This is a genomic window from Paraburkholderia sp. SUR17 (assembly GCF_029536165.1).
Taxonomy (GTDB): Bacteria; Pseudomonadota; Gammaproteobacteria; order Burkholderiales; family Burkholderiaceae; genus Paraburkholderia; species Paraburkholderia kururiensis.
This window is the reverse complement of record NZ_CP120509.1, coordinates 1839570-1896786: the sequence shown is the minus strand read 5'-3', so window position 1 is coordinate 1896786 and position 57217 is coordinate 1839570. Positions and strand designations below refer to the sequence as shown.

General features: G+C 64.4%; 51 protein-coding genes and 1 pseudogene (2 of these 52 only partly in view). 27 read left to right on the top strand and 25 right to left on the bottom strand.

Features of this window, described 5'->3' with window-relative positions; genetic code table 11:
- Together P2869_RS25805 and P2869_RS25800 are read right to left on the bottom strand one after the other, a co-directional pair.
- Positions 1 to 1743, bottom strand: the 5' portion of a protein-coding gene (locus P2869_RS25805; RefSeq protein ID WP_277598360.1) for a phospholipase C, phosphocholine-specific. Its footprint begins 441 nt before the window's first position; only the first 1743 of its 2184 coding nucleotides appear in the window; it begins with the start codon at positions 1741 to 1743; the stop codon falls past the left edge of the window.
- Between the two features lie 74 nt (positions 1744 to 1817).
- Positions 1818 to 2225, bottom strand: a complete 408-nt coding sequence (locus tag P2869_RS25800; RefSeq protein WP_277598359.1) for a hypothetical protein — start codon at positions 2223 to 2225, stop codon at positions 1818 to 1820.
- A 1040-nt stretch (positions 2226 to 3265) separates the two neighbouring features.
- Between P2869_RS25800 and P2869_RS25795 the strand changes: the two are divergent.
- The 8 genes and pseudogenes from P2869_RS25795 to P2869_RS25760 form a co-directional block, all read left to right on the top strand.
- A pseudogene (locus P2869_RS25795) lies at positions 3266 to 3745 on the top strand (transposase); the annotation flags it as partial.
- Positions 3746 to 4038: 293 nt separating this feature from the next.
- On the top strand, positions 4039 to 4746 hold the full coding sequence (locus P2869_RS25790; RefSeq protein ID WP_277598358.1) for a succinate dehydrogenase/fumarate reductase iron-sulfur subunit: 708 nt from the start codon (positions 4039 to 4041) through the stop codon (positions 4744 to 4746).
- Between the two features lie 28 nt (positions 4747 to 4774).
- Positions 4775 to 5128 (top strand): cupin domain-containing protein, encoded by a 354-nt coding sequence (locus P2869_RS25785; protein ID WP_017775501.1) that lies wholly within the window; start codon positions 4775 to 4777, stop codon positions 5126 to 5128.
- Positions 5129 to 5177: 49 nt separating this feature from the next.
- Positions 5178 to 5381: a hypothetical protein gene (locus P2869_RS25780; RefSeq protein WP_017775502.1), complete on the top strand. Its 204-nt coding sequence runs from the start codon at positions 5178 to 5180 to the stop codon at positions 5379 to 5381.
- Between the two features lie 101 nt (positions 5382 to 5482).
- Complete coding sequence (locus P2869_RS25775) at positions 5483 to 5848, top strand: carboxymuconolactone decarboxylase family protein (RefSeq protein ID WP_051062038.1); 366 nt, start codon at positions 5483 to 5485, stop codon at positions 5846 to 5848.
- Positions 5832 to 6416: a hemerythrin domain-containing protein gene (locus tag P2869_RS25770; protein ID WP_017775504.1), complete on the top strand. Its 585-nt coding sequence runs from the start codon at positions 5832 to 5834 to the stop codon at positions 6414 to 6416. Before P2869_RS25775 ends, P2869_RS25770 begins: the two co-directional genes overlap by 17 nt.
- A 290-nt stretch (positions 6417 to 6706) precedes the next feature.
- Positions 6707 to 8443 (top strand): LuxR family transcriptional regulator, encoded by a 1737-nt coding sequence (locus P2869_RS25765; RefSeq protein WP_277598357.1) that lies wholly within the window; start codon positions 6707 to 6709, stop codon positions 8441 to 8443.
- 50 nt (positions 8444 to 8493) lie between these two features.
- Positions 8494 to 9522, top strand: a complete 1029-nt coding sequence (locus P2869_RS25760; RefSeq protein WP_277598356.1) for a hypothetical protein — start codon at positions 8494 to 8496, stop codon at positions 9520 to 9522.
- A 31-nt stretch (positions 9523 to 9553) separates the two neighbouring features.
- Here P2869_RS25760 and P2869_RS25755 read toward each other — a convergent pair whose 3' ends face one another.
- On the bottom strand, positions 9554 to 10168 hold the full coding sequence (locus P2869_RS25755; protein WP_277598355.1) for a helix-turn-helix domain-containing protein: 615 nt from the start codon (positions 10166 to 10168) through the stop codon (positions 9554 to 9556).
- A gap of 302 nt (positions 10169 to 10470) precedes the next feature.
- Here P2869_RS25755 and P2869_RS25750 point away from each other — a divergent pair, with 302 nt between their 5' ends.
- The 4 genes from P2869_RS25750 to P2869_RS25735 all read left to right on the top strand — a co-directional run bounded on the left by P2869_RS25750 (position 10471) and on the right by P2869_RS25735 (position 16107).
- A complete protein-coding gene (locus P2869_RS25750; protein WP_277598354.1) occupies positions 10471 to 11733 on the top strand; it encodes an ABC transporter substrate-binding protein in 1263 nt (420 codons plus the stop codon).
- A gap of 76 nt (positions 11734 to 11809) precedes the next feature.
- On the top strand, positions 11810 to 13435 hold the full coding sequence (locus tag P2869_RS25745) for a histidine kinase (RefSeq protein ID WP_277598353.1): 1626 nt from the start codon (positions 11810 to 11812) through the stop codon (positions 13433 to 13435).
- A gap of 1 nt (position 13436) precedes the next feature.
- Positions 13437 to 14078: a response regulator transcription factor gene (locus P2869_RS25740; protein WP_017775510.1), complete on the top strand. Its 642-nt coding sequence runs from the start codon at positions 13437 to 13439 to the stop codon at positions 14076 to 14078.
- 154 nt (positions 14079 to 14232) lie between these two features.
- Positions 14233 to 16107: a thiamine pyrophosphate-dependent enzyme gene (locus tag P2869_RS25735; protein WP_277598352.1), complete on the top strand. Its 1875-nt coding sequence runs from the start codon at positions 14233 to 14235 to the stop codon at positions 16105 to 16107.
- 121 nt (positions 16108 to 16228) lie between these two features.
- Here the strand turns inward: P2869_RS25735 and P2869_RS25730 are convergent, their stop codons facing one another.
- The 12 genes from P2869_RS25730 to P2869_RS25675 form a co-directional block, all read right to left on the bottom strand.
- Entirely contained in the window at positions 16229 to 17644 is a 1416-nt protein-coding gene (locus tag P2869_RS25730; RefSeq protein WP_277598351.1) for an efflux transporter outer membrane subunit, read from the bottom strand.
- Positions 17641 to 18747 (bottom strand): HlyD family secretion protein, encoded by a 1107-nt coding sequence (locus P2869_RS25725; RefSeq protein ID WP_017775513.1) that lies wholly within the window; start codon positions 18745 to 18747, stop codon positions 17641 to 17643. Before P2869_RS25725 ends, P2869_RS25730 begins: the two co-directional genes overlap by 4 nt.
- Positions 18744 to 20363, bottom strand: a complete 1620-nt coding sequence (locus tag P2869_RS25720; RefSeq protein ID WP_277598350.1) for an MFS transporter — start codon at positions 20361 to 20363, stop codon at positions 18744 to 18746. The genes P2869_RS25725 and P2869_RS25720 overlap by 4 nt, the downstream gene beginning before the upstream one ends.
- Positions 20364 to 20506: 143 nt before the next feature.
- Positions 20507 to 21352, bottom strand: coding sequence for a helix-turn-helix transcriptional regulator (locus P2869_RS25715; RefSeq protein ID WP_277598349.1), 846 nt, complete (start codon positions 21350 to 21352; stop codon positions 20507 to 20509).
- A 38-nt stretch (positions 21353 to 21390) separates the two neighbouring features.
- Entirely contained in the window at positions 21391 to 21948 is a 558-nt protein-coding gene (locus P2869_RS25710; protein WP_277598348.1) for a carboxymuconolactone decarboxylase family protein, read from the bottom strand.
- A gap of 258 nt (positions 21949 to 22206) precedes the next feature.
- Positions 22207 to 23007 carry a CDP-diacylglycerol diphosphatase gene (locus tag P2869_RS25705; protein ID WP_277598347.1) on the bottom strand — a complete coding sequence of 267 codons (801 nt, stop codon included), beginning with the start codon at positions 23005 to 23007 and terminating at the stop codon, positions 22207 to 22209.
- Positions 23004 to 24458 carry an indoleacetamide hydrolase gene (iaaH, locus tag P2869_RS25700; RefSeq protein WP_277598346.1) on the bottom strand — a complete coding sequence of 485 codons (1455 nt, stop codon included), beginning with the start codon at positions 24456 to 24458 and terminating at the stop codon, positions 23004 to 23006. The genes P2869_RS25705 and iaaH overlap by 4 nt, the downstream gene beginning before the upstream one ends.
- 25 nt (positions 24459 to 24483) lie before the next feature.
- Positions 24484 to 25395: a ferritin-like domain-containing protein gene (locus P2869_RS25695; RefSeq protein ID WP_277598345.1), complete on the bottom strand. Its 912-nt coding sequence runs from the start codon at positions 25393 to 25395 to the stop codon at positions 24484 to 24486.
- A gap of 94 nt (positions 25396 to 25489) precedes the next feature.
- Positions 25490 to 25744, bottom strand: coding sequence for a transcriptional regulator (locus P2869_RS25690; protein WP_277598344.1), 255 nt, complete (start codon positions 25742 to 25744; stop codon positions 25490 to 25492).
- A 211-nt stretch (positions 25745 to 25955) separates the two neighbouring features.
- A complete protein-coding gene (locus P2869_RS25685; protein ID WP_277598343.1) occupies positions 25956 to 26615 on the bottom strand; it encodes an NAD(P)H-dependent oxidoreductase in 660 nt (219 codons plus the stop codon).
- A 434-nt stretch (positions 26616 to 27049) separates the two neighbouring features.
- Complete coding sequence (locus tag P2869_RS25680) at positions 27050 to 27403, bottom strand: hypothetical protein (RefSeq protein ID WP_017775522.1); 354 nt, start codon at positions 27401 to 27403, stop codon at positions 27050 to 27052.
- Positions 27404 to 27444: 41 nt separating this feature from the next.
- The gene (locus P2869_RS25675; RefSeq protein ID WP_051062039.1) at positions 27445 to 27696 is read right to left on the bottom strand and encodes a hypothetical protein; all 252 of its coding nucleotides are present in this window, start codon (positions 27694 to 27696) and stop codon (positions 27445 to 27447) included.
- A 269-nt stretch (positions 27697 to 27965) separates the two neighbouring features.
- Here P2869_RS25675 and P2869_RS25670 point away from each other — a divergent pair, with 269 nt between their 5' ends.
- Complete coding sequence (locus P2869_RS25670) at positions 27966 to 28562, top strand: hypothetical protein (RefSeq protein WP_017775524.1); 597 nt, start codon at positions 27966 to 27968, stop codon at positions 28560 to 28562.
- 76 nt (positions 28563 to 28638) lie between these two features.
- Positions 28639 to 29040, top strand: a complete 402-nt coding sequence (locus tag P2869_RS25665) for a hypothetical protein (RefSeq protein ID WP_277598342.1) — start codon at positions 28639 to 28641, stop codon at positions 29038 to 29040.
- Between the two features lie 84 nt (positions 29041 to 29124).
- Here P2869_RS25665 and yjfF read toward each other — a convergent pair whose 3' ends face one another.
- The 4 genes from yjfF to P2869_RS25645 are packed head-to-tail and all read right to left on the bottom strand — an operon-like array spanning position 29125 to position 33776.
- Positions 29125 to 30249: a galactofuranose ABC transporter, permease protein YjfF gene (gene yjfF / locus P2869_RS25660; RefSeq protein ID WP_126877227.1), complete on the bottom strand. Its 1125-nt coding sequence runs from the start codon at positions 30247 to 30249 to the stop codon at positions 29125 to 29127.
- Positions 30246 to 31283, bottom strand: coding sequence for an ABC transporter permease (locus P2869_RS25655; protein ID WP_277598341.1), 1038 nt, complete (start codon positions 31281 to 31283; stop codon positions 30246 to 30248). The genes yjfF and P2869_RS25655 overlap by 4 nt, the downstream gene beginning before the upstream one ends.
- Positions 31280 to 32797, bottom strand: coding sequence for a sugar ABC transporter ATP-binding protein (locus tag P2869_RS25650; protein WP_017775528.1), 1518 nt, complete (start codon positions 32795 to 32797; stop codon positions 31280 to 31282). Before P2869_RS25650 ends, P2869_RS25655 begins: the two co-directional genes overlap by 4 nt.
- 13 nt (positions 32798 to 32810) lie before the next feature.
- On the bottom strand, positions 32811 to 33776 hold the full coding sequence (locus P2869_RS25645; RefSeq protein ID WP_017775529.1) for an ABC transporter substrate-binding protein: 966 nt from the start codon (positions 33774 to 33776) through the stop codon (positions 32811 to 32813).
- Between the two features lie 499 nt (positions 33777 to 34275).
- Here P2869_RS25645 and P2869_RS25640 point away from each other — a divergent pair, with 499 nt between their 5' ends.
- Entirely contained in the window at positions 34276 to 36018 is a 1743-nt protein-coding gene (locus P2869_RS25640) for an IlvD/Edd family dehydratase (protein WP_017775530.1), read from the top strand.
- 8 nt (positions 36019 to 36026) lie between these two features.
- On the opposite strand, the gene P2869_RS25635 is transcribed toward P2869_RS25640, so the two are convergent.
- Positions 36027 to 36746 carry a FadR/GntR family transcriptional regulator gene (locus tag P2869_RS25635; protein WP_017775531.1) on the bottom strand — a complete coding sequence of 240 codons (720 nt, stop codon included), beginning with the start codon at positions 36744 to 36746 and terminating at the stop codon, positions 36027 to 36029.
- A gap of 437 nt (positions 36747 to 37183) precedes the next feature.
- Between P2869_RS25635 and P2869_RS25630 the strand changes: the two genes are divergently transcribed.
- The 4 genes from P2869_RS25630 (at position 37184) to P2869_RS25615 (ending at position 43017) form a co-directional block, all read left to right on the top strand.
- A complete protein-coding gene (locus P2869_RS25630) occupies positions 37184 to 38437 on the top strand; it encodes an aromatic ring-hydroxylating dioxygenase subunit alpha (RefSeq protein WP_277598340.1) in 1254 nt (417 codons plus the stop codon).
- Between the two features lie 12 nt (positions 38438 to 38449).
- Positions 38450 to 39889: a polysaccharide pyruvyl transferase family protein gene (locus tag P2869_RS25625; RefSeq protein ID WP_277598339.1), complete on the top strand. Its 1440-nt coding sequence runs from the start codon at positions 38450 to 38452 to the stop codon at positions 39887 to 39889.
- Between the two features lie 398 nt (positions 39890 to 40287).
- Positions 40288 to 41475, top strand: a complete 1188-nt coding sequence (locus P2869_RS25620; protein ID WP_277598338.1) for a diguanylate cyclase — start codon at positions 40288 to 40290, stop codon at positions 41473 to 41475.
- A 330-nt stretch (positions 41476 to 41805) separates the two neighbouring features.
- Complete coding sequence (locus tag P2869_RS25615; protein WP_277598337.1) at positions 41806 to 43017, top strand: GGDEF domain-containing protein; 1212 nt, start codon at positions 41806 to 41808, stop codon at positions 43015 to 43017.
- Positions 43018 to 43075: 58 nt separating this feature from the next.
- Here the strand turns inward: P2869_RS25615 and P2869_RS25610 are convergent, their stop codons facing one another.
- Both P2869_RS25610 and P2869_RS25605 read right to left on the bottom strand, forming a co-directional pair.
- On the bottom strand, positions 43076 to 44155 hold the full coding sequence (locus tag P2869_RS25610; protein WP_277598336.1) for an aldose epimerase family protein: 1080 nt from the start codon (positions 44153 to 44155) through the stop codon (positions 43076 to 43078).
- Between the two features lie 93 nt (positions 44156 to 44248).
- Positions 44249 to 45457 (bottom strand): DNA-binding transcriptional regulator, encoded by a 1209-nt coding sequence (locus P2869_RS25605; RefSeq protein WP_026121609.1) that lies wholly within the window; start codon positions 45455 to 45457, stop codon positions 44249 to 44251.
- A 368-nt stretch (positions 45458 to 45825) separates the two neighbouring features.
- Here P2869_RS25605 and xylA point away from each other — a divergent pair, with 368 nt between their 5' ends.
- From xylA to P2869_RS25580, 5 genes are all read left to right on the top strand, one after another.
- A complete protein-coding gene (gene xylA, locus P2869_RS25600) occupies positions 45826 to 47148 on the top strand; it encodes a xylose isomerase (protein WP_126877219.1) in 1323 nt (440 codons plus the stop codon).
- A 54-nt stretch (positions 47149 to 47202) separates the two neighbouring features.
- Positions 47203 to 48681, top strand: coding sequence for a xylulokinase (xylB, locus tag P2869_RS25595; RefSeq protein WP_277598335.1), 1479 nt, complete (start codon positions 47203 to 47205; stop codon positions 48679 to 48681).
- 98 nt (positions 48682 to 48779) lie between these two features.
- Positions 48780 to 49817, top strand: a complete 1038-nt coding sequence (gene xylF / locus P2869_RS25590) for a D-xylose ABC transporter substrate-binding protein (protein WP_017775541.1) — start codon at positions 48780 to 48782, stop codon at positions 49815 to 49817.
- A 118-nt stretch (positions 49818 to 49935) separates the two neighbouring features.
- Entirely contained in the window at positions 49936 to 51522 is a 1587-nt protein-coding gene (gene xylG, locus P2869_RS25585) for a D-xylose ABC transporter ATP-binding protein (RefSeq protein WP_017775542.1), read from the top strand.
- A complete protein-coding gene (locus P2869_RS25580; protein WP_017775543.1) occupies positions 51519 to 52700 on the top strand; it encodes a sugar ABC transporter permease in 1182 nt (393 codons plus the stop codon). The genes xylG and P2869_RS25580 overlap by 4 nt, the downstream gene beginning before the upstream one ends.
- Before the next feature lie 117 nt (positions 52701 to 52817).
- On the opposite strand, the gene P2869_RS25575 is transcribed toward P2869_RS25580, so the two are convergent.
- On the bottom strand, positions 52818 to 53477 hold the full coding sequence (locus tag P2869_RS25575; protein ID WP_277598334.1) for a glutathione S-transferase family protein: 660 nt from the start codon (positions 53475 to 53477) through the stop codon (positions 52818 to 52820).
- 223 nt (positions 53478 to 53700) lie between these two features.
- Here P2869_RS25575 and P2869_RS25570 point away from each other — a divergent pair, with 223 nt between their 5' ends.
- Positions 53701 to 54114 (top strand): CBS domain-containing protein, encoded by a 414-nt coding sequence (locus P2869_RS25570; RefSeq protein WP_017775545.1) that lies wholly within the window; start codon positions 53701 to 53703, stop codon positions 54112 to 54114.
- 61 nt (positions 54115 to 54175) lie between these two features.
- Positions 54176 to 54508 (top strand): DUF2322 family protein, encoded by a 333-nt coding sequence (locus P2869_RS25565; protein ID WP_277598333.1) that lies wholly within the window; start codon positions 54176 to 54178, stop codon positions 54506 to 54508.
- Positions 54509 to 54594: 86 nt separating this feature from the next.
- Here the strand turns inward: P2869_RS25565 and P2869_RS25560 are convergent, their stop codons facing one another.
- Entirely contained in the window at positions 54595 to 55599 is a 1005-nt protein-coding gene (locus P2869_RS25560; protein ID WP_277598332.1) for a Tat pathway signal protein, read from the bottom strand.
- Positions 55600 to 55942: 343 nt separating this feature from the next.
- On the opposite strand from P2869_RS25560, the gene P2869_RS25555 reads away from it, so the two are divergent.
- The gene (locus P2869_RS25555; RefSeq protein ID WP_277598331.1) at positions 55943 to 56722 is read left to right on the top strand and encodes a hypothetical protein; all 780 of its coding nucleotides are present in this window, start codon (positions 55943 to 55945) and stop codon (positions 56720 to 56722) included.
- A 55-nt stretch (positions 56723 to 56777) separates the two neighbouring features.
- Here P2869_RS25555 and P2869_RS25550 read toward each other — a convergent pair whose 3' ends face one another.
- On the bottom strand, positions 56778 to 57217 hold the final stretch of the coding sequence (locus P2869_RS25550) for a LysR family transcriptional regulator (RefSeq protein ID WP_277598330.1). The gene runs 487 nt beyond the window's last position; 440 of the gene's 927 nt are visible here — the last part of the coding sequence; the start codon falls outside the window, past its right edge; it ends in the stop codon at positions 56778 to 56780.

The window sequence follows — 57217 nt, the reverse complement described above, 5'->3', positions numbered from 1 at the left end:
GCCGTAGACGAGGAAGTTGTACACGCCTTCCGTGCCGGACAGGTCGAAGGTATCGACCAGCGACTTGCCGGCTTCCACCGTGTAGCGCCACGGGCCGTCGCTGCGGTTGGTCGCGTAGACGTAGAAGCTCGCGCCCGCCTTGCCGGTGTTCGAGAAGCGGATCTGGAATGCGTTGTCCTGGTCGGCTTCGTGGCCGTTCACGTGCAGTTCGTAGGGCAGTGCGCGCGCGGCGCGCACGCCGGGCTCCTGGGTCTGGATCGTCGCGGGGTTCGGCGGCGAGGGCACCACGGCCTTCGGGTTCTGGCAGGACGCGTCCGACATCGCCTGGTAGCTGCTGGTGTCCGGCAGCCTGGGGACGGCCGCGTCCGGTGTGCCGAAGTCGAAGCAGCTCAGCAGGTCGCCCGACACGGCGCGGCGCCACGGGCTGATGTTCGGTTCCATCACGCCGAAACGCTGTTCGATGAAGCGGATTACCGAGGTGTGGTCGAACACCTGCGAGTTGACGTAGCCGCCCTTGGTCCACGGCGAGATCACGATCATCGGCACGCGCGGGCCCATTCCGTAAGGCAGGTTGTCGGCGGTGTAGTTGCCGCCGCGCGCGGGGTTCACGACGTTGTGGATCTCGGCGCTCACGTCCACGGTCGAGAGCCCTTGGGCGCGACTGGTCGGCGGCTGGGGCGGGGCGATGTGGTCGAAGAAGCCGTCGTTCTCGTCGTACATCAGGAAGAAGACGGTTTTGCTCCACACCTCCGGATTGGCCGTCAGCGCGTCGAGAATCTGGGCGATGTAGGTCGCACCGTAGGCCGGCGTGTAGCTCGGGTGCTCCGAGTAGATTGCCGGCGGGCACAGCCACGAGACCTGCGGCAACTGGTTGGCCAGCACGTCGTTCTTCAGGTCGGCCAGCGTGCGCACCGCGTTGCCGCGCGTTTGCAGCGCGGAGCCGGCCGGCGCGTTGATGAAGTTGGCGAAGTTCGGCAATACGTTCGTGCCGTAGTTGCCGTTCACCGGATCGTTGCCGTTGACGCCCTGCTGGTAGATCTGCCACGAGATGCCGGCGGCCTGCAGGCGCTCCGGATAGGTGGTCCACGTCAGCAGATCCCACTTGGGCGGCAGGTCGTTATCGACTGCGTCGTTGTTGTCGAGCAGGGGGCCGCCCTGTTTGCCGGTAGGGTCCACCATGCCGGTCATGAGGTACATGCGGTTCGGATGCGTCGGCCCCGGCATCGAGCAGAAGTAGTTGTCGCAGATCGTGAATGCGTCGGCCAGCGCGTAGTGGAACGGGATGTCCTCGCGCACGTGATAGCCCATCGTCAGGTCGGACTTGTTGGCCGGCCAGGCGTCCATGCGGCCGTTGTTGATCGCGTAATGGGTCGGGTACCAGCTGTGGTCGAGATCGCCCAGGCATTCGCTGATCTTGTTGACGTCATAGCGGAACGGCAGCACCGGCGTCTGCGGATTCTCCCTGGACGGCTGGAACCAGACCGGCTGGCCGCTCGCCAGCGGGATCGGGAAGCGGTCGTTGTAGCCGCGCACGCCGCGCAGATGCCCGAAATAATGGTCGAACGAGCGGTTTTCCTGCATCAGCACCACGATGTGCTGGATGTCGTGGCACGAGCCGGTGCCGGAGGCGGCCGGAATGGCCAGGGCCTTGCGGATTGCGTCCGGGAACATCGTCACGGCGGCGGCTGCGCCGGCCGTCGAGGCGGCGGTTCGCAGGAAACGTCGTCGGTTATACGTAGACATGGTTGAGCCTCTCGTCAGAGATAGGGTGGTGCGTGGGTGGGCGGCTTGCTATGACGACTGCTAAAAACGGCCGGTCAATTGCTTTCATCCGCCGCGGGTTCGGGCGGGTAATGAACGACCGGGGTGGATTGCTCGGCCGCCGCCCACGGTGCACCATCGGGGCTGCGTCCAACCGCTTGCGCCAACGGCGGGGCGGCGCGCGGCGGATCGACGGTTTCGGTCACGCCGGCCGACATCGAGATGGCCGGCGAGGGCGGATCGATCGTGGACGGCACGGGCGTTCCGGGCGCGGGGATCTCTGCCGAGGGAGCGCCGCCGAAGCGGGTGGCGCCTGCTACCTGACGGACCGCGTTGCGGGCTGGTTGCAGCGAGCGCGCCGCGACATCCGGCTGGACCGCGGCCGCCTCGGGCGGCTGGGTTTTGTCGCAAGCGTTCAGCATCAACGCGACTGCTAGCACGCCCAGTATCGTGGATACTTTCATTTTGCCGACCTGTCACGATGCCTGAATTAAAGACGGACATATCTTGAATCACAGTTGGTGTCATATTTGTGAATGAAGCGGTACGCAATTCGCCGAATCAATGCCGTCTTTTATTGTGAATGAAATATTAAGATGAGACGACCGATGAGATTTTTTGAGGATTCCAGCCGAACGGGCGGGGATTGTGGGAGGTTTGGAGTGCGTGAGTTGTGTGTTTTTTATCAGGTCTTAAAATAACGTGGCTAAATTATCTGATGGAATTTCCTGGTGGAAGTGGTACGGCGATTTAGCGATTCAATCGCACGGCAAGGAGAATGAGTGTGATGAGGGAATTCAAGTGGCAGAAGATACTCTGTTAGACCTCCGTCGCCTCCCCACGCATCCGTTCCCTTCCGATCAATCCACTCACCTCCCTCACTGTGACGCCCGGGCGATCCTGTAGTTTCAGAAATACCTCGCGTCCGAAGTGCGGTTTGCAATTGTATTCGTGTGGCCACCCATTCATCGAGAAGATTTGGTATTCGTGGTATTCGGTGAAGTCGCTCCTTACAGAAGTTCACACCAAAGTCTATGATCCACGCTTTGGGGCTCGAAAATTTCACTAGTGCGACAACGACATACCGGGATGTGTCAATTCGCTTGTACTGCATTGCGAACTCGGTGGATGGAATCAATGATGGACCACCAAACTCTAGCGCAAGCTCGTACGAATCGCCGCATTTGAAATCGTTATGGTTTCTATTTTGAATAATCCACGCATTGAGGCTAACCGTCAATTCATTCATGTCAAGATAGCGATCAAGAGGGAAGCCTGATTTGCATCTCAGGGATGCTCGTGAACTTTCGCGTAGTCCTCCTCGTATGCGACAGGGTCTGCAAACACCTCATCCCGCTGTGCAATCAAGAAGCTCGCTTGATTTTGTAGCGATGGCTTTCCGTAATCGACGCCATCGCGAAGCGCAAAGGCCTCCATGAGCTGGCCGACTTCATAACCCCGACGCCGTTTATCTAGGACCGGTGGTACGGCGAAAAGCCCGAAATCAGGTGCAAAGGCGGACGGGCGGTTCGACCGGGCCGACTTCATCTACATTGCACGCGATGACGAATACCTGCGTCCAGCGGGTCAACGGGCTATATACCGATACACCTCCTTCGAAAGCGCTAACCTGCTGGAGCAGAGAACATACTGGAGTAGCGCTTGCCCGAAGTGCCCGATGAAAAGCCAGTGCACGCCTGCTGATTACCGTCGTATCCGCCGATGGAAACATGAAGCGGTGCTTGAGGCGATGCAGTCCAGGCTGGATCGTCAGCTAGACGCCATGACGATACGACGCCGGACAGTTGAGCATGTGTTCGGCACACTCAAGCACTGGATGGGTTCGACGCACTTCCAGACGCGCGGACTTAACCATGTCGCCGCCGAAATGAGCTTGCATGTGCTGGCCTACAACCTCAAACGCGTGATCAGGATTCTCGGGTTCGCAAAGACGATGCGTGCAATGAAGCTGGCCGGCGCGTGAACTCGCGTGCCGACGCTGTCGCCAATAAAACACGATCACGTCATCCGCCTGCGGCTGGTCTAACGCAACTGCGTTCCCCCGGGCGTCACCGGTCGGCCGTTCCGCATGTTTTTACACGCCCTCGGCCGTCAACGGGCCGAAGCCCGTTCGCCAAATATATCACGCTGTGATATATTTGGAGGTAGTCGATCTACCTCGGTGCGCTCACGTCGTTGGTTTCGAAACGAAAGCGCAACGTGATAGGCGCCTCGCGAACTGCTTTCTGGTCCACCTGCCTTGTATGGAGGGATGTCGTGAGCAAGACGAGAACGTTCGATATCTATCGCTACAACCCGGATCAGGACGCCGCTCCTCGTATGCAGCGTATTGAGATCGAGATGGTGCCGGACGACCGGATGCTGCTCGATGTCCTGGTCCGGCTCAAGTCGCTCGACGAGACGCTCAGCTTCCGCCGCTCGTGCCGTGAAGGCGTGTGCGGCTCGGATGCGATGAACATCAACGGCAAGAACGGTCTGGCCTGCACGACAAATCTCAACGATCTTCCCCACCACACGGTCCTGCGCCCGTTGCCTGGGTTCCCCGTCGTGCGCGACCTGATCGTGGACATGACTGCGTTTTTCAAGCAGTACCACTCGATCAGGCCTTACCTGATCAACGACACACCCCCGCCTGAGCGGGAACGACACCAGACGCCCGAGGAGCGTGATCAGCTCGACGGCCTCTACGAGTGCATTCTGTGCGCATGCTGTTCCAGCGCATGTCCTTCCTATTGGTGGAACCCGGACAAATATGTCGGCCCAGCCGGCCTTCTGCAGGCCTATCGCTTTCTGGTGGATTCCCGCGACGAGGGGACGGGCGAGCGACTCGACAATCTGGAAGATCCATATCGCCTCTTCCGGTGCCGGACGATACTGAACTGCACGGACGTCTGCCCTAAAGGTCTCAACCCGGCGAAGGCAATCGGCGAAATCCGCACCATGCTCGCACGACGAGTGATCTGAACCATACCCGGCAGCAGGGGAGAGTGCTATGGCACTGAGACATGCATCGCAAGGTGAACTGATCGATGTCCGTCCGTTGGATAAGGCGCTGTCGAATTCGCCGTCCGTCACGCTCATGCGTTCGGATCACCTCGAAGTGGTCCGCCTGGTCCTTCCTGCCGGCAAACACATTCCCGAACATCGCGCACCTGGCGAGATCATCGTGCAGTGTCTGGAGGGCGCGGTCAGGTTCGGTATGGCGTCGGGGACAAAACTGATGCGCGCGGGCGACATGTTGTTTCTCGCTGGTGATGAACCGCACTGGCTCGAGGCCGAGGAGAGTGCCTCGCTACTCGTGACGCTCTATCTTCCGCCTGGCCACGGGGCGCGCACAGACAAATAATCAACGGCTACGAGCAGCCGGTAACCGCAGGCCTTGAAGGGAGTTCGAAATGAACGAGCACGCGCGTATCGAATTTCTCGTCGCCCGCGACGGATTGCCGGAGGCTGTCCAATGGGTGCGCCGCACGATGTCGATCTACCGCCGCGCGGTTCTGACGAAGGGGCACTTCGCACATTGCCCACCGTACCGTCAGCAATTCATCGCCGCGTATCTGGATTTCAGGAAATGGTTGCGAACCGCCCCGACCGTGTGAGCGATGGGGCTCCGACTTCGCATTTGTGACGTTGGACACAAACGGACTCGCATCACCGCTCAGCGAGCACCGGTTAGTCCTCCTTTCGCGAGAGGTGAATGATGGACGATTCGATGTATGCCCTGCCGGACGCGGAGGTCGCCGCGCGGCGCAAAGAACTCGCGCCCGCGACGCTGGCCGCTTTCAAGGCATTTAGCGAAGCCGTCTTCGCGGAAGGCGCGTTATCGGCCAAGACGAAGCAGCTCATTTCGGTAGCCGTGGCCCACGTCACGCAATGCCCGTACTGCATACGCGGCCACACCCGGGAAGCCATGAAGGCCGGCGCCACCGAAAGCGAGATCATGGAGGCTATCTGGCTGGCCGCCGAGATGCGTGCCGGCGCCGCCTACGCCCACTCGACAATCGCGCTCAACGTGATGAGGCAGCAGGCAGAGCGGAAGGGAGTTGAAAATGGCGAGCATCGTTGACAGGCTGATCGCGGAACACCGACGGCTCGATCGATTGGTCGATCTTCTCGACAGCAGATCAATTTCCACCGAATCCGCGGCAGAGTCGAACGCCGCCCTCCTGGTGGATGCGCTCTATTATCTGACGCGGTTTCCGGACGTCGACCACCATGCGCTGGAAGACCGCATCATCGAAAGGCTGATCGGGAAGCAAGCGTTGGGCATCGAACTGGGGAGCGAGTTGTCGAACCAGCATGCAACGCTTGCACGACTGGGCCACGAGTTGATTCAGGACCTTGAATCGATGCTTCGTGACGAAAACATGTCGCGCGCGCTGCTGCAGTCCCATGTTCGCCTTTATGCAGAACGCCTTCGGCACAACATGGCGCTCGAGGAATTGACGCTGTTTCCGGTCGCCGTGCGCCATCTCGACGACGCAGACTGGTCGCTCATCGAGCAGACGGTTCCCGGCCAATCCGTGGATCCGCTCTTTCAAGAGCCGGTGCAGGAGCGGTTCGCACAACTCCACCGCATCATCGCCACCGAGGCGGCATGCGGCTGCGAGGGCATCGATCTTTCTCGCGACTGACACACGGCGACTCGCCGACGCAGAAATAAACTGTCATGGATTTCGTAGCGAACTTCGGGATGCGCGGCGGTGGCACATTCCACGCTTCTTCGCAAATTGCACGCGAGCAGTGAACGAGGCCGGATACGCTGATTAGTCCGCTCGCAACGGTTACAGCGGCCACCCTTCCGAACAACGGATCCTTTACCAAACAAAAACGAGGTCATCACGCTTCTTCGTCGGGGCATGGCTAGGCTGTAAAGCCATCAAATCGTCGTAACCCTGCGACGATCCATCGGCCGGAGCGGTGCATGAACGAAGCAAGTGTCGGCTGTACGCAGGCATTAGATACGGATGCATGCCCTGCCCGTGCGGCATGGGTCGGCATGCAAATGGCCTGTGGGCCTGCACTCAGCCGTACCTTTCCATTGGGCGTTGATGGCCATCTGCCGTTTGTACCGCCTGCGCGGAACCAGTCAACGGCAAGTGCAGCGAGGATCCGACTGGAACTGGCCCGTGCGCGGCATATGCTGGTTCGGCTGGATGCCGCGGAAGCCCTCGTAGTTCTGCAGCGTGTTGAACGACAGATTGCGCTGGTACCGGGGCAAGACGTGCTGGCGCTGTTCAGCGAGGTTGCGGCCATGCGCGCCGCGTCACTTGTACTGCAGGACGATGTGACCGCGGCGCTTGCTGCCGCCCTGTCTGCGTTGCGGCTCCACGTTCATTCGCCGGCAGCGCACGTCGCGCGATCCGTGTGTCGATACGTGTACTGGCACCTCGGCGATATGACGCAGCTAGAGGCACCGACATCCGGTGAGACTGGCGAGTACCCCGACCGGTTGCGCGCAGCGACCGCGGTATTCGATTGTTCAGTCGACGCAATGACCGAGCTGCGGCAATTGCATCTGAATTCAGCCCAGGCATTGGCCGAGCATGCCCTCAACATGGCGCAATACATCGGTGACGTATCGCCGTCAATCGATGTGTTGCCGGCGAGCATAATCGGACAGGTGCTCTTTGAGCGGGGGCGCCTGGAGGAAGCCCATGCACTGATCGCGCCTCGCCTGCCTCATCTGCGCCGCGCAGGCATGGTCGAGGGTGTGCTCCGTTGCTACAGCCTCCTCGCGCGCATCGCTGCGGCGCGCGGACAAACAGGCCATGCACTAGCCTTGCTCATTGAAGCCGAGGAACTTGCGATCAAATCCCGCTGGCCGCGCCTGCGCGCCGCTAGCCTTGCACAACAGGTGGCAATCCATCTCGGGATGGGGTCAGCTGCCGAAGCAACGGGTTGCGCGCGACGGCTGGAGGCGCAGATCGCAGCATGTGTGCCGCAGGGTGGTATGCCGAGCTTCGAAATGGCACGTTACCTTGCAATCACTCAGGCGCGTCTGGCGCTTGCGCGGCCGAGTGGCACGTTCGGTGTTCAGCAGCTTCAGAATGTCTACCGCGATTGCGTATCGCGGCACGATTACATCAGTGCGGTCGAGGTCGCGCTTCTACTGGTGGAAATGCAATTGCAGCAGCAGCGGCAAGACGAGGCTTTCGAATTGCTCGCTACGCTCATGCTCTACGCCGTTGCAGCAGGGCTGCTGCAAACGTTCGTGGACTGCGGGGATAGCGTAGGTGAACTGATCGAGAAGCTCGGACGAGGGGAGATGCCGCTGCCGCTAACCGATGCTCACAGCCTGCGTGCCTACGCAAGCCTGATCGATGCGCGACGCAAGCGCGCGAGGCACCTGTCGCAACCGTGCGGAGGCGTAGACGCGAATTCGAACGCTCACCGGGGATTGAGCGCGACTACGGGTCTCAGCAACCGCGAACGTGTGATCGTTGGACTTATGGGGCAAGGGATGACGAATAAACAGATTGCGATCCATTTACGCATCGCGCCTGAAACCGTCAAGTCCCATGCGAAGCATCTATATACGAAGCTCTCAGTGAAAAACCGCGCGGAGGCGGTGACTGTGGCTGCTCGACTCGAGCTGCCACGGTTTTCGGAGAAAGAGGCTGCGGACCGTGTTACCAGAGCGCACGTCGGCAGCCTGTGATGCGCGTGATACGGCCAGACTCGAAATTAAATCATGTAAAGGAAAGAAGTATGGACATCGCAAATTGGCAAGAAACTTATGACGGTGGATCGCCGGAGGCGGAAGAGGCCATATTTCTTCAATTGGCCGGGCAGATGCTCGATATCCAGGAAGCCAACCGGAAAGCATCCGGGCGCGAGCACGCGGACCGTACGCTACACGCCAAGATGATCGCAGGTGTGACGGACGCGGTGTTGACAGTCGACGCGGCGTTGCCCGAGGAATTCCGGGTGGGACACTTCGGTCCGGGTGCAACGTTGCGCGCGGCCGTCCGGTTTTCGAATGCGAGTCCGTTCGCACAACCTGACAACAGTCCGGACATGCGTGGCGCCGCAATTAAAATCTGGCCCGACTCTCGAGCGTCGCAGCCGCAGCAGGGCGAGCCCGAATCGCAACACGTGCACGATCTTCTCATGACAAACTATCCCGTTTCGCACGCGCGAAACGCGAAGCAATTTGTCGACTTCGCCGTGCTTGCCCAGGGGCCGCGCGATACGTTTGCAGAGCGCCTCGTGCGGAGGTTCGGCGAGAGCGAGGCCCGACGCATGCTGGACAATGTGCGACACGGCGCCCGAATTCCTGAAAGTCTCGCCCTGGAGCGCTTCTGGAGTCGGGGAGCAATACTTTGGGGTTCTGTGCCGGTGCGCTTCGAATTGTGTCCAGCACACGGCGCTTCGGCGCTCGCGAAAAAATTCGACGGCGAGAATGCGCTGCGTGATGAACTTGCGCAACGGTTGAGCAAGGGCGATGTGGTATTTCGTCTCGCGCTGCAGCGGTTCGTTGACGAAGTACGTACGCCCATCGAGGATGCCGCCGTACCGTGGCAGGAGGCTGACTCTGCACCGATCGATATCGCCACGTTGACGATATCGCGCCGGTCGCTCGACAGTGAGGAGGGCAGACGTCAGGCACAAGCCGTCGCTGATATGGCCTTCAATCCCTGGAATGCGCCAGCGTCGTTTCGTCCATTGGGCAACCTGAATCGCGTGCGCAGACGGGTATATGGCGAGAGTGCGAGACGATGGCAGGGCCGCTCGTGAGCCGTGTCTGGAGAGACCGGGTGCGAAGGTCTTAATGAAGTACGCTTGCGGGGCGCACGACCCTATCGGCGTCGTCTCGCAGATACGTCACAATCACCGTCAGGCGAGCAGCCTGGAAGTTGTGTGCGCACGGCGGGAGCCCGTCTACCGTCAAAGAGTGGGCCCTATACGTATCCTCCCTCGCCCACGCGTCAGGCTGCTCATCCGGAATCTGTTCCAGCAGCGCGGCGATTTCCCGCAGCGTCAGACGGCCTGGAACATGCGCGCCGGACGTTGACATAACGACGGTGTCGGCCCGTGCCGGCGCGACAAGTCGATCCGGCCCGCTCGATACGATATCGGCAATGAACCGATACCCTCGGCTACGATGCGTCTCGATGAACCTGGGTTGCCTCGCATCGTCTTCCAGAACGGAGCGAATCGACCTGACGTGCGTTTTGATGACTTCTGGCTGCACCCACTGATTGGGCCACAATGCAGTCAACAGGCCTTCGTGAGTCACCAGCCGCCCGGCATTCTGTATCAGGAATTCGAGCATGCCGAAGGCTCGCGGAGCCAATGTCAGTCTGTGCATGGTGCCCGTCGCGGTGGACTTCCAGAGGCATTTGTTGTCGGAGTCCAGCTGGAAAGGAGGAAAAGAGATCATTCGACGCTCCGTGTAAGCTCTTGACTCGGTGATCGACGTGCTTAATGCAAGCTCGCAGGCACCATCCAGGTGCGTTGTGAATTCCCTAATCATGGAAAAAAATATTAGTTTCACTGCTGCGATCTGCCTATCAGCAACCTGCCTGTCAGCCGTGGAAAATTCCCTTAAATATGGGGTAGGGCGATTCCTACCCAGGCAAACGGTCCGCGCCAGTCTCAGTGGTCGGAGCGCCGCCTCGCACAGTGCGACGATGCCCGCGTCGACGTCGAAGCCCCAGATCTCCGAACGGCGTGTGAGATGACATGAAGCGCCTGTGTACTCGACGTGCAGCAGCGGGTGTAGTCGCGGCACTGGTCGTTCTTGGTGTCGCGGTGGGGTATACCGTCTCGCACTACCGGCACAACGAATCGCATCTCGACCTCTTGACGTGGTGGTCGTCGCCCTCCGAGTCGGCCGCGTTGAGCCACGTCGTGGCCGCCTTCAACGCAGCGGGCGGACGACTGACAGTGCAGATTGCACCCGGCGCGCTCGCCGCCGAGCAAACGACCATTCGGTCGATGCGCGACGGCCATTCACCCGATGTTGCGCAATTTAATATCTCCCGGCAATTCGACCAACTCGTCGAAGATGGACAATTGCGACGGCTTGATTCCGTGTCGAGCAGGAACAACTGGGCGAATGTTTTTCCCACCTACGTGCAAAGCATCATCCGGCGCAACGGACACTTCTATGCGGTGCCGCTGGGCATCCACAATTACAGCGCGATTTTTTTCTCGTGGACGGTTTTCAGGAAAAGCGGAGTGGATTCCCCGCCTGGCAATATCGACGAGTTGATCGCGGACTTGCGCAAAGCACGAGACCATGGTTTCGTCCCGGTGGCCGTAGGCCCGCAAGACTGGGAAGTCAAGATAATCTTCGATAGCTTGCTGCTTGGCGTGGCGGGCAAGGCGCGGTTCCTGCGGCTATACCGGGATCATGACGTGGCGCTGGCGGCTTCGCCCGAACTCACTCGCGTCCTGACTTACCTGGGCGAAATCAGAGACCTCGCCGAACCTTCACTGCAAGCGTCCACGTGGAGCGATGCAACGCGACAGGTCATCTCGAATCACGCGGCTGTGCAGTTCATGGGGGACTGGGCTGAAGGCGAGTTCATTGCGAAAGGCCTATCTGCCGGAAAAGACTTTGGATGCCTGCCCGGAATCGGCACCGGGCCGGAGCAGACGGCGATGATCGGCGGCGACGTATGGGTGTTTCCGAAGACGGATGAGCCGGCAAAGATAAAGGCGCAGAACCTGCTGGCCGAGGTAGCGACCGATCCAACGGTGCAGATCGACTTCTCTCGTGAGAAGGGTTCGATTCCCGCACGTCTGGATGTCGATACCGACAGGTTGAACGTTTGTCAGCAGCGCTTCGCGGCGCTGGTGAGGCATGACGATGTCGTGCCGAACGCGGACATGTTTCTGTCGCCGGACGAAAGCCACGCGATACGCGTGGTGCTGATGCGCTTCTGGCGTCATCAACTGGACGTCGCGGGTACACAGAAGGCGTTGCAGAATGTTCTGTGACCTTGCATTTGCAGCGGCACCGGCTCGAAACGCGATATCGCGCATCGCCGGCAGACCCCTTCTTGCGGGCGACTAAATGTCCAAAAACTATCCGCAAGGTTACCTGGTCGTAATTTTCGTCGCGCTTTTTTGTGTTTGCCTGCTCGGTATTGAAGGGTGGCGCAACTGGGCGGTTCGACTTGAAGAGTTGCGCTCGATGCACGACCGCGGAGAGGAACTGGCGAAGCTTGCTGCGCAACACGCTGACGGCGTGTTCCTGCAGGCACAACTCGTTCTTGCGTCGGTGGCCGACGCAGCACGTTATCCGACCAGCGCTGGCGCTCCCGAATTCGAGTCCACCATCTCGGCAATCAAACGGCGTATGCCCGGCATCGATTCTGTCGCGGTGGTCGACACCGATAAAGGTGCTATTACAGTAGATGGCGATTCGATCGCTCTTTATAACAATGTGACGCCACCAAAATCGGCATTGGATCTGTCGGCAGGATCCGAATGTGAAAAGCCGTGCATTCGCCGCCCTATGGTGAGCCCATGGACCGGAAAGCTGGTGATTCCCATGATGCGGCGCATCCCGGCCACGGGCTCGGGTTCGCACAGGGTCGCACTCGTGACCATCGACATCGAGCTATTCAAGACATTTTATCGATCGCTTTCGATTGGTCAGGAAGACAGGATCTTTCTCAACTCCGAAGACGATTACACGTTTCTCTCCAGACCGTCGAATAACGCGTTGAGCGGACGTCCAATCGGTAACCGGCAGGTGTTCGCATCGTATCGATCCGACGGCCCAGTCGGCAGCATTCTTGTCCAATCGACAGCGGACGGTGTGCACCGGCTCTACAGCTACCGCAGGTTGGCCAATTTTCCCGTGTTTGTCATGGTCGGGATATCGAGGGACGATCTGCTGGCGCGATGGTGGCGCGACGTCGCATGGAACCTGGGCGCAACGGCGGCTTTAGTGTTCGCGGTCGCACTGGTCGCCCTTCATTTCGTGCGCCAATCCAGACTGCGTGCGAGTGCGGAGGAGCGCACCGAGGAGGCATTGGCGCTGAGTGGCCGGATCAGCGGCGTGTCGGCTTACCTCGAATCCGCGCGCGAGGAAGAGCGCAAGCGAATCGCGCTCGAAGTTCACGACCAATTGGGTCAATCACTCACGGCGCTCAAGATCGAAGCTTTTCTGCTGAAACGTCCCGGCATTACGCCTGCCGATGCGACGCGAAGCGCGGACGAGATGCTCGACATGATCGACGGGACGATTGCCACTGTGCGAAACGTTTCGAACGCGCTGCGTCCGGTCGCTCTGGACTACGGAATCGTGGCGGCGCTCAAATGGCTGACGACCGATTTTACGACGCGCAACCGCATTGCCTGTGCATTTCAGCATTGCGGTGAAGTACCGTTGCTGGACGAAATGGTGGCCACGGCGATATTCCGGCTGGCACAGGGCGCGCTGACCAATGTCATTCGTCATGCCCATGCACGGTCGGTCAGGGTGTATTGGTCAAACGAGGATGGTACGTTGAGCATGTCGATCATCGACGACGGATGTGGATTCGACGTCGATGCCTCTCTGGAAGCTCAGTCATACGGCTTGCTCAGCATGCGGGAACGCGCGCGCATGTGTGGCGGGAGTCTGTCGATCAAAAGCGCACCCGGTTTTGGCACAACCGTGAGCTTAATTATTCCTTCAGGAGCCTTTTAAAATGGTCAGGCTCATTATCGTTGACGATCATGCGATTGTGCGTCGCGGTCTGCGGCGCATTTGCGAGACGGACCGCGATCTGGTGGTGGCCGCAGAAGCAGGCAGCGGTGCGGAAGCCCTTGCATGGCTGGGCGCCAATCCTGTCGATGTCGTTCTGCTGGACATGACGATGCCAGGTGTCCATGGTGTGGATCTGATCAAGCAGATTGCATCGATCCGGCCGGCGTCACGCATCCTGGTTCTCAGCATGCATGCGGAAGCCGAGTTGGCGACACGGGCGCTGCGCGTCGGCGCTCATGGTTACCTGACAAAAGACGGCGACCCCGACGTCCTGATCACGGCTATCCATAAAGTGGCGTCTGGAGGAAAGTTCGTCGATCCATCGCTGATGGAAGCACTTCTGTTCGCGAAGCTCGATGCAGAGGTGCAGACGATGTCCGCACTCAGCGACCGTGAATTCGAAGTGTTCAGGTTGCTCGCATCGGGGGCTTCCGTCACCGAGATCGCGGAACGCTTTTCGCTCAGCGCGAAAACGATCAGCACGCACAAGACGCGACTCATGCAAAAGCTCGGGCTGCGCAGCAACGCCGACATCGTACGTCTCGCGATTGCCGAGGGCATCGTCAAGAACGACGCGCGATAGACAACGCGCGTTATCGAAGCTTGCAGCCCCCCACACGGGGGATAGTTGGCGCGTGTCTGCTGCCTGATACTGCGGCCGTTGCACACCGTCGCTGGCGACGCATGGCGTAGCTGGCCGAATAACGGTTCGGCGCACTTCGAAAACGCTACATCGAATGAAGGACACGCTCGGTGCGCTGTTGCCTGCGCTGAACGGTAAGACGGATGCGACGCATCTGGGTAGTGCGCTGGAACACCACCGCCATGCGAGCAAGGAACCGAACCTCCGCCTTCTTGATGTTTCACGCGGAGGGAAGCCGACAAACCGGAGGCTGAACATGAGCAAGAAGGTAGCGGATGTCATTGTCGAAGTTCTGGAGTCTGCCGGCGTCGAGCGCTGCTACGGCATCGTTGGCGATACGCTGAACCGGATTGCGGAGTCGATTACCGAGAGCAATATCGAATGGATCACCATGCGCCACGAAGAAGCGGGCGCGTTTGCCGCGTCCGCCGAGGCGCAACTCACGGGCGGGCTGGTCGCGTGTGCGGGGAGTTGCGGTCCCGGTAGTTTGCACTTCATCAACGGCTTGTACGACGGCCATCGCAACCGGGCCCCGGTAATCCTCATCGCCAGTCAACTGATCCGCAAGGACCTTGGCTTCCAGTCGGTTCAGGAGGTCGATTTCAAGAAAGTCTATGGCGAGTGCAGCGTGTATTGCGACATGGTCTATTCGTCCGATCAGGCGCGTCGCAAGACCGTCGCCGCGTGTCAGGCCGCGTTGACCCAACGCGGCGTGGCGGTGCTGATCGTCCCGGCCGACGTCTCGCGCGAAGACGCCGTCGACGAATTGCCATTTAGCGTGCATGTGAGCAAGCCGGTCATCCGACCTAACGACGAAGAGCTCGACCGGATTGCCGCCATCCTCAACACGGGCGGCAACATCACGATCTACGGCGGCTCAGGCTGCATGGGCGCGCACGCGGAAATCATGGCGACGGCATCGCGCCTGAATGCGCCGATTGCCCGCACCTCGCGTGCCAAGGATGCGCTGCAACCCGACAACCCGTACGACATCGGGATGACCGGACTGATCGGCAACGAAGCGGGCTACAAGGCGATCCTGGAATGCGACACCTTGCTGCTGCTCGGTGCCGATTTCGCGTGGAGCCAGTTCTACCCGTCGAATGCCAGGATCGTGCAGATCGATATCGACTCCAGTCACATCGGCCGTCGCCATCCGGTAGAGGTCGGCGTAGTGGGCGACATCAAGGACACGCTGGCGGCATTGCTGCCTCGCCTGGTACAGCACGAGCGCACCGAGTTCCGCGACACATTCGTGATGCGTTACCAGGAAGGCGAGCAGGCCGCCCGCGAACATGCCCGGCCGGGATATCACAGCGGGTTGTCCGGTATTCACGTAACCGAACTGATCGACACGTATGCCGCCGAGGACACGCTCTTCGCCTGCGATGACGGCACGCCCGTCGTGTGGGCCTTGCGCCATATGCGGGCGAACGGCAAGCGCCGCTTCTTTACCAGCCTCTTGCACGGGACCATGGCGAGCGGCATGGCCTCCGCCATCGGGCTGCAAAAGTGCCAACCCGCGCGGCAGGTCGTCGCCCTGTGCGGCGACGGCGGTTTCAGCATGCTGCTCGGCGACCTGTTGACGATCGTTCAGGAGCAGTTGCCGATCAAGGTGGTGGTATTCAACAACGGCAAACTCGGCTTCGTGGAAATCGAGCAGAAGGCCGAAGGCATGCTCAACACCTTCACGCATCTGCAGAATCCGGATTTCGGCAACGTGGCGAAGGCCGTGGGACTGTGGGGCCGGCATGTCGACAAGGCAGAAGACATCGAGGCCGCGGTGGTCGACTGGTTGGCCCAGCCCGGTCCGGCGCTGCTCGACGTCAAGGTCAACGCCATGGAACTGGTGATGCCACCGTTCGTCGCCGTCGAACCTGCGATCGGCATGGCGTTGTATACGGCCAAGGCGGTCCTGCACGGCAAGGGCGGCGAAGTGTGGGAGATGATTACCGAAAACTTCATCTGACGAACGGGCAGTTGGGCACTTATGTTCGGTCCCACGCTGCCGTGCAATCTGGGGTCTGTAAAACAGCGGGGCTTCCTGACATCAGGAAGCCCCGCCGCGTTTCAGTGGGCCCGCTCGTGGGTTATCCGTCTCGCGATCCGTCTCGCGCCTCCCGACGTTGCGTGTCGGGTGCCCAGCCACCGCCCAGCGCCTGTATCAGGCTGACCGCAGCATCGAAACGATCCTGGCGCGACTGCACCAGTGACAGTTGGGCAGCAAGCAGATTGCGCTGCGCGTCCAGCTGGTCCAGGTAAGTGGCATAGCCTTCGCGGTATCGGCTGCTGGCAAGGGAGAAAGCACGTTGCAGGATGTCGCACGTGCGGGATAGCGATTCGTACTGTTCCCGATATTTCGCTGTGGCGGCCAGGTTGTCCTCCACCTCGCGAAACGCCTGCATCACCGTCTTCCGATAGGCGAAGGCGGCTTCGTCGCGACGCGCGGTGGCGACGTCTTCTTGCGATCGCAGCCGGCCCGCGTCGAGGAGCGGCGCGAGAATGCTGCCGCCAATCGACCAGACGCTGACCGGGCTCGCATCGACCAGCGTAGACCCGACAAAGCCGCCCATTGCAGACAACCGGATATCCGGCAGAAAGGCGGCGCGCGCGGCATCGAGTGTGTGGTCAGTGGCGGCGAGGCGCGCTTCGGCCGCTGCGATGTCAGGGCGGCTGCGCAGCACGACCGACGGCAGCGCGACCGGAATCTCCGGCAGCGTGAGTTGCTCGAAGCGGCGCGGACGCGCGATCGCGCCGGGTACACGACCCAGCAATAGGCTCAAGCTGTTTTCCGCGCGCGCCATTCCAAGCTCGAGGCCTGGCACCCGTTGCACGGTGGCTTCCAGCTCCGCTTGCGCGCGAGTCAGGTCGAGTGCCGTTGAATAGCCGGCATCGAAGCGATGCTGCTCGATATGGAGTTCGTCGCGCCGCACCTGAAGGGTCTGCCGCACGATCGCCAGTTGGGCGTCGAGCGAGAGCAACGTAAAGTAGCTGGTCGCGACGGTGGCGGCCACCCCCAGCCGCACGGTCTGGCGTGCGTCCTCGGTGGCGAGGAGCGAGGCGCGCGCGGCCGCGCTGCTGGCCTTGAGTCTGCCGAACAGATCGAGGTCGTAGCTGGCCTGTACCAGCGCTTCGCCGGCGGCCTGTTCCTCGGGCACGCCGAATCCCGGATTGACGTTGCGTTCGCGACCGCCGTCGGCGGCAAGCTGCACGTTCGGCATACGCTGCGCCTGGGCATAGGCAAGCTGGGCTCGCGCCGCCTCGACATTGACCGCGGCCAGAGCAATGTCGTCGTTGTGCGACATCGCTTGCTCGACGAGGGCGTCCAACGTGGCATCGCCGAACGACTTCCACCAGTCGCGCTGCAGTGTGTTCGTGATCGCGTGGGTCGGCGCGCGCCAGGCCTGCGGCGCCTGAACGCCCGATTCGGCCGGCGCCTGCCTGCGCGGACCCGCGCAACCGGCCAGTGCGGCACCGATCAATACGATAAAACGACGACGTATCATGAGCGGCGCTGCGTATCGGTCGAGTTGTCGCGGCGAGCCGCGGCGCGCGTGTCGACGTCCGTGACCACCGACATTCCGGGACGCAGCCGCGCTGCGAGATCCTGGTGCGGATCGACGGTAATGCGAACGCCGATGCGTTGCGGCACCTTGACGAAGTTGCCGGTCGCATTGTCCGGCTTGAGCACGGAAAACTCGTTGGCCGCCGCTGGCGAGATCTGTTCTACATGCCCCTGCAACCGCGCGCCGTCGAGCGCGTCGACCGTAAAGCTCACCGGCTGGCCCACCCTCATGTGCGCGGTTTGCGCCTCCTTGTAGTTGGCGATGATCCAGCGTTCATCCGGCACCACCGCCATGAGTTGCGTGCCGTTCGTCACGTACTGGCCCAGTCGCACAGCGATTTCGCCCAACTGTCCGCTCTCCGGCGCGCGTATCACGGTGTGGCCCAGATCGATCTGGGCGGCATCCAGCTGCGCCCTGGCTTCGGCGATGGCGGCCTGCAGGCTGAGGCGCGCTGTTTCGACCGTCAGGATGGCTTGCCGCGCCTGTTCTCGCGCGGCCTGTGTCTGCCGTAATTGCGCTTCGCCCAGCGCGAGCGCGGCAACGGCCTGGTCGCGCTCGCGCAAAGACACGGAGCCGTCGGCGACCAGTTTCGCGATGCGAGCCATGTCGGCTTTCGCCTTGGCCAACTGGGCCTGGGCGTTGAGTATGCCCGCGTCCTGGCTTTTCAAGGCTGCTTCGCTCGAAGCATGCGCCTGGGCGTTGTTGGCGAGATTGTCTTGCGCTGCCTGCAGCGCGGCCCGGGCTTGTTCGACCCGAGCGCGATAGCTGCTGTCGTCGATGCGAACCAGTACCTCGCCTGCTTGCACGTGCTCGTAGTCATGCACCGTTACCTTCGCGACATACCCGCTCACCTGCGGTGCAATGACCGTGGTGCGCCCGCGCACATAGGCGTCCTCCGTCGTTTCGCTGTGCAGTGAAAACCAGCCCCACGCGCGAGCGATGGCGAGCAGGGCGGTCAGCGCGATGACCGCGACGAATGCCGTTACCCAGAAGCGCCGGCGGGGCGGCGCCCATGTGGCGGACGTCGTGGGCGGAGAAGTCATGGCTGCACCTGTCGGGCGGATGGGCGTAGGTAATTGAAGAGCAGCGAAAGGGCGACTGCGCCCGCCGTGCCGGCAGCAAGCGACGCCAGCAGGCGGAACACGTCGTCGTAGGCGAGTACGGACGACTCGCCGGATATCGACTGTTTCAGCAGGGCGCCGCCTTCGGCAGCGCGCATCGCTGGGTCGCTCACCACGGGAGCCACCGCGGCGGCTCCCGCCGAAAGACGGCTGCTCACGGCCGGCTCGCCGATCGCCAGTTGAGTTGCCAGGTCGTCGCTGTGCACGTGGGCGCGTTCGATCTGGTAGCTGCCCATCATGGCCGAACCGGCAAGCGCGCCGACGTTCTGCGTGATGCTGAAGATGACGACCAGCGTGATGTAGTGGTCGGTACCTTTGCGCAGCATCTGGATGAATCCATACAGCATGGCGGGGCCGATGAAGAGCGTGGTGCCGAAGCCGATCAACGCCTGGCTGAGGTAGAGCTGTTCCGGCCTCGTCAGGTTGTTGGCATGGCTGTCGAGCAACGCACTTGCGGCGATGCAGAGTGCCGCCAGCATGACGTGATAAGGCAGCCGTGCTTCGCTCAAGGTCAGCACGCTCACGGCCATACCGGCCACCATCGCCAGTGCCACCAGGACGAACAGGATGTGCAGCTGGTCGTTGTCGAGGCCGGCGGCTGACAGCAACCCGACCGAACCGAAGGTCTGCTCGGCGAGGGCGAGTCGCATCAGGAGCGCGATGCCGACGAAGCGGGCGATATTGACCGTGGACAGCCACTTCAGTTCGAGCAGGGGCCGCTTACGGTTGGCCTCGATACCGATGCCGATCGCGAGCAGCAGCACGCAGCCGGCCAGCATGCGGCCCAGCCAGGGCGTGTCGTGCCACCAGACAGAGCGTCCGAGGCCCAGCACTTCGCAGCCGAGCACGATGCCGGGCACCAGCAGCGCGATGCTGACGAAGTCGATCGGCTCGAAGGAGCGTGCCCGGTCACTGGGCGGTAAGGGCGCAAGCAGGATCGCGGCCAGTATCGCGAGAGGCACGGCCAGCTCGATGCAATGCATGCCTTGCCAACCGCCCGTGCTCAATAGCTCCACCGGTATCAGGCGCGCCAGCGGCGTGCCGAACTGCGTCAGGCTAATGCCGATGATGAGCGCCAGCGGACGGTGCTTCGCCGACATGATCACCAGGAAGTAGTAGATGGAAAGGCTGGTCAGCGCGCCCGTTTCGAGGCCGTTGGCGATGCGCGCTGCTACCGCCATGGGAAAGCCGGGCAGCAGTAATTGCAGCGCAGCGACGAGCGCGTAGAGGATCAATAACCCCTGTGTGACCAGCGGAATGCCGAATTGCGCGCGCGCCTTGACCAACGTGAGGTTCGCGCTCGCGTTCATTCCGAAATAGAGCGCGGGAAGCCAGCTCGCTTCGGCCGTATACAGGCCGAGGGAGCCCGAGATGGTCCCGAGATTGACGTTGGTGAGTGCGTTGGGAAAGGTCGTCATCAAACCGATGAACGTGCCGATCGCGGCATAGGCCAGCCGGCGCCGCGACGTCATCCGCGGGGTGTACGGAGAACCCGCCGACGTCGGCTTTTCGGAATCGGCGTAAACGTAGGCGCTCATTGCACTCCCTGCACTCCCCGGTTGCTTGAGGTGCAAGGCTACCTTGTGCGCTGGGGTGCGCTGTATCCCCCTGATTGGGGATGGCGCCGGAAATCATGGGGGAGCCACTACCGTTGATGCCGACGGCAATATCAGCCTGCGGTTCAGTGACGTTTGGAATGCACGGCGAGCAACTGCCGGTGGCGTGTTTCGGTTTCGTCATCGGCGGGGAACATGCATTCCAGGCGTAGCTCCTGTGCCGCAACGTTCTGCGGGGCGCCAACGGTGGTGACCATCGAGAAGTATCGAAGCACGACTCCCTCGCTCATGAAGCCAATCGGAATAATGGGCATCGTAGGTGGGGTGTACGGCCCACGATGCGTCTTCCAGTCGCGCGGCACGTCTGGATAGGCAAGCAGTTCGTCGAGCAGACGCCTGGTGCCGGCATCGACCATGTGGCCGACCGATTCCCTATGCACGCGTTGCAGCAAGCTTCGCGAGACGGTCTCCCAATCGGCCACGAATGGACGCATCCCCTGCGGATCGAAGATCAGATGCAGCATGTTGCGCGGGCCTTCGCGTGAGGCCATGTCGATGAAACAGTCGAAGAAGCGCGGCGCCGCGCTGTTGGTCATCAGAACGTTCCAGTGGCGATCCATCACGATCGCGGGAAAGGGCTCATGCTGACGAACGACCCGTTCCAGCGCGCGGATGACGCTATGCATCTCCTGTGCGTCCCATGGCGCCTCTGAATACACGGGCGCATAGCCAGCAGCGAGCAACAGGGCATTGCGCTCGCGCAGCGGCACATCGAGCGTCTGTGCAAGAGTCAGCAGCGTGTCCCGACCCGGCACGCTGCGCCCGCTTTCGATGAAACTGATCTGACGCTGCGAGACGCCTGCCTCGAGCGACAGATCGAGTTGACTCATGCCACGCACGTCGCGCCAATACCGCAGCAGGTCGCCGAGATCACCCGGCAGCGCTTTCGCATCGGGACGGGTGGCGCTCATCAGACTCCTCCCAATTGACATGGATGATCAAGGATGGCTCAGGGTACAGGCGCATGCCAGGCGAACGCCTCGAACTGCGCTTCGAGCGGAGGGTGCGTTACGCTGCTCGTGTAGTTCGTGATTGTCGATGCGGCCACCACCGCAATGACCTCGAGTATCTGCTCGAGGCTGAACCCTGCTTCCAGAAAGTGTCGCTGGTCAGATTCGGCCAGGTGGCCGCGTTTTTCTATCAGCGTGCGCGCGAGGGTCGATAGCGCGGCCAGTCCAGCGTCGGCCGGCAAGGCACCGTGCCGGATCGCATCGATATCGGCGCGGTGTACGTCCTGCTTCAACGCGAGCGCCGTGTGAAACGCGACCGGCCATGCGCTGGCGTTCGCGACGGCATTGGTGAGCAACACTGTCTGAATCTGCGGCTCGGTCAGGCTGCTTGCATGGACGCGCTGGAACAGGCCCATGAAGCCGTTGATCAGCACCGGCGACCCGGCCATCGTGGCCGCGATGTTCGGGATCAGCCCGAACGCCTCCTGCAATTGCTGGAGCACGGGCCTCGATTGTGGGGGAGCGGTTTCGATCGTGTAAGCGGTGTAGCTGGACATGGTATTTCCTCGGCGATGAGCGCTACCGGAATGGAGGCGCGACAGCCGAAGAGTAGAAGCGGTCGTTCATTGCGCCAATTACATCCGATGTAATCAACGCGGCGAAGCATGGCATGCGGCGTATGGAATTGTCGTGCGTTCGTGGCCAGGCTGAACGACGGCTGTCGAAAGCAGAACTGATGTCGAAGCTTGTTGGTCGCCACACGACGCCGCGCGCATTGGCTCGACAGCACATCGGGCAAGAACCATCCGCGAAGTTCACCCCGCCGTCCCCACCCGGCAGGCGTGGTCCAGCAATCCCTCCGCCGTCCCCGTCCCATCGTCGCCATCCAGACTGCTGTTCACCACAATCCATCCATCGCCGGCATCCGCCCCCGCGCCGGTCACGAGAATCGTCTGCGTGTCCATGGCCTGCCCATCCGGCAGGCTGCGCGCCACGATGCGGAAGGGATTGCTCGCGTCTTTCAGGCTCGTCACGCGCATGACGCGGTAGCGGTTGCCGTCCAGCGTCATTTCGCGCCACGTGTTGGGCGAATCGGTTCGATGGGGCGCAAGCGCGCTCGTCACGTCGGGCCGCAGGCAATCGATGTGGATATGCAACTGGTTTTGCGAGCGCCGATGCGCCGAGTTGATCTCGAGCCCGATCTGATCCGCGGCGAGCGTGCGCTTCACGCGCGTTTCGACGTAGTGCCGCGAGGTCCATGCGTCGGCCCAGTACTCGGGCGAGCCGGCGTAGAGAATCTCGGGGCTTTCGATGCCCGCAACGCGATCGGTCGGAATCAGCAGATATTGCGCAGCGCCATTGATGTCCTTGAGCAGCGCGTAATGCGCCTGCAAATCCACCTTCGTGCACGGTCCCGGCGGCCGCGACGCCTGCGCGGCCGGCACGCACTGGCCGCCTACGATCTTCCACAACGCGTTCGAATCGACGGCGGCCAGGTGCGTGCACGCCGTGCTCGCCAGCACGGCAAGGCACGCGGTCAGCGCAGTGAATGCGATGGAAAGGGCGCGCGGCATCTGTGTGCGCGGCACGTATTGGGCGAGGCGCACGCCGCTCATAGCACGGGCGCGGGCAGTGGGCCGAGAATCTCTTCGAACGCCATGCCGATGGCGAGCAGCCGGCGGTCGCTGCCGAGTGGTCCGTCCAGTTCCAGTCCCACCGGCAGTTTCGCGGACGTGAGGCCGGCCGGCAGCGAGAGGCCGGGCACGCCGGCGTTGCTTGCGGGGTCGGTATTGCGCAGATAGGCGTTCATCTCGTTGACGGGCGGGCCGCCGTCGATGGAGACGCTCGACGAGCCGTTCACTTCGTCGAGCGGCACGGCGGCGAGCATCGTGGTGGGAAAGAGCAGGGCATCGAGCCGGTGAGTCGCGAAGGTCTCGGCATAGTGCTGCTGGAGCTTCGGCCGCCACACGGTGATCGCCTCGTGGTACGCGTCGCGCCAGCCGCCGTCGAGTATCGCGTCGTAGGCGCGGCGCACGTCGGGGCTCGCGATACTCGCGGCAAGCGCGGCCACGGTCTTCACCGGCGCGCGGTTCGCGACGAGCCAGTCGTGCACGTCCTCGCCCGCTTCGTGGATCGCGACGGGGCCGCCCGTGCGTTCGTCGAGCATGAGCAGGTCCGCCATGGCCACTTCCACGAACGTCACGCCGGCCGCTTCGAGCTGCTTGAGCGCGTCGCGTGCCGTTGTCTCCAGCGCGCGTTCGAGGCCCTCCCACAGCGGCGCAGGCAGGCCGATTCTGAGCGTCGCGAGCGATACGTCGGGCAGCGTGGCGTCGCCCGTGATGACGCCGTCGAGCAGCGCGATGTCGGCGACGGTGCGCGCCATCGGGCCTACGGTGTCGCGTGTGTGCGAAATGGGCACCACGGCCTGCGGATCGTGATAGCGGCGCGCCGCGCCGCCGTCGCCCACCGAGGGCCTGAAGCCCGCAATGCCGGTCAGCGCGGCCGGAATGCGCGTCGAGCCGCCGGTATCGCTGCCGAGGCCGGCCGGCACGATGCGCGCCGCGATGGCGGCGGCCGTGCCGCCCGACGAGCCGCCGGGGATCAGCCCCGGGTCGTAAGGGTTGCGCACGGGGCCCGCGTGCGTGCTCAGATTGGTGCTCGTAATGCCGAGCGCGAGTTCGTGCATGTTGGCCTTGCCGAGCAGGATGGCGCCTGCTTCGAACAGACGCTTCGCCGACGGCGCGTCGTCAGCGGCCCTGAAGCCGGCGAGCGCAGGCGTGCCGGCCGTCGTGCGGAGCCGCCGCGTATTGATGTTGTCCTTGATGACGACGGGCAAGCCCGCGAGCGGCAGCAAGGCGCGCGCCTCGGGCGTCATGGAGTCGATGCGGCGGGCGTCGGCCAGTGCGCCTTCCACGTCGAGTTCGGTCAGTGCGTTGAGATTCGCGAGCGCCTGCGCTCTGGCGAGCAGTGTCGCGACGTAATCGGTGGCCTTCAGATGGCCTGCCTGGATGGCTTGCACGGCCTGCACCGCGGTCAAGGCGAGTTGTGTGTCGACGCTCCACGTCATGCGCAAGGCTCCTCACCCAGGTTTGTCATCGTTTCAGAAAACGCAGCGCGAAGCGCGCGACGGCGGGCATCACCGAAGGACGCACCAGCCTTGCGTCGTAGCCGCTCATGCGCCGCTCGTTTTCTTCGAGGCACATGTCGAGGAGCGCTTTCGGCGTCAGCGTTGCGTTGAGCGTGCCGCGATTGGCGGCAAGAAAGTTGGAGTCGTGCACGCCGCCGTCTGCGTCGATGCCGCGGGCAATGGCGAGCCGTTCGCGCACGAGCGCAATCCAGATTGCCGCCACGCGCAGCGCGTGCCACGGACGCTGCCACCACGGCAGATTGCGCCGGTACCAGGTCACCCAGTTCACGAAGAAGAGAATGTGGCGTGCTTCTTCCTGGATCACGGGCTCGAAGGTTTCGACGAGCGGCTCGGGAAAGTAACCCGATTCCCGCGCGGCGCGAAAGAGCCCGAAGGCGAAGAAGCTGTCGATGCACTCGCTGTAGCCCGTGAGCATCCAGGCCCATTCGGCGTCGCGCGGCTCGATGTAGTCGGGCTCCGGCGCAAGCGCAATGCCGTAGGCCTGCACGAGCTTCGAGAGCACGCCCTTGTGGCGCGCTTCCTCGGCGGCGTCGAGCGCGAGCGCTTCGGCAAGGAGCGGCTCGCGGATGCTCGCGGCGTAGGTCCTCACGCGCACCGAGGCGCGGCCTTCGGTCTGCACGGCCATGTCCCAGATGGGCAGCGACGTGAGGCGCGCGAGCGCGTCGGGCGCGAGCGGCGGCCAGTCGATGACGGCGGGCTTGTAGGGGTGGTGGGTGTCGAGCAGCATCCGGCAGAACATGCGCCGGTGTTCATCGGAGCCGATGCGCACGGGACCGGGCGTGTCGAACGTCCAGCGGCGGAACGCCGTATCGGCGTCGGCGTGGTCTTCTGCAACATGCGACAGGGTATCGGACATGGAGCGCGAGAGCAGGCGGCGAGGATGCCGCCTATTCTGTCACACCCCTCGCAGCGGCGCCGTGACGGCGGCAATGCGCGGCGCGCTGGGCCGGTTACTGTCCGCGTTTGCGGTTGTCGATCCACAGGCGGCCCCAGCGGGACGCATAGGCGAGGGCATGTTCCTCGTCGAAGAAGTAGTCGAGGGCATCGAACGAACGCGCGTCGCTTTCGTTGGCGGCAGCGGTCTCCGTGGCCACCCGTTCGATGGCGACGCGCTCGATGGTGAGGCCGGCGGCGAAGAGGCCGTTCGGCAGACGCTGGGCGACTGGCGTGACCGCGTAGCCCTTGTATTGGATGGCCCGGTTCATGGTGCTCGCGTGCAGGGTTGCTTCATTGGATGACTGAAGAGCAGCCTACGGCACGCAACGCGGCGGCGGAACCAATCTTTCTTCGCAAGCAAATCGATGGCGGTGTGGAACGCTCATGAGGGACGAGAGAGACGAGGATGAGCGCCTCGCCTGCATGCGCGAGCTTCCATGGCCGAGCGCGAAGGCCCGGCCCGTCGCCCTCGGCACGTCATCAACCGGCAAGGCTCAGCAGCCGCGCACTGCGATGCGCCGCCGATGCGACTGCCTCATCCTCTTCTTCGGCGCGCCCCGCGTTGAACGCGATGGCGAATTGCGCGGCCTGTTTGCCCACCGTCGCCAGTTGATCGACCACCTTCGGGTCCGAACACGTGTGCGGCGTCTCGAAGCGCGTCTCGAGCGTGTTGATGCCGGCGCCGAACGGCGTAGGCCAGCCGCGCAGCGCATGGACGATGGCGCGCAGCGAGGTCAGCACCGAACCGGCGGCCTGCCAGCCATAGGTGGTCACGATGCAGCCGACGGCGCGTCCGTCGAGATAGGGACGCTCGTCGTTGCGCAGTTCTTCGAGCGTATCCAGCGCGTTTTTCACGAGGCCCGAGACGCCGCCGTGATAGCCGGGCGTGGCGATGACGAGCGCGTCGGCGGCGCGTACGGCTTCGATCAGTTCGCGCTGCTCCTGCGTGCGTTCGGGGTTTTCAGGCGCGTAGTGCGGCAACCGATGCAGAAACTCGCCGCCGAAGCGTTGTGTGCGCGCGCCGGCGCTTTCGGCGCCGCGCAACGCAAAGTCGAGCGCGCGCTCCGTGGACGACGCGGCGCGCGTCGTACCGCCAATGCCCACGATGAGCGGCCGGCGGGAAGAATCGAAAAGGGTCAACGCAATGCTCCTTCGTTAGCGGAAGCCGGCGCGCTCGCGGCGCGGGGAACGCGCGACGGCAACGGACCGGACAGGGGAAGCACGAAGCCGAAATCAAGGCAGGCTGTAAGCCTGAACCGCCATCTTAGTGACCGGGGGTAGCCGCGCGAACCGACTTTTCGTGCTAACGATATGAGGCGACGAGGGTATTGCAGCGCGGGGAGAGGAAGATGAGAGATCGCGCGCGAGCGCCGCGATAAGCATATGCGAAAGCATTCGTTGTGGAGGCGGGCGACGACTGGCTACGATGAAGCCGTCTCCTCTTTTGATGACACTCCTTGACATGGGACTGGGCTCCGGCCACCGGAAGGTGCCGGAGTTTTTTTTGTGTGGTCAGCGTGCAGCCGCAGCGCTATGTGGGCGCGGCGCTACGTAGACGCGGCGCCATTGCGTCTTCAAACCTGCATGATGTTTCCGTCCGGGCCGATCTTGCGCGGAATGTCGTGATCGAGATCGAGTGGCCGTTTCGTGCGGCCGGCGCCTGCCCCAGCCCCAGCGCCGGTTCCATTGCCCGCAGCGCTGCCCGAGCCGGCCGCAGCCGGATCTGCGACTTTGCGCGCCGTGGTGTGGTCGCCGTTTTGTGCCCGCTTCTGGCGCGACCCCTTGCGCGCGCCGGCCGCCGGCTTGTGCAGGCGCTGCCGCGCTTCGGGCGGGTTCCACACCTCGACGTAGTGCTCGCCGGCCAGCGCCGGCAAGCTGAAGTCGAACAGCAGGGCGCACAGCACCGCACCCGTCAGAATGAATCGCACGTCGTTTCTCCGTATCGCCGTAGCGCCCGTTGTTTCGCACTTCATGGGCGGCGGCAGTGCGCGCCGGTTCCCACACACGAACCGTCGCAGCCTGGGCAGTAATACCGGTCGCGCACCGCGGCGTCCACCACCCACGACTGCGTAGACGCCGGCGCCCGCGTGCCGACTGTCCGACCGTTCTCCGCCGCGAAAAAAGCCGGCTCGCCAGCCTTGCCGCGATGGATGGCTTCTTCGATCACCGCGTCGCCGAATGCCTGCCGCAACTGCGCGACGAACGCCGCCACCTCCGGCATGGGGTGCGTGATGGGGTGCGTGTGGGCCGCTGTGCCGGGCGGCACGCGCTGCGCTTCGTTACCCGCAGCGTCGCGTGTGCCCTGCGCCGCGTTGCCGTTGCGCATAGCGTGAACCCCTGTTTCCATGGCACCCATGGCACTCCGTTCCGGCAGGAATTTTCTCTGAAAAATACTCGCGCGATGTGAACCGGCGGCGCGCAGCATACTGTACATTTATACAGGATTTCCCATAAACCGCAAGCTGGAAGTTCCAGCAGGTGAGGCCGCCCATGCAGATCACGGTGACGATTCCGCCCGACCGGCTCGACCCGGAAGGCGCGCAGGAACTGGCCCGCATTCTCGGCTGCGACGCTGCCGCGTTGCCCGGCGTGCTGGGCCGGCATGCCGAGGCGGCGCTGAGCGAATACCTTTCCATGTACCGCGGGCAGAAGGTGCTCAAGCGCGGCAGCGACATGCTCGAATACCGGCTGTACCTGCTGATCTCGATTGCGCTTGCGGGCCGCATTCCCGACGAGCAGTTCGTCTCCGCGCTGTTCCAGACCACGTCGGCGGAAAGCCGGCGGCTGATCCGCTCGGTGCTCTCGAAATATCAGTATCAGTTGCAGGAAGGGCTGCGGGCCACCATGGCGGCGTCCATGACGAATCTCGCCTACGACCGCGAGGGCGGCGTCTACACCATGGTGCTCAACAACACGAACATCGTGGACGAGCTGAACAAGCTGCTCGCCGCCGCCGACGGCACGCTCACGCCGGTCACGCGCCGGCGCGGCAGCGTGTCGACCTACGACATCCGGCCGTCGAGCTACGAGCAATTGTGCAAGCTGCTCGGAGTGCCGCCGCAGACCGATCATCTCGGCGATGGATGAAGCCAGCCGGGCAACTGGAACGCTTGAGCGCTGAAACTCCAAAGCACCAACCGCAGCCCAAAGGAGGCCCGCCCGCATGACCGACCTGCTTGCCGCCGCGTCGCTCCTGACCGCGGCCGTCACCGTGCTGTATGGCTTGTGGTATCCCGAGATCGCCCACGCGCTGGAAATGCCCGTGCCGGCGCGCGCCGCCGACGCCGGGCCGCGGCGGCATCAGGTGAGGATGGTGCTGCGCGCCCGCGTCGTGCCGCTCGCGGTGCTCTCGGTGTGCGTGGCGCTGGTGTTTGTGCCGGATGCGCTCGGCATCGTGCGCGAGGCTGTTTCGCTCGTTTCGCACGAGCCGCTGGCTGCGCTGCACTACGATTCGCGCAAGACCGCCGTGTGTCTGATCGTGGTGTTTTCGCTCGGTCTTGCGCTGCACATCGTGTTGCTGGCGTGGCGTACGTGGCGGCTGTTGCTGAGGCTCACGCCGTCGTGAACGGCACGCGGCGTTCAACCCGCCGCGCTCAACTCGCGACGCTTATCGCGTCACCCTTATCGCGTCACCCGTGCCGCGTCGCATTCATCCCGCCAGCTCCCCCGTTCCGCCCTGGGTAGCCAGCGCGCCACCGTCGGGCTCCGTGCGCCGCTTGCGGCCGGCCTTCGCGCCCGCACCGGCGCCTGTGCCGTCGGACTTGCGGCGCGTTGCCTGCCGTTCGATCACGCGTTGCAGCAGGCAGAACGCGCAGAGCAGGGCGCCGATCACGATGCGCGTCCACCACGAGCTGAGCGTGCCGTCGAAGGTGATGAGCGTCTGGATGGTGCCCAAAATGCCCACGCCGAACACCGAGCCGATCACGTAGCCCACGCCGCCCGTCAAGAGCGTGCCGCCGATCACCGTGGCCGCAATCGCATCCAGTTCCATGCCTTGGCCCTGCAAGCCGTAGCCGGAGAGCACGTAGAGCGTGAACACGAGCCCGCCCAGCGCGGAGCAAAAACCGCTGAACGCGTAGACGAGCACCTTCGTGCGCGCCACGGGTAGACCCATCAGCAGCGCTGAGCGCTCGTTGCCGCCCACAGCGTAGACGTTGCGTCCGAAGCGCGTGTAGTGCGCGATATAGATGGCGACGAAGAGCGTGACGATGGCCACCAGCGCGCCCGCGTTCAGCGACCCGCTGCCCGCGCGCACGCTGAAGCCGGCAATCGCGTGAAAGGCGGGGTCGTTGATCGTGATGGACTGCGTCGTGATGAGAAAGCACGTGCCGCGCGCGAGGAACATGCCCGCCAGCGTCACGATGAACGGTTGCAGCTTGAGGAAGTGGATCAGCGCGCCCATCGCGGCGCCGTAGAGCGCGCCGAACGCGAGCACCACCACCACGATGGCCCACACGGGCCAATGCAGCCGCTCGGAGCCCACCGCGCACAGAATCGTGGTGAGGGCGAGCACGGCGCCCACCGAAAGGTCGATGCCGCCCGAGACGATCACGAACGTCATGCCGATCGCGATGATGAGCAAAAACGAGTTGTCCACGAGCAGGCCGAGCAGCACCTGCAGCGAGAAGAAGCCCGTGTACATCACCGAGCCAAAGCCGAACAGCGCGGCGAACAGCATGACGGTGACGGCGATGGGCAGCGTGCGCGGGTCGATCAGCGGACGCAGCCAGCGCTCGCGCAGCGGGCGGCGCGGTCCGGAATTGAGGGCGCTCATTCGGATGCCTCGACGATAGGCCGGGTCCGCGCGGCAGGCAGGACACGTTGGAGATGGCGCGCGAGCAGCGCGCGGATGGTGGCCGACTGGATCACGCTCACCACGAGCACGACGGCAGCCTTCACGACGAGCGTCGCTTCGGGCGGCACGCCGATGGAGTAGGTGGTGTACGTGAGCGTCTGGATGATGAGCGCGCCCAGCACGGTACCCGCCAGGCTGAAGCGCCCGCCTGCGAGCGACGTGCCGCCCAGCGTGACGGCGAGAATCGCGTCGAGTTCGAGCAGCAGACCCGCATTGTTGCCGTCGGCGCTGCGCACGTTGGAACTGGCGAGAATGCCCGCGACCGCGGCAGCCACGCCGCAGAACACATAGACGCCGAACACGATGGACGCCGAACGCAGGCCCGCAAGACGCGTGGCAACCGGATTGATACCGATGGCGCGAATGAAGAGCCCAAGCGCCGTGCGGTTCACGAGCAGCGCCGTCGCGACGATGGCCGCCAGTGCGATCCACACCGAACACGGCACGCTCACGAGGTAGCCGTCGCCAAGCACGAGATAGCCGGGCGCGCCGATCGGAATGATCTGGCCGCCTGTGAGCAATTGCGCGATGCCGCGGCCCGCCACCATCAGGATCAGCGTGGCGATGATGGGCTGCATGCCCACGAACGCGACCAGCAGCCCGTTCCACACGCCGGCCGCGATGCCGGTGCCCAGCGCCGCGGCGAGCGCGAGCCCGACTTGCGATGGGTCGTCCGCGAGCACCGTTGCCGCTGCGGCGCCCGCAATCGCCACCACCGCGCCCACCGAAATGTCGATGCCGCGCGTGGCGATCACGAGCGTCATGCCGAGCGATACGATCACGAGCGGCGCCGCGCGGTTCAGGATGTCGATGGGCGCGCCGAACAGGTGACCGTCCAGCATACGGATGGAAAGAAACGCGCTGTTGTGCGCGAGATCGAGCAGCGTGAGCAGCACGAGCGTGACCACCGGCCACACGAGCGGATGCGCGAGCGCCGTTCTGACGAGTTTCATCGTTCGCCTCCCGCAATGAGCCGGTAGACGTGGTCTTCGGAGGCCGCCTCGGACGTCACTTCGGCGACCTTGCGGCGGTCGCGTAGCACGGCAATGCGGTCGCTCACGCGCACCACCTCGCTCACTTCCGACGAGATGAACAGAATGGCGAGCCCCTTCGCGCAGAACGACAGCACGCGGTCCATGATTTCGAATTTCGCGGCCACGTCGATGCCGCGCGTGGGTTCGTCGAGAATCAGCATTTTCGGTTCGGTGGCGAGCCAGCGCGCGAGCAGCGCCTTTTGCTGATTGCCGCCCGAGAGCAGGCCGATGGGCTGTTCGGCATCGCGCGCCTTGATGCCCAGCAGCTTGATGTAGCTGTCCGCCATCTCGCGCTGCTTCGCGCGGCCAATGGCGCGCCACCAGCCGCGCCGCGCCTGGAGCGCGAGCACGATGTTTTCGCGCAGCGGCAGGTCGGCGATGATGCCTTCCTTCTTGCGGTCTTCCGGGCAATAGCCGATGCCGTGGCGCACCGCGTCGTGCGGCGAGCGCAGCTTCACGCGTCGTCCGCCGATGCTCACTTCGCCGCCGTCGGCCTTTTCCGCGCCGAAGAGGAGCCGCGCCGTTTCGGTGCGGCCCGAACCGAGCAGCCCCGCGAGCCCGACAATCTGGCCTTGCGCGATGTCGAGATCCACGGGGTTCATGAGTCCGCGGCGCGAGACGCCGCGCATTTCCACGAAGGGCCGCGCGTCGCCCGTGGGCGCCGCCTTTCGCTCTGCGACGTCGCGTTCCAGCCGCTCGCTCATGCCTTCATGCCCCACCATCTTCGCGACGAGCTGCGTCATGGGCAGGTCTTTCGCGAGGTATTCGCCTTCGCGTTCGCCGTTGCGCATCACGGTGATGCGGTCCGACACCGCGTAGGTTTGTTCGAGAAAGTGCGTGACGAACAGGATCGCGATGCCCGACTCGCGCAGCTTGCGCAGCACCGCGAAAAGACGCGCCACCTCGCTGTCGTCCAGACTCGAGGTGGGCTCGTCGAGAATCAGCACGCGCGCATCCACGGACACAGCGCGCGCGATGGCCACCATCTGCTGCACGGCGACGGGATACGCGTCCAGCGAACGCGTGACGTCGAGCGTCACGTTGAGCGCCGCCAGTGCGTCGGCGGCACGCGCGTTGATGGTCTTCCAGTCGATCGCGCCGCGCCGTTTCGGCTGGCGGCCGGCAAACACGTTCTCCGCCACAGAAAGGTTGGGGCACAGGTTGATTTCCTGGTAGAGCGTGCGAACGCCGGCCGCTTCCGCTTCGAGCGGCGTCGCGAAACTCACGGGCTTGCCGTCCAGCCGGATCTCGCCGGCGTCGTGTGCATGCACGCCGGTGAGCACGTTGATGAGCGTCGACTTGCCGGCGCCGTTCTGCCCCATCAACGTGTGGATCTCGCCGGGAAAGAGCCGGAAGTCGACCTGGTTGAGCGCCCGCACGCCCGGAAAGGACTTGCTGACGCCCGTCGTCTCGAGTATCGCGTTAGCCGCCATAGGGTGCCGTGGCTTAGTACTTGCGCTGCGGCATGATCTGCGCCGCGACGCTCTGCGGGAACACCGTTTCGTTCGTCACGATGCGCTTGGGCAACTGCTTGCCGGCCACGAGGTCCTTCACCGCGGTCATGAGCTGCGGCCCGAGCAGCGGGCTGCATTCCACGTCCACGTTGATCTTGCCCGCGACCATCGCCTGAAAGCCGCCGTGCGTGGCGTCGAACGAGACGACGCTCACGTCCTTGCCCGGCTTCATGCCCGCTTCTTCCATGGCCTGGATTGCGCCCAGTGCCATGTCGTCGTTATGCGCGTAGACCACGTTCATCTGCTTGCCGTAGGTCTTCACGAACGCTTCCATGACCTGCTTGCCGCCCGCCAGCGTGAAGTCGCCGCTCTGCGACGCGATGATCTTGAACTTCGGATCGTTCTTGATCACTTCCATCAGGCCCGCATGGCGGTCGTTCGCGGGCGCGGAGCCCACCGTGCCCTGCAATTCGACGATGTTGATAGGGCCGGCGTCGTTGCGATAACGGTCTTCCAGCCACTTGCCCGCGCGCCGGCCTTCTTCGAGGAAGTCGGAGCCGATCATCGTGGTGTAGAGCGACTGGTCTTTCACGTCGATGGAACGGTCGGTGAGAATCACCGGAATGCCGGCCGCTTTCGCTTCGGTCAGCACCGGCTCCCAGCCGGATTCGACCACGGGCGAAAACGCGATCACGTCCACCTTTTGCGCGATGTACGAACGAATCGCCTTGATCTGGTTTTCCTGTTTCTGCTGGGCATCCGAGAATTTCAGATTGATGCCCGCTTCCTTCGCGGCGCTCTTGATCGAGACCGTATTGGCGGTGCGCCATGCGCTTTCGGCGCCGACCTGCGCAAAGCCGAGCGTGATCTTTTTCTCGTCCGCATGGCTGCTGACAGCGGTCAGCGCGAATGCGGCGGCAAGCAGCACGCGAAGCGTCATGCGTTTCGTGGGTTCCATGGGGTGTGTCTCCGGTTCGTGTCGTTGGTATCCGGCACCGCCGTTCGCGTCCTGAGTCGGGTCTATGTGCCCGACAGCGGCAAGCACCGGTTCCTGCAGGCCCTGCTGTGACTGCTGTGTTGCCGACTGCTGATTGCTGCCCTGGTGTTGCCTGTTTGTTGCCTGGGTGTCGCCTGGGTGTTGCCTGGGTGTTGCCTGTTAATCCTGTAATGCCGGATGTCTTGTGGCCGCGTTATTGCTGGCTCGATTCCGGCTTTCTTCTGCGCTTTTTTTCTCAGGTTCTGTGAGTCTGCTTCGGTCATTTTTCATCCCGAAATGTGGCATGGTCAGGATGATTAATAGACATACTATATTCACCGAAACAGCCGCATGTGATCCGTGTTTTCCCCACCTAGCGCGAATAAATAGTCATGCTATTTGTTGATAAGGACGGCAATAAATTGCCGTCGTCCCACCATTTGCGCCCCGCGTTGCAGCATCGGAAAAATGGACCCTTCCCATGACAGATAAAACCCGCAAGCTGCGTTCGGCCGAATGGTTCGGCAGCGCCGACAAAAATGGCTTCATGTACCGCAGCTGGATGAAAAACCAGGGCATTCCGGACCACGAATTCGCAGGCAAGCCGATTATCGGCATCTGCAATACGTGGTCGGAACTCACGCCGTGCAACGCGCATTTCCGCAAGCTCGCGGAGCACGTGAAGCGCGGCATCTACGAAGCCGGTGGTTTCCCCGTGGAATTTCCGGTCTTTTCGAACGGCGAATCGAATCTGCGGCCCACGGCGATGTTCACGCGCAACCTTGCGAGCATGGACGTGGAAGAGTCGATTCGCGGCAACCCCATCGACGCGGTCGTGCTGCTCGCCGGCTGCGACAAGACCACGCCCGCGCTGCTGATGGGCGCCGCGAGCTGCGACGTGCCGGCCATTCTCGTCACGGGCGGGCCAATGCTCAACGGCAAGCATGAGGGCCACGACATCGGCTCGGGCACCATCGTCTGGCAGTTGAGCGAGGCCGTGAAAGCGGGGCGCATTTCGCTCGACGAATTCATGTCCGCGGAGGCGGGCATGTCGCGCTCGGCCGGCACCTGCAACACGATGGGCACGGCTTCCACGATGGCCTGCATGGCCGAGGCGCTGGGCGTCACGCTCCCGCACAACGCGGCGATTCCGGCCGTGGACGCGCGCCGCTACGTGATGGCGCATCTCTCCGGCATGCGCATTGTCGACATGGTGTGGGACGACCTGCGAATCTCGAAACTGCTCACGCGCGCAGCCTTCGAAAACGCCATTCGCGTGAACGCGGCGATTGGCGGCTCGACCAACGCGGCCATTCATCTGAAGGCAATTGCCGGCCGCGTGGGCGTGCCGCTCGAACTGGACGACTGGACGCGCATTGGCCGCCACACGCCCACCCTCGTCGACCTGCAACCGTCAGGGCGTTTTCTGATGGAGGAGTTCTATTACGCGGGCGGTCTGCCCGCGGTGCTGCGACGCCTGGGCGAAGCCGGGCTCCTGCCGCATCCCGACGCGCTCACCGCGAACGGCAAGACGCTGTGGGACAACGTGCGCGCGGCGCCGAACTACAACGACGAAGTGATCCGCCCGCTCGACAAGCCGCTCGTGGCGGACGGCGGCCTGTGCGTGCTGCGCGGCAATCTCGCGCCGAACGGCGCGGTGCTGAAGCCGTCCGCAGCGACGCCTGAACTGCTCAAGCATCGCGGCCGCGCGGTGGTGTTCGAAAACCTCGAAGACTACAAGGCGCGCATCGCCGACCCGGCGCTCGACGTGGACGCGAATTCCGTGCTCGTCATGAAGAACTGCGGTCCGAAGGGTTACCCCGGCATGGCCGAGGTCGGCAACATGGGTCTGCCGCCGAAGCTCCTGCGCGAAGGCGTGAAAGACATGGTGCGTATTTCGGATGCGCGCATGAGCGGCACGGCGTATGGCACGGTGGTGCTGCACGTCGCGCCGGAAGCACGCGCGGGCGGCCCGCTTGCCATCGTGCGCGACGGCGACTGGATCGAACTGGACTGCGAGACCGGCCGCCTGCATCTCGACATCACGGACGCCGACATGACCGCGCGCCTCGCGCAATGGAAAGCGGCGCAGCAAACGCTGCTCGCCGACACGAGCGGCTATCGCAAGCTTTACGTCGAACACGTGTTGCAGGCCGACGAAGGCTGCGACTTCGATTTCCTCGTGGGGTGCCGCGGGGCGGAAGTGCCCCGCCATTCGCACTAGATGTGCAATTAGATGTGGACGGGGCCGAGCACGCTGTCGGCATCCGCGCGTGCGTTTTCGAGCTGCACGAGGCTCGCGTGGCGCGCGCCTAGCGGGTCGCGGTTTTGCAGCGCCGTGAGTATCGCCTTGTGACGCGGCAGCGAAAGGGCGTGCGTGTCCGGATGGCGGCTCGTCAGCTTGATGGATTCCGATAACGCGAGCGACAGCATGTTGCCGATGTAGGCCAGCATGTCGTTGTGCGTGGCCGCCATGATGGCGCGGTGAAATTCGAGGTCGGGCGCGAGCAGGTCGCCCACCGTGGGTGCGTGCTCCATGCGTTCGAAGGCGGAGCCGATGCGCTTGAGGTCTTCGTCCGTGGCTGCCGTGGCCGCGAGCGCTGCGGCGGCCGGCTCGATGATGCGGCGCACGGCGAGCAGCGAATGGAAGAACGCGCTTTCCGGCACGCTGTTGATGGTCCAGTAGAGCACGTCCGGGTCCAGCATGTGCCATTCTTCGCGCGGCCGCACCACGCTGCCCACGCGCGGCTTCGACACCACCAGCCCCTTCGCCACCAGCACGCGCGTCGCCTCGCGCAGCACGGGCCGGCTCACGCCATAGGTTTCGCAGAGCATCGGTTCGGCGGGCAGCCGTTCGCCGGGCTTGAGCTTGCCGCTGACGATTTCGATGCCGAGCTCCTGCACGATGCGGGCGTGCATGCTCTTGCGGTTCTGAAGATGCCGGTAGTCCATGGTGTCCAGAGGGGGGGCGTACTGCCGCCGCTTGCCTTCCCATGCAAGCGCCGCGATGGCTGTTTGCTTTGGGTGAATCGTTGCGACGTTCGCCTCGATTGCCGATGTTGCTGTCCGCGCTTCGCCGTCCTGCAACAGCCGGTGACGCCACGGGGTAGCGCTGCAACAGCATAGCACGCAGGTTTTTGCGCGCCGGCGCGCCTTTCGCCGTCTTTCGCCGTGTCTTGCCGTGGCTCGCCGTACGTCGCCGTGTGCTGCCTTGTCCGCAGCCGCGCGAAACGGCGGCATCCGTCGAGGCGTCACGCTCGCTGGAACGCCGATGCGCAGCGGCGGCTCGCAAAACGCAGTGGCCCGCTTGCTGTTGAGCTTTTTTCAGAATGCCTGAGCGGACGCGTTCGTACCATCGGGAGCATCCCGTCTTTTGTCGATAAAAGCCGATGCCTTTCCTTCGCAACGCCTGGTACGTGGCCGCCTTCAGCAGCGAGGTGAAACCCGACGTGCCGCTTGCGCGCACGCTGCTCGACCAGCCCATCGTCTTCTTTCGCGATTCCGCGGGCGCGCCCGTGGCGCTCGACGACCGCTGCCCGCATCGCTTCGCGCCGCTTTCGCGCGGGCGGTGCGTGGACGGCGCGATCGAATGTCCGTATCACGGGCTGCGCTTCGGCGCGGCGGGCGAATGCACGCACAATCCGCACGGCGACGGGCGCGTGCCCGCGGGCGCGAAGGTGCGTGACTACCCGCTGCTCGAGCGCTACGGCGCGGTCTGGATCTGGCCCGGCGACCCGGCGCGCGCCGAGGCGAGCGCGTTGCCCGACTTCGGCTTTCTGGATCCGGCACATCGCTACACGAGCGAAGGCTATCTGCGCACGCAGGCGCACTATCAGCTGAGCGTCGACAACCTGCTCGACCTGAGCCACTTCCAGTTCCTGCACCCCGGCACGCTCGGCAGCGACGCCATGGCGCGCGGCAACGTCCAGTTCGCAAGCGACGACGAGACCGTCTGGGTCAGGCGCGAGGCGCACCGCGAGATCGTGCAGCCGTTCATGGCACGCTCGTTCGGCGTAGCGGAGGGCGCGAGTGTCGACCGCTGGTTCGACGTGCGCTGGAATGCGCCGGGGCTGCTGGCCATCGCCGTGGGCCTCAACGAAACGGGCGCGCCGCCGGAAAACGCGCGGGTCTCGCCGTCGGCCCACTGGCTCACGCCGGAAACGACCACCACCACGCACTACTTTTTCTCGTTCGGGCTGCCGCGCGAGATGGGCGAAGCGGGCCAGGCGATCGTCGATCAAGCGATCGAAGGAATCATGGAGCCCTTCAGGAACGAGGACCTCCCGATGCTCGAAGCGCAGCAGCGTGCGATCGGCGATCGCGACTTCTGGTCGATGCAGCCGGCGATGCTGACCATCGACAAGGGCGCCGTGCGCGCGCGCCGCATCATGGAAGCGAAGCTTGCCCGCGAAGCGGCGGGCGGGGAGGGCGCGGCGGGCGCTACGGATGCCGGCGCGTCGTTGGCCGGTCAACGGCCTGCTGCGCAGGGCGCTCCACAGCAGTCCGCTCCACAGCAACCCGGTCCACAGCCCGCTTCACAGCCGGACTCGCCGGCCAACCACGCCACCTCGCAAGGCCCAAACGATCCGGCCCATTCCGACGACCCAGCCGCGGCGTTCTGGAAGATGCTCAACCTTGCCTAGCCACGAGCCCGCATGACGGCCACGCTCAGTTCGTTTCTCGCCGACGACGCCACGCGGTCCATGGCCGCGCTGCAACGCTATGTCAACGCGCCGGACCCCGACGCGGTATTTCTGGACGACATGCTGGAGCGCATCGAGGCCGCCCGCCGTCAGCCTTATCCCCCGCGTTCCCCGCGGCCTCGCACCGGCCGCGCGCTGCGCGTGCTGCTGTTGAGCTACGCGGGCGCGGGCAACACGGGCGCGGACCTGCGGACCATCCAAACCATCCGCCACCTGCAACGTCTGTTCAGCGAGCGCGACGACCGCGGCGAGGGCTTGAGGATCGAACTCTTTGCACTGGGCGATCTCTTCGATCACCCGGTGCTGGCCGCCACCCCGCGCATGCCCGTGCAGTTGCCCTACGTGCCCGATGCGTTCGCCGCCGCCATACCCGACTACGACCTCGTGCTCAACGTGGAAGGGTCCACCTACACGTCGAAATTCTCGGACTCGCTCTCGGGCATGCTGATCGGCGGCGTCGCGCTGGCGAGCGTGGCCGGGGCGGCGGGAGCGACCGGGGCGCCCGCCGCAGCGAACGGCGATGCGCAGGTCAGAGGCGTCGCATGGGGCATCGACAGCGGCGAGATGACGGACGCCCTGGCCCGCTTCGCGCGGGCGGCGGCAACAACAGGCGCGCACATCTTCTGCCGCAACGACGCGGCGCGCGAGCACCTGGCGTCGCTCGACATCGCCTCGCTGCCGGGCGCGGACTGCGCCTGGAGCTGGACGCCGGTGCGCACCGCGCGCGTGGCGGCGTTGCCGGCGAACTATGTGGCGCTGTGTCCGAACAATCCGTTCTGGTGGCCCGTCACCGCGGACGTGGCGCGGGCGAAGGCGCTCGACGCCCAGCGCGCAAGCTCCCCGCTGCGCTACGGCCCGTTTCATTTCCACACGTGGGACGATGCGCGGGAGGCGGCGTACGAGGCCTATGTCGAACGCTTCGCCGGACTGGCCGAACGCTTTCGCAAGCAAGGCTTTCCGCCCGTGCTGGTGGCCATGGAGCGGCTCGACCGGGCTGCCTGCGAAGCCATCGCGGCGCGTGTGCCCTTCGACGTGCCGATCATGGCGCGGGGCACCGCGACGCTGGACGACGTCGCAGGCACCGTGGCCCATGCCGCGCGTGTGGTGACGACGCGCTACCACGCGGCCGTGGTGGCGATTGCGAGCCGCGTGCCGGTGTTCGGTCTTTCGATGGACGCGCGCATCGACCGGCTGCTGACCGAAGGCGGGTTTCCCGGCTGGTTCGCGCGCTGCACGGACCCGGACGGCGGCGAACGGGCGCTTGCGCGCCTCTGCCAGCCGCAACCCGCCATCGATGCGCTGCGCGACGCCTACGCCTTGCTCGCAAGACGCGAGCAGATGCGGCTCGACCAGATGGGCGAATGGCTCGCGGCGGCCGTGGGCCAGCGGTAGAGCCTCGAACCGGTAATCCCGGCGGGCCCGACGCCGTGTACGAACGCATAATCGTCTGATCAGCCCGACACCGTCTGGTACCGCACCCTGCGCCGCCGAAAGGGCGAAATCGGCCAGAGAACCCCGCTACTTCGAGGCATTGGCCCGGCGCCTGGCGGCGTATCGTGTCATCAACGTTCTTCGGAATGTTTCCTCGGAATACTGACCACCCCGGGTCAGAATTCTTTACGCCGGCACTGCCGGCGTTTTTTTTGCTGACGCGGTCAGGCACCGCCCACGCGGTTCGGTGCCGGCACGTCTGCGCGCGGTCCCGCTTCAAGTTTGCGTGCCGCAGGCCGTAAACTTCAGGGGAATCCTGCACCTGCAGGCTGGCATCCGCCCTTTGTCTGTTTCCCGCTATGGCCGCCGTTTCAGTCGCTCTCGCCTCCACCGCGCTTTTCGGCTTGCTGATGCTCGTGTTGCTCGGCTCGCTGTTGCGCTCCGGCGTGCCGGGCGTGCTCGAATGGTTCGCCGCCAACGCCGTGCTCACGGCCGCGTTGCCGCTGCTGCTCGCGCGCGGCCGCATTTCCGATGTTGTTTCCGTCCTGGTGGCCAACTTCCTCGTGGCGTTGGCGGGGTCGGTGCTGTACGCCGGATTCGCGCGTTTTCTCGGGCGCCCCGTGCGCTGGCCCTGGCTGCTGCTCGTTACCCTTTCAACCGTTCCCGCGCTTGCGTACTGGCGCTACGCCGTGGACAGCATCCCGGCGCGCGTGATGGTCTCCACGTTCTTCACCGCGGCCATCTGCTTTGCGACCGCCGTTCTCGTGGCGCGCAACCGCGAAGCCGATCGGGCGCGCTATCCGTACGTGGTGACGGTGGTGCTGGCAACGATCTTCGGGCTCTGCCAGCTGGCGCGCGGGCTCTACTTCAGCGCGCTGCCGGGCGCGTCGAGCCCGCTCATGTTCACCACCAACATCAACGTCATCCTGCTGTGCGTGGGCGCGGCCATCATGCCGGTGATGTCGATGTGCGCGATGCTGATGGTGCACGACGCACTGCTGGCCGATGCGCGCAAGGCCGTGAATCACGACTTCCTCACGGGCGCGCTGTCGCGCACGGGCTTTCAGGCGATGGCGCGCAAGTGCTTCGCCGAAGCGGACCAGCACGGCGCGCCGCTGTCGCTCCTGATTGTCGATCTGGACCGTTTCAAGACGATCAACGACACCTTCGGCCATGCTGGGGGCGACAGCGTGCTGCGCGAGTTCGCGGCGCTCACGCGCGTCCACCTGCGCCGCGACGATGCGCTGGCGCGGCTGGGCGGCGAAGAGTTCGCGATCCTGCTGCCGCGCACGGCGCTCGCGGACGCCCGGCGCGTGGCCGAGCGCCTGCGCAGCGAAGCGAGCCGGCACGCCGTGAGCACCGACGCCGGCCCATGCCGCTACAGCATCAGCGGCGGCCTCGCGATGCGCGAGCAGGGCGAGACGCTGGATCGCCTGACCACGCGTGCCGACCGCGCGTTGTACGCGGCGAAGCTCGCGGGCCGCGACCGCGTCTGCCTGCACGAAGCGCCGCTCGAGCAGCCGGCGGCCTTCGGATCGCCGACATGACGGACGAGATGAGCGGGATGAGCGGGATGGGCGGTGACATCGGCAGCGGCGGCGGTGCCCCTCCGTGTCCGGCCGCGGGCGGGTTTGCGTCCCACGCCAACTTCGCCTAAAGTTCTGCCGCGTCGTGCCGATATGGAGTTGCGCCACACCCTTATCCGCGGCGCTGGCCGAAGCTCGGCGCCGGGGTGAACCGCAGGTCCTCCAGCGTATTCGGCGGCACGCTGGCCTGTGCTTCTGCGTCGTCAAGTGGACCACCGGCTTTCCCCAACCGTAGCGGGACGACGCCAGGACGTCGCGCCAGCGCATCAGGGTGCATCAGGTGAAGCTCAGGTGAAAAACGCGAACGAAACCTACACGCTGCCGCGTGGCCGTCTGGCGACGTGGCTCACCGAGCCGGGACAGGAGACGCCGCGCGACATCCGCGTCGAACTGGTCGGCACGCTGTTCGGCACGATGCCGATCTTCTTCGGCGGCGTGTTCAATACCATCGCCGTCGCCTGGGTGCTCGCGGCGCGCCATCCCACTGTCCTGTTCCGCCTGTGGCTCGTTGCCGAAATCGTCGTGTGCATGACGCGCTGGGGCGTGCTCGTGATCGCGCGGCAACGCGCGAAGCAAGGCAAACCCACGCCGACCGATCTCTACATCAGCCTTGCGCCGCTCTGGGGCGCCACCGTGGGCTATGGCGCGTTCGTGAGTGCGATCAGCGGCGACTGGGTGGCGGCCACGCTCTCGTTCCTGTCCGCGGCCGCCATGGTGGGCGGCATCTGTTTTCGCAACTTCGCGGCGCCGCGCCTCGTGGCCGTGATGATCTTCCTGTCGCTCGGGCCGTGCTGCATCGGCGCGCTGCTGGCGGGCCAGAAGGTGCTGCTGCTCACGCTCGTGCAGATCCCGTTTTATCTCTTCGCGATGAGTGCGGCGGCGCGGCGCCTCAACGCGATGCTTATCACCACCATGAAGGCCGAGCGCGAAAACGACCGGCGCGCGCGTCACGACGGGCTCACGGGTCTCTTGAACCGCACCGGTCTCTTCCACGCCGCGCGCAACGGCTGGGGGACGGGCGCCCGCATGCAGCCCGGCATGATGCTGCTGTATCTGGACCTCGACGGCTTCAAGCCCGTCAACGACGCCTACGGCCACGAAGCGGGCGACACGCTGCTCGTGCAGGTAGCCGAACGGCTGCGTGCGCTGGCAGGCAAGCACGCGCTCGTGGCGCGCCTTGGCGGTGACGAATTCGTGATTCTCGACGACGGCGCCGCGTTCCCGGGCAAGGACGGCCCACACCAGTTCGCCCACGCCATGGCGCGCGAGATCGCGAAGCCGTTCGAGCTAGCGCCGGGCATCACGGCGCAGGTGGGCGCGAGTATCGGCATGGCGACCGTGCCGGACGACGCCACGAACATCGACGCCGTCCTGCGCCTTGCCGACGCCGCGATGTACGACGCGAAGCGCAAGCGCAAGAAGGACGAGCGGGGCGGGGGGCAGCGGCCGTCGGCTTCCGAAGCCGGCGCCGAATCCATCTCGTCCACGGACGCGGGACGTTGAGACGCGCCATGCCGGGTGGCGTGCGCGGCCGCGGTTCTTGCGCGGCTCAGTCTTCGCGTCAGTCCACCACGCCCACCCGATACCGGGTGGTCTGCCGATACGTCTCGCCGGGCCGCAGCACGACGCGCTCGCGGCTTTCCATGTTGATCTCGTTGGGAAACGCCGCGGCCTCCAGACACAGGCCCGCGTGCCGCCGATACACCGTGCCGTTGCGCCCCGGCTCGCCTTCCAGATAGTTGCCCGTATAGAACTGCAGTCCGCGCTCGTTGGTGGACACGACGAGTTCGCGCCCGCTGCCCGGGTCGTAGGCGCGCGCCACCTCGCGCACCGTGAATGCATTCGCGTCGGCGCCCGCGCCCGCAGGCTCGCGCAGGATGTAGCAATGGTCGAAGCCGCCCGCGCGGGCCAACTGCGCATGCGGCCAGTCGAGCCGCGCACCCAGCGGCGCGCTGTGGCGGAAGTCGAACGCGTTGCCCGCCACGTCGGCGCGCTCGATGGGAATCAGCTCCGCGTTCACTTCGAAGAACGCGTCGGCGTCGATCGTCATCACGTGGCCGCGAATGTCCGTGCCGGGCTGGCCCGTGAGGTTGAAGTAGCCGTGGCTCGTGAGGTTGAGCGGCGTGGGCGCGTCGGTGAGCGCCTCGTAGTCGAGGGTGAGCGTGCCGTCGTCGTCGAACGTGTAGCGCACCTGCACGCTCACGTTGCCCGGAAATCCGGCGTCGCCTTCGGGCGAATCGAGGCGCATGACGAGCGCGTCGCCGTCTTCCGTCACGTCCCACATCGCCCGATGAAAGCCGTGCGAGCCGCCGTGCAGCAGGTTGTTGCCCTCGTTGCGGTCGAGCGCGTATTCGATGCCGTCCAGCGTGAAGCGCGCGTTGGCGATGCGGTTGGCCCAGCGGCCCACGAGCCCGCCCATGTAGGCGCCGCTCGCGAGATATTCGGCGGGCGTGTCGTGGCCGAGCAGGATGTCGCCTAGGCGGCCGGTACGGTCGGGCACGTGCCACGAGACGAGCGTGGCGCCCAGGTCGCTGATGGCCACCTTCATGCCGTGCGCGTTGCGCAGCGTGAAGAGCGTGACCGGCTCGCCGTCGGGCAGCGTGCCCCAGGGTTCGGAAGTCAGTTGCGCGGTTCGGATCATGGAGTCTGCAGATTCGGATAAGACAGGGACGGACGGTTGCAACGACAGGGCGGCCCTGTATGGCCCTTATGGTGGTTATGGCCGTTATGGCGGTTATGGCGCCACCGCGGACCTCGCGCGTTCCTGATACTCGCGCGGCGTGCAGCCCAGTTCGCGGCGGAATACGGCATACATGTACTGCAGCGACGTGAACCCGCAACGCACGGCCACTTCCGCGCTCGATGCATCGCCCTTCACGAGCATCGCCTTGGCCGCGTCGAGCTTGTAGCGCAGTATCTCCTGGTGCACCGTGCACTGCATCTCACGCCGAAAATATTCCTCTAGCGAAGAACGCGACACGCCCACGTGGTCGGCCACCTGTTCGGTGCGAATGCCCTGGCACGCGTACTGCCGGATGAAGTGGCGCGCGCGCTTCACGTACTGGCTCGCGAGCGGCTGGTACTTCGTCGATTCGAGCACGTTGATGCCCACCGGCGGCACGAGCACGCGGTGGCCGGGAAAGCGCGCGCCGTGCAGCATCTTGTGCAGCAGGTGCGCGGCGGTGCGGCCCATCTCTTCGGTACCCTGAATTACTGATGAAAGCTGGATGCGCGTCAGCGTGCGCGTGAGCGGATCGTTGTCGATGCCGATGATCGCCACTTCCTCGGGCACCGGAATGCCCGCGATCAGACACGCCTGGAGCAGGTGCCGCGCGCGGGCGTCCGTGACGGCGAGAATGCCGACCGGCTTCGGCAGGCGTTCGAGCCAGGCCGCGAGTTGCTCGGTGGCGTGGTTCCAGTCCGGCGCGCTGGTGGTCAGGCCGCGATAGATTTCCGCTTCCATGCCTTCGGCCTGCGCGAGCCGCTCGAAGGCGAGTTCGCGCTGCTGCGCCCAGCGGTTGGTGGGCGACTCGGGCAGGCTGTAGCAGGCCATGTGCTGCAACCCCGCGCCCAGCAGGTGGTTGACGGCGAGCGAGATGAGCTTGGCGTTGTCGGTGGCGATGTACGGCAGGTTCGGCGGGTACTGGGCAGCGTCTTCATACGACGAGCCCACCGCGACGAGCGGCAGCGTGCAGTCGGCGAGCACTTCGCATACGGCGGGGTCGTCGAAGTCCGCGATGATGCCGTCGCCGTCGAAGTGCTCGATGCCCGCGAGGCGGCAGCGGAAGTCCTCTTCCAGAAAGAGATCCCACGCCACACGCGTGGAGCGCAGATAGTCGCCAATGCCTGTGATGATCTCGCGGTCGTACACCTTGTTCGCATTGAACAGCAGCGCGATGCGGTGCGTCTTCTGGGGCGTCGGGTGTCGGATCGTGCTCGGCATGATGGTGGATGGGCACGGCGCGAACTGAAGCACAGCGCGCGGCTCACCCTTGTCTCCTGTCTTTGTCCGGTTCCCGGTTTCGCCTTACCTGTTGACCTGCCTGCCCGGCAGGAACAAGCGAAGCGTCCGGCGGTTTTAAGCGTCTCGCTATTTTAGGCGTCTTGCGCATTCGTGCCGAACATGGCGATGACGTTTGGCGGGAAACATCACGGGCGCTGTGAAATTTCGCAATTGTCGGCGGCGGGCCTGCGCTGGCAGCATGGCCGCACCTTATCGAACGGCGCCCACGGCATGTCCACCTCATGCCCAACGCGCGCCGTGCCGCACCTGCTGTAACCGCTGCGGCGCAACATGACAATGGAGACGCCATGTCCTACTTCGAGCACATCCCGCCCGTCCGTTACGAAGGTCCGCAGTCCGAGCATTCGCTCGCCTATCGCCATTACAACCGCGAGAAGCGCGTGCTCGGCAAGACGATGGAAGAGCATCTGCGCATCGCCGTCTGCTACTGGCACACCTTCGTGTGGCCCGGCGTCGACATCTTCGGGCAAGGCACCTTTCACCGCCCGTGGCAGCAACCGGGCGACGCCATGGAGCGCGCGCAGCAAAAGGCCGACCACGCCTTCGAGTTCTTCACGAAGCTCGGCGTGCCGTACTACACGTTCCACGACACCGACGTCGCGCCCGAAGGCGAGAACATTCGCGACTATGTAGAGAACTTCGCGCGCATGACGGACTACCTCGCGCGCAAGCAGCAGGACAGCGGCATGAAGCTGCTGTGGGGCACGGCCAACCTGTTCTCGCATCCGCGCTACGCCGCGGGCGCCGCGACGAACCCGAACCCCGAGATGTTCGCGTATGCCGCGACCCAGGTGAGCCACGCGCTCGACGCCACGCACAAGCTGGGCGGCGACAACTACGTGCTGTGGGGCGGCCGCGAAGGCTACGACACGCTGCTCAACACCGACCTCGTGCGCGAGCGCGAGCAGTTCGCGCGCTTTCTCAACATGGTGGTGGAGCACAAACACCGTATCGGCTTCAAGGGCACGCTCCTCATCGAGCCGAAGCCGCAGGAACCCACCAAGCATCAGTACGACTACGACGTGGCCACGGTACACGGCTTTCTCACCCAGTACGGATTGCAGAACGAAATTCGCGTGAACATCGAGGCGAATCACGCCACGCTCGCGGGTCACTCGTTCCATCACGAGATTGCGATGGCGTTCGCGCTCGGCATTTTCGGCAGCGTGGATGCGAACCGCGGCGACCCGCAGAACGGCTGGGACACGGACCAGTTCCCCAACAGCGTCGAAGAAATGACGCTCGCGTTCTACGAAATCCTGCGGCACGGCGGATTCACCACGGGCGGCATGAACTTCGACTCGAAGGTACGCCGCCAGAGCGTGGACGCCGAAGACCTGTTTTACGGCCACGTGGGCGCCATTGACCTGCTCGCGCTCGCGCTGGAACGCGCGGCGGCGCTCGTGGAGAATGACCGGCTCGAACAGTTCAGGCAGCAACGCTACGCGGGCTGGGACACGGAGTTCGGCCGCAAGATTCTCTCGGGCGGCTACACGCTGCAAAGCCTCGCGGCCGAGGCGCAGCAGCGCGGCATTCACCCCGTGCACGTGAGCGGACGCCAGGAGCAGCTCGAGAACATCGTGAACCAGGCCATCTACGGCGTGCGTTGAGACGCTCCGCGCGCGAATCCGCACGCGGCAAAACAAGACACTGGGCGAGACACCATGTTCATCGGCATCGACCTCGGCACGTCGGGCGTAAAGGCCGTGCTGCTCGACCGCGACGGGCACGTGCGCTGCACGGCGACGCATGCGCTCGCCGTGTCGCGACCGCAGCCGCGCTGGTCCGAGCAGTCGCCGCACGACTGGTGGGCCGCGACTACCGCGGCGATGGAAGACCTGCTCGCGCAGGCGCAGGCAGCCGGCATCGAGCGCGCCGGCATCGAAGCCATCGGGCTTACGGGCCAGATGCACGGCGCCACGCTGCTGGATGCGAACGGCGACGTGCTGCGCCCCGCGATTCTCTGGAACGACGGCCGCTCAGATACCGAATGCGTCGAACTCGAAGCCGCGGTGCCGCAGTTGCATCAGATCGCCGGCAACCTCGCGATGCCCGGTTTCACGGCACCCAAGCTGCTGTGGGTGCGCAAGCACGAGCCCGATTGCTTCGCGCGTATCGCGAAAGTGCTGCTGCCGAAGGACTATCTGCGCTATCGCCTCACGGGCGGCTTCGCGACGGACCCCTCCGATGCAGCGGGCACGCTCTTGCTCGACGTGGCGAAGCGCGATTACGGCGACGTGCTGCTCGCGGCCTGCGGGCTCTCGCGCGAGCAGATGCCGGACGTGTTCGAAGGCAATCGCGTGACGGGCACGCTCACGCCCGAGCTTGCGCGCGCATGGGGGCTGCGCGAAGTGCCGGTGGCGGCGGGCGGCGGCGACAACGCCGCGGGCGCCGTGGGCGTGGGCATCGTGAAGCCGGGGCAGGCGATGCTGTCGCTGGGTACGTCCGGCGTCTATTTCGCGGTGTCGGACGGTTTTCTCGCGAACCCGGCGTCGGCCGTGCATAGCTTCTGTCATGCGCTGCCGCGCACGTGGCATCTCATGTCCGTGATGCTCAATGCGGCGGGCTGTCTCGACTTCTGCGCGCGCCTGACGGGCTACGCCGACGTAGCCGCGCTGCTCGCCGATGCCGAGGCGCATGCGGGCCGTGCGCACCCCTGGTTCCTGCCCTATCTGAGCGGCGAACGCACGCCCTGGAACAACGTGAACGCGCGCGGCGTGTATCACGGCATGACGCCCGACACGAACCGCGTCGACCTCGCCAACGCCACGCTGGAAGGCGTCGGGTTCGCGCTGCTCGACGGCATGGACGCCTTGCATGCGGCCGGCCTCGTGCCCGACGAGATCACGCTGGTGGGCGGCGGTTCGCGCAGCCCGTACTGGACGCAGATGCTCGCCGACATCGCGGGCCGCACGCTCACGCTGCGCGCGGGCGGCGAGGTGGGCCCGGCACTAGGCGCGGCGCGCCTCGCGCATCTCGCCGTGGAGCCGGGTGCGTCGCTCGAAGCGGTGTGTCCCACGCCGCCCGTTACCGCGGTGCGCGAACCCAACGGGAGCCGCCACGCGTGGTACAGCGACACGCGCCGGCCCGTGTTTCGTGCGTTGTATCGCGCGCTGGAGCCGGTGTTCGCCGCGACGGCGTAGCCCGCGCGCAGCAGTGAAGAAGCAGTAACGCGTCGCGCGAAGGGCCGCGCGGCGCCGCAAGACGGCATTACATCAACGACCATAAACAGGAGTGAGACATGAAACCCGTACTGCGTGCTACCCGTCGTTCCGTTCTGGCTTCGCTGCTATGCACCGCCATGGCCGCGAGCCTGTCGCTCGTTGCACCGCTTGCGCATGCGAGCAAAGACCATCCCGAAATCGGCTTCTGCATCGACGATCTGCGCGTGGAGCGCTGGTCGCGCGACCGCGACTACTTCGTGGCCGCCGCGCAGAAGCTGGGCGCCACCGTTTCCGTGCAGTCCGCGGATGCGAGCGAAGAGCGCCAGATCTCGCAGATCGAAAACCTGATTTCGCGCGGCGTCGACGTGATTGTGATCGTGCCGTTCAACTCGAAGACGCTCGGCAACGTGGTGGCCGAAGCGAAGAAGGCCGGCATCAAGGTGGTGTCGTACGACCGCCTGATTCTGGATGCCGACGTGGACGCCTACATCTCGTTCGACAACGAGAAGGTGGGCGAACTGCAGGCGCAGGGCGTCTATAACGCGAAGCCGAAGGGCAACTACTTCCTGCTGGGCGGCGCCCCTACCGACAACAACGCGAAGATGCTGCGCGAAGGGCAGTTGAAGGTGCTCAAGCCCGCTATCGATCGTGGCGACATCAAGGTGGTGGGCCAGCAGTGGGTGCCGGAGTGGAGCGCGTCCACCGCGCTGCGCATCATGGAAGACGCGCTCACCGCGAACAACAACAAGATCGACGCCGTGGTCGCCTCGAACGACGGCACCGCGGGCGGCGCGATCCAGGCGCTGGCCGCGCAACACCTGGCGGGCAAGGTGCCCGTCTCAGGCCAGGACGCGGATCTTGCCGCCGTGAAGCGCGTGATCGCGGGCACGCAGACCATGACGGTCTACAAGCCGCTCAAGCTGATTGCAGGCGAAGCCGCGAAGCTCGCCGTGCAACTCGCGAAGGGCGAAAAGCCGGCGTACAACGCGCAGTACGACAACGGCAAGAAGAAGGTGGATACGGTCCTGCTGCAACCCACGCTGCTCACGAAGAGCAACGTCGATGTGGTGGTGAAGGACGGCTTCTATACGCAGGCACAACTCGCGAGCCAATAACAAGGCGATAAGCAAGGTAGTAAGCGGGCAGGGGGCAGGCACTCGCTGCAGGCGCGCCGTTGTGCGCCTGTAGCGAGCCTGATGCTGCTGTCGTATCCCCTCAGTGAGGCAAAAGCGAATGGAGCAACCACTGCTGACGATGCGCGGCATCGTCAAGGCTTTCTCGGGCGTCAAAGCGCTGTCGGGTATCGATCTCACCGTGCATGCCGGCGAATGCGTCGGCCTGTGCGGCGAGAACGGCGCCGGCAAATCGACGCTCATGAAGGTGCTTTCGGGCGTGTATCCGCACGGCACATGGGAAGGCGAGATCCTTTGGGAAGGCAAGCCGCTCAAAGCCGCGAACGTGCGCGATACGGAGCACGCGGGCATCGTCATCATCCACCAGGAACTCATGCTCGTCCCCGAGCTTTCGGTGGCCGAGAACATCTTCCTCGGCAACGAAATCACCCTGCCGGGCGGCCGCATGAACTATGCGGCCATGTATCAACGTGCCGACGAACTGCTGCGCAGCCTCAACATAGAAGGCATCAACGTGGCGCAGCCCGTCATGAACTACGGCGGCGGCCACCAGCAGCTCATCGAGATCGCGAAGGCGCTCAACAAGCGCGCGAAGCTGCTGATTCTGGACGAGCCGTCGTCGTCGCTCACGGCGTCGGAAACGCGCATCCTGCTCGACATCGTGCGCGACCTGAAGCGGCGCGGCGTGGCATGCGTCTACATCTCGCACAAGCTCGACGAAGTGGAGGCCGTGTGCGACACCATCACGGTGATCCGCGACGGCCGGCACGTGGGCACGGCGCCCATGAGCACGCTCACCACCGAACGCATCATCCAGATGATGGTGGGCCGCGAGATCACGCAGCTCTTTCCGCGTGAAGAACACACCGTGGGCGAGGTCGTGTTCGAGGCGCGCAACGTCACCTGCTTCGACGTCACCAACCCGCGCAGAAAGCGCGTGGACGACGTGTCGTTCGCGGTGCGGCGCGGCGAGATTGTGGGTGTGGCTGGGCTGGTGGGGGCGGGGCGCACGGAGCTCATGCAGGCCGTGTTCGGTGCATATCCGGGCACGAGCAGCGCCACCGTGATACTCGAAGGCAAGCCGCTCAAGGTGCGCTCGCCGCTCGATGCGATTCGCGCCGGCATCGCGATGGTGCCCGAGGACCGCAAACGCCACGGCATCGTGCCCGCGCTCGGCGTGGGGCACAACATCACGCTCGCGGTGCTGGAGCGCTTTGTAAAGCGCGGGCGTATCGACGCCGCAGCCGAACTCGACGCCATCAACGCGCAGATCCGGCGCCTGTCGATCCGCACGGCGCACCCGATGCTTTCCATTGCGAGCCTTTCGGGCGGCAATCAGCAGAAGGCCGTGCTCACGAAGATGCTGATGACCGAGCCGAAGGTGCTGATTCTCGACGAGCCCACGCGCGGCGTGGACGTGGGCGCCAAGTACGAGATCTACCGGCTCATCTTCGAACTCGCGAAGCGCGGCATGGCGATCGTGATGGTGTCGTCGGAGTTGCCCGAAGTGCTGGGCATCAGCGACCGCGTGCTGGTGATCGGCGAAGGCGAGTTGCGCGGCGATTTCGTCAACGACGGCCTCACGCAGGAACGCATTCTCACCGCGGCCATTCAGCCCGCGCGGCGCCCAGCCGAAGCGGCCGGCGCCGGTCCGTTCATCACTCATACCGGAGCGAGTGCAGCATGACTCCCGACCTCACTTCATCGCCCGCGCCGTCGCCGTATGGCGCCGAACGCATCAAGCAACTGTTCGCGCGCTACAAGGTGCTCGCGCTGCTGCTCGCGGTGGCGGCCATCTGGATATTCTTTTCGGTGCTCACGCATGGCGCGTTCGTCACGCCGCGCAACGTCTCGAACCTGCTGCGGCAGATGTCGATCACGGGCATGCTCGCGTGCGGCATGGTGTTCGTCATCATCGCGGGCGAGATCGATCTTTCCGTCGGATCGCTGCTCGGTCTCCTGGGCGGCGTGGCGGCGATTCTCGACGTGAATCACCACTGGCCCGTAGCCGCGACCGTGCCCGCCGTGATGGTGCTCGGCGTGCTGGTGGGCATGTTCAACGGCTGGTGGTCCACATGGCGGCGTGTGCCGTCGTTCATCGTGGGGCTGGGCGGCATGCTCGCGTATCGCGGCATCCTGCTCGGCATCACGGGCGGCTCCACCATCGCACCCGTTTCCGACAACCTCGTGTTCATCGGCCAGGGCTACCTGCCGCGCGTGGTGGGCGATACGCTCGCGGTCGTGCTGTTCGCCGTGGTGGCGCTGCTCACGGTGCGCAACCGGCGCAATCGGCAGCACTATCAGCTTGCCGTGGTGCCGATGTGGCAGGACGTGACCAAGGTGGTCGCGGCGGGCGCCGTGCTACTCGCGTTCGTCGCCATGCTCGACCAGTACGGCGGTATTCCGGTGCCGGTGCTGCTGCTGCTTGCTTTGCTCGGCATTTTTACGTGGATCGCCACGCAGACCGTGTTCGGCCGGCGCATCTATGCGGTGGGCTCGAACCTGGAGGCCACGCGGCTCTCGGGCGTCAATACAGACCGCGTGAAGCTCGCCATCTTCGCGCTGATGGGCCTGATGTGCGCGTTCGGCGGGATCGTGAACACCGCACGGCTCGCGGCGGGATCGCCTTCGGCGGGCTCGATGGGCGAACTCGATGCGATCGCGGCGTGCTTCATCGGCGGTACGTCGATGCGCGGCGGCTCGGGCACCGTCTACGGCGCGCTGATCGGTGCGCTCGTGATGGCGAGCCTCGACAACGGCATGTCGATGCTCGACGTGGATGCGTACTGGCAGATGATCGTGAAGGGCACCATCCTCGTGCTCGCCGTTTGGATCGACGTGGTGTCGGGATCGAACCGGCGTTGATTGTTGTTTTGCCGCCGTTCCGGAGTTCTGCCTTCCTGGCTATCCCGCTTTCTGGTTTGTGGCCGCCGTCCGCGCTCGTGTCCTGGCGCGCGGCGGCCGCACGTTCTCTCTCCCTCTTCAATCGCGATCCGGTGCGCCGAGCGGAAACAGGGGCCGGTACGGACGCGCTTCTTCAACCGCGCGCGCAAACGACGGCCGCGCGAGCAGCCGTTTCCGGTAGGCGATCACGTTCGCGAACGACGCATCGATGCGATGCGTCCAGTCCGCGTAGAACAGGAAAGGCGCGGCGCCGCAGTCCGCGAGACTGAACGCGTCGCCCGCGGCCCATTCGCGTTCTGCCATGACCTTGTCGAGCCAGGCGTACGCCGTATCGAGCATCGCGCGCGCGTCCGTCACGCCGCGCGGATCGCGCTCCGCCTCCGGCCGCAGGCTGTCGTAGACGATTCTCTGCTGCGGCGTGGAAACGTAGTTATCGAAGAAGCGGTCCATGCCGCGCACCTCCAGCGCCGCGTGCGGGTCGTCGGGCAAGAGGCGCACGGGGCCGGGATAGTTGAGCTGCAGGTACTCGATGATGATGCTGGCTTCTGTGACGACGCGCTCGCCGTCCACCAGCAGCGGAAAGCGCCGCATCGGCCAGAGCGTGGCAAGCGTTTGCCCGTTCTCGGGATGCTCGGGCCCGAGCGGGCGCCATTCGAAGGGCGTGCCGTTCTCGTAGAGCGCGATCAACGCCTTCTGGCTGTAAGACGAAAAGGGGTGGGCATAGAGTTTCAGGGGCATGGCGGTTCACCGTGTCGGGTTCAGGGAGTGCGGCGTCGACGGATTCGATCAGCCGCTTCTCATGGACGACGAACGAGCCGGGCGGGAATCGACATCGCGCCACGCGTTTGTTTCTGGAACGCGACCTGTTTGAGCCGCCCCGGAACGCGCTATTATTCGCGCCATCGCGATGCGCCCGCACGGCTAGAGGCGCGGCGAGCATCGGCGGCACAGGGGACCACTCATGGAAATCAGGGAAATCATGACCACACGCGTCGTGACGGTGAGCTTCGACGACACCCTCGCGACCGTCAAACACATCTTCGATTCGGCGAAGTTTCATCACGTGCTCGTGGTGGAAGACGGCGAATTGCAGGGCGTTGTCTCGGACCGCGACCTGCTGCGCGCGCTAAGCCCGTTCATCGACAGCGTGGTGGAGGCGCCGCGCGACGTGGCGACGCTGAACCGGCGCGTGCACCAGATCATGGGCCGCAAGCCCGTGACGCTGGGCCCGGACGCGGACGTTTCAGCGGCCGTCGAGATATTTCTCGAGAAGGGCGTGTCGTGCATTCCCATCGTGCGCGACGGCATGCGGCCCGTGGGAATCGTAAGCTGGCGCGACGTGCTGCGGGCGCTGGCGCCGCGCGCGGCGCAGTGAGAGGTCGCTGCCCGATATTCCCTCATCTGTTTCGAATTTTCAGACCCACGGAGTGTAGTCAGTGATTCAACCAGGCAACGTATTCAAGGACAACCTCGCCCGCCTGCCGGGCATTGAAGGCATCACGCGCATCGATCTGATCGACGGCAAGGGCGCGGTGGTGGCCAGTATCGACAACGTGCCCGGCAAGCAGGGATCGGTGGCCGTCTACCACTACCTGCAAACGGTGTTCGACACGCTGGACGCCAGGGCCGCCGAGCACGGACTCGCCGTATTCGCCGAACACACTGAGGACGCACGCAAGCGGCCTGGGGCACATCCGAACGTGGACCGTTTGCTGGCGATCGCGGCGGGCGCGGAGCCGTTGAGTATCGGGGTGGTGAGAGGGACGTGAGGTTCGCGCGGGCCTCACACGCGGCTGTCGTGCCTTCACGCGACCTTGCGTGAAGCCGCTGCGCCGGCCGCTTCCCATCCCTCGCGTTATCGAATCAGCACCGCTTCCACGGGCCGGCGGGGAGAAAACGGCAGCGTCGACCCGTAGCCAAAGCGCAGGACGATGTCGGGCCGCCGCCCCGCCCTCCCGACAAGACCCGCCAGTTCAGCACGGAACCGCGCCACTTCAACGGGTTGATTAATGAAGGCCACCTTGATGCCGAGGCTCGTCGCAGTCAATGCGAAGCGCTGGCAAGCGCGGCCCACCCTGATCCAATGCGCCTTGTCTTCGCGGTCGCCGGCAAACACGGCAACGCCGGCTGAAGAATCGACCTGACGTGCGTATTTGTCGCTCTCGGTGCGTGCGTTGAAGAACCGCTCGAACGCGAACCGTCCAATGGCGTCCGGCAGCGCCGGGTTGCCGCTTGCTGCCGAAAAAAGGCCATCGCCTGACGTCATGGCACTGCGTGGGTTGAACCGGATCCACCGCTTCAGCTCCCGCATGAACGCCATGTCCGTCATTTGAGCGCTGTTGGCGGCAACCACGAGTTCCTTCATTCGGTCGATATCCATGCGATGGTTCAGGATAGCCAGATGAACGCCGGAGGTGTCGGCCGTTTGTTCCAGGAGCGCAAGGTGCGCGGCAGGAACGGAGCGTCGGTCGTATTCGGCGCGGGTGGATTGCCGTTTCGGAATGGCTGCGTAGAGCGGACTCGCCATCATCGGCCCCTTGACGAAGGCATAGCGTATGAGGTCTCCGTCTGGCGCGATCTGGAGTTCACCGGGCCATCCCAGCGAGGTCGCTGCGATAGCGAGGTTTTCCGCCGCGCATCCGAGGCTCACGAACAGATGATGATCGTCGGGGTCGACCGCGGGCGTTCGGCGCGAAACATCCGGCGCAATCTCAATGAACCGGTCGCCGACGCGAAACCGCCAGGGCTGCGTGTTGTGGCTGTTGGCGGCAAGCGTGGCGTAGCGGATGACGTCGCGCATGTTGGGCGGCACAGCGGGCGCTGCACGCAGGCGCCCTGCGTAGGCGTCGTAATCGGCCATCGATCCCGTCGACGACATCCACGCGGTCGCGCCGGCAGCCAGCATCAAGCCGCCCCCCGCGCCGAGGAAGAAAGTACGCCTGTTCATGTTCGCTTCCCCGTGCGTGGTGGTGACTGGTTTGTTCTGCGCTATCGGAACCTATTCGACGCCCGCGCTGCTGCTATTGATTTGTGTCAATCTGACCGAGTGTTTGTTTATCCGATGAAACGGATTTAAAGCGTTTTTTAAGCGCCTTCATTATTTCGATCACTGTACGCGGGCGCACGGAATACGGAATATTTTTTCTTTAGCGTGCGTTCTGTAGCGCGTGGACGATATTCCCAATCATCCAGAGAGAGCTGCGATGAATGTGTCGAATGATGGAGCACCCTCCGGCGCGTTCGGGCCTATAAGCGCGCAGAGCGCTCGCGCGCTCGCGGTGTCGATGGACGAATCCGGGTTCGGCGTGCTGAACGACGTTGTGTCGGCGTCCGTACTGGCAAAGCTGCGCCGCACGGTATCCGAACTGATCGAACAGGACGGCTTCAAATACTTCGCCTTCAACGGCGCGGCGTGGTGCGTGAATACCTGCCTCGGCCCGCTTTTCGACGACGTCGAACTGCTCGCCCTGTTACGCCAGCTTTATATGCTCAAGATGGGTGTGTCGCCGCCCAGCGACCGGATCTTGCCCGTCATGCGCGTACTGGCTGGTGAGCAGGGGCGGCGTCACTCGTGCAACTTTCACTACGACTCGTATGTCGTCTCGATCCTGCTGCCGGTATTGATTCCGTGCGACCCGGGCGAGCCGCCTGGCCATTTCGTGATGTTTCCGAACTTGCGCAATGCAAGGCGATCGTCGGTCGTGAACATTCTCGAAAAGCTATTGATCGAAAAGCTGCTCGCGCCCGTGTGGCGTTTAGCGTTTGTCCAGAAATGGCTGTCGGCGAAGGTCGTCACGTTGACGCCGGGGAATCTGTACTTTTTCTGGGGTATGCGTTCGCTGCATGCGAACCAGGCCTGCGCGCCGTCCCGTGTCCGCTGCACCGTGCTGCTGCATTTCGGCGACCCGCACGAGCGCAGCATGTTCAAGGGCCTCAGCCACCGGTTGCACGTGATGCGCTTGCGGCGAATGACGCGCGGGTGACTTCGCATGCTGCGTTGCGCGCATCGGCGAGCGCGCCACACCGGGATTCGCCACGTTACCGCTTGCTGTCCGTCGGCTTCAAAACCGTCCGCATATATTCCGTCGCAAACTCGATAAACGCTCTCACGCGAAACGGCAGCCGGCGTTGCACCGGGAAAATGATCTGCGCGGGAAGAGGCTTAGCATGCCACTTCGGCAGAATTCGCACGAGTCGTCCCGAGACCAGGTCTTCCTCAACAAGCCATTCCGGCAGCACCGCGATGCCGAGTCCCATGCGCACCGATTCGCGAATGCTCGTTACGCCTTCCGTCACGAACACGGGCTCGATCTGTAGCGTGTGCGTCGCATTGCCCGAGTGCAGCGTGACGTCTCGTGAACCGCCGAACTGCCGACTCGATAGTGCAATCCACGGCAGCTTGCCGAGCGATTCCGGCGTGCCGCGAATCTTGTGATCCTTCAGAAACGACGGCGACGCGACGACATAGCGCGCGATTT

What these genes read in the sequence shown, in the direction of transcription:
- P2869_RS25800 (WP_277598359.1), bottom strand. Translation starts at nt 2,225, where the DNA reads ATGAAAGTATCCACGATACTGGGCGTGCTAGCAGTCGCGTTGATGCTG.
- P2869_RS25785 (WP_017775501.1), top strand. Translation starts at nt 4,775, where the DNA reads ATGGCACTGAGACATGCATCGCAAGGTGAACTGATCGATGTCCGTCCG.
- P2869_RS25780 (WP_017775502.1), top strand. Translation starts at nt 5,178, where the DNA reads ATGAACGAGCACGCGCGTATCGAATTTCTCGTCGCCCGCGACGGATTG.
- P2869_RS25775 (WP_051062038.1), top strand. Translation starts at nt 5,483, where the DNA reads ATGGACGATTCGATGTATGCCCTGCCGGACGCGGAGGTCGCCGCGCGG.
- P2869_RS25770 (WP_017775504.1), top strand. Translation starts at nt 5,832, where the DNA reads ATGGCGAGCATCGTTGACAGGCTGATCGCGGAACACCGACGGCTCGAT.
- P2869_RS25765 (WP_277598357.1), top strand. Translation starts at nt 6,707, where the DNA reads ATGAACGAAGCAAGTGTCGGCTGTACGCAGGCATTAGATACGGATGCA.
- P2869_RS25760 (WP_277598356.1), top strand. Translation starts at nt 8,494, where the DNA reads ATGGACATCGCAAATTGGCAAGAAACTTATGACGGTGGATCGCCGGAG.
- P2869_RS25755 (WP_277598355.1), bottom strand. Translation starts at nt 10,168, where the DNA reads ATGATCTCTTTTCCTCCTTTCCAGCTGGACTCCGACAACAAATGCCTC.
- P2869_RS25750 (WP_277598354.1), top strand. Translation starts at nt 10,471, where the DNA reads ATGAAGCGCCTGTGTACTCGACGTGCAGCAGCGGGTGTAGTCGCGGCA.
- P2869_RS25745 (WP_277598353.1), top strand. Translation starts at nt 11,810, where the DNA reads ATGTCCAAAAACTATCCGCAAGGTTACCTGGTCGTAATTTTCGTCGCG.
- P2869_RS25740 (WP_017775510.1), top strand. Translation starts at nt 13,437, where the DNA reads ATGGTCAGGCTCATTATCGTTGACGATCATGCGATTGTGCGTCGCGGT.
- P2869_RS25735 (WP_277598352.1), top strand. Translation starts at nt 14,233, where the DNA reads ATGAAGGACACGCTCGGTGCGCTGTTGCCTGCGCTGAACGGTAAGACG.
- P2869_RS25730 (WP_277598351.1), bottom strand. Translation starts at nt 17,644, where the DNA reads ATGATACGTCGTCGTTTTATCGTATTGATCGGTGCCGCACTGGCCGGT.
- P2869_RS25725 (WP_017775513.1), bottom strand. Translation starts at nt 18,747, where the DNA reads ATGACTTCTCCGCCCACGACGTCCGCCACATGGGCGCCGCCCCGCCGG.
- P2869_RS25720 (WP_277598350.1), bottom strand. Translation starts at nt 20,363, where the DNA reads ATGAGCGCCTACGTTTACGCCGATTCCGAAAAGCCGACGTCGGCGGGT.
- P2869_RS25715 (WP_277598349.1), bottom strand. Translation starts at nt 21,352, where the DNA reads ATGAGCGCCACCCGTCCCGATGCGAAAGCGCTGCCGGGTGATCTCGGC.
- P2869_RS25710 (WP_277598348.1), bottom strand. Translation starts at nt 21,948, where the DNA reads ATGTCCAGCTACACCGCTTACACGATCGAAACCGCTCCCCCACAATCG.
- P2869_RS25705 (WP_277598347.1), bottom strand. Translation starts at nt 23,007, where the DNA reads ATGAGCGGCGTGCGCCTCGCCCAATACGTGCCGCGCACACAGATGCCG.
- iaaH (WP_277598346.1), bottom strand. Translation starts at nt 24,458, where the DNA reads ATGACGTGGAGCGTCGACACACAACTCGCCTTGACCGCGGTGCAGGCC.
- P2869_RS25695 (WP_277598345.1), bottom strand. Translation starts at nt 25,395, where the DNA reads ATGTCCGATACCCTGTCGCATGTTGCAGAAGACCACGCCGACGCCGAT.
- P2869_RS25690 (WP_277598344.1), bottom strand. Translation starts at nt 25,744, where the DNA reads ATGAACCGGGCCATCCAATACAAGGGCTACGCGGTCACGCCAGTCGCC.
- P2869_RS25675 (WP_051062039.1), bottom strand. Translation starts at nt 27,696, where the DNA reads ATGCCGGAGGTGGCGGCGTTCGTCGCGCAGTTGCGGCAGGCATTCGGC.
- P2869_RS25670 (WP_017775524.1), top strand. Translation starts at nt 27,966, where the DNA reads ATGCAGATCACGGTGACGATTCCGCCCGACCGGCTCGACCCGGAAGGC.
- P2869_RS25665 (WP_277598342.1), top strand. Translation starts at nt 28,639, where the DNA reads ATGACCGACCTGCTTGCCGCCGCGTCGCTCCTGACCGCGGCCGTCACC.
- yjfF (WP_126877227.1), bottom strand. Translation starts at nt 30,249, where the DNA reads ATGAGCGCCCTCAATTCCGGACCGCGCCGCCCGCTGCGCGAGCGCTGG.
- P2869_RS25655 (WP_277598341.1), bottom strand. Translation starts at nt 31,283, where the DNA reads ATGAAACTCGTCAGAACGGCGCTCGCGCATCCGCTCGTGTGGCCGGTG.
- P2869_RS25650 (WP_017775528.1), bottom strand. Translation starts at nt 32,797, where the DNA reads ATGGCGGCTAACGCGATACTCGAGACGACGGGCGTCAGCAAGTCCTTT.
- P2869_RS25645 (WP_017775529.1), bottom strand. Translation starts at nt 33,776, where the DNA reads ATGGAACCCACGAAACGCATGACGCTTCGCGTGCTGCTTGCCGCCGCA.
- P2869_RS25640 (WP_017775530.1), top strand. Translation starts at nt 34,276, where the DNA reads ATGACAGATAAAACCCGCAAGCTGCGTTCGGCCGAATGGTTCGGCAGC.
- P2869_RS25635 (WP_017775531.1), bottom strand. Translation starts at nt 36,746, where the DNA reads ATGGACTACCGGCATCTTCAGAACCGCAAGAGCATGCACGCCCGCATC.
- P2869_RS25630 (WP_277598340.1), top strand. Translation starts at nt 37,184, where the DNA reads ATGCCTTTCCTTCGCAACGCCTGGTACGTGGCCGCCTTCAGCAGCGAG.
- P2869_RS25625 (WP_277598339.1), top strand. Translation starts at nt 38,450, where the DNA reads ATGACGGCCACGCTCAGTTCGTTTCTCGCCGACGACGCCACGCGGTCC.
- P2869_RS25620 (WP_277598338.1), top strand. Translation starts at nt 40,288, where the DNA reads ATGGCCGCCGTTTCAGTCGCTCTCGCCTCCACCGCGCTTTTCGGCTTG.
- P2869_RS25610 (WP_277598336.1), bottom strand. Translation starts at nt 44,155, where the DNA reads ATGATCCGAACCGCGCAACTGACTTCCGAACCCTGGGGCACGCTGCCC.
- P2869_RS25605 (WP_026121609.1), bottom strand. Translation starts at nt 45,457, where the DNA reads ATGCCGAGCACGATCCGACACCCGACGCCCCAGAAGACGCACCGCATC.
- xylA (WP_126877219.1), top strand. Translation starts at nt 45,826, where the DNA reads ATGTCCTACTTCGAGCACATCCCGCCCGTCCGTTACGAAGGTCCGCAG.
- xylB (WP_277598335.1), top strand. Translation starts at nt 47,203, where the DNA reads ATGTTCATCGGCATCGACCTCGGCACGTCGGGCGTAAAGGCCGTGCTG.
- xylF (WP_017775541.1), top strand. Translation starts at nt 48,780, where the DNA reads ATGAAACCCGTACTGCGTGCTACCCGTCGTTCCGTTCTGGCTTCGCTG.
- xylG (WP_017775542.1), top strand. Translation starts at nt 49,936, where the DNA reads ATGGAGCAACCACTGCTGACGATGCGCGGCATCGTCAAGGCTTTCTCG.
- P2869_RS25580 (WP_017775543.1), top strand. Translation starts at nt 51,519, where the DNA reads ATGACTCCCGACCTCACTTCATCGCCCGCGCCGTCGCCGTATGGCGCC.
- P2869_RS25575 (WP_277598334.1), bottom strand. Translation starts at nt 53,477, where the DNA reads ATGCCCCTGAAACTCTATGCCCACCCCTTTTCGTCTTACAGCCAGAAG.
- P2869_RS25570 (WP_017775545.1), top strand. Translation starts at nt 53,701, where the DNA reads ATGGAAATCAGGGAAATCATGACCACACGCGTCGTGACGGTGAGCTTC.
- P2869_RS25560 (WP_277598332.1), bottom strand. Translation starts at nt 55,599, where the DNA reads ATGGCCGATTACGACGCCTACGCAGGGCGCCTGCGTGCAGCGCCCGCT.
- P2869_RS25555 (WP_277598331.1), top strand. Translation starts at nt 55,943, where the DNA reads ATGAATGTGTCGAATGATGGAGCACCCTCCGGCGCGTTCGGGCCTATA.